Genomic DNA, 52793 nt, shown 5'->3' with positions numbered 1-52793 from the left:
TAGCTTCATGATTTGCTTGAGCCGTGTACTTGGAAACTTGTACGCACGGTTCTGAGGGGGGAAAGAGGCAGAAATGCCTCTGCCCTACCCGATTATTCCATACTGTAAACTTGATTTTTTTTGTAATGATTTACTCCAGAATAATTTGATAAAACTTACTATAAAAGTATCGTCAAATATTTTAAAGGTTTTTTTAGTAATTACTAATTTATTGTCTAGCGTAGCCTTCTTGTTACAGCAAATCTTATCGCTAAAACAGTTGTAGTACCAAATATAAGCTAGTAATTTTGGCGGAATGTATAAAGAGCAGCCTATTTCTCGCGCTTCCTCAATTTGTTTTAAAAGGGTCTTATTTAGATAAAAAGTATACTGTCCTGGTTCAACTTTAATTTCAAGTTCAATAGGAGTGCCTTGAGGTATTTGCACAAAGAAAGAGAGTTGAACATCAGCTTCATTATCTGTGTATATTTTCTCAGCGTTCATTGTCGGGATAATTTTGCGATATTTTGTATAATACCAATCAGAAAATTTAGTGTTCCACGCCACTGTTTCTCTCCAGCAACTACCCCTTCATTATGTATTTTGAGGATTAAATCTCTATCCCCTTCAGGTAATTGAAATAGCTTTTTATGATAACGACTAATAATATCTCCATCTAACTGCATAACAGTTTGAGCATAAATAATATCGATATCTACGCTGGTAATATTATCACTATTAAGTGCAGCTTTAAGCTCAGACATTTTCCGCAGCGTACGAATAAATTTGTCATTATTCAAAAGTTCTTCAATCTCTTTCCACCTTTGCTGCAAATTTTTTATACTATTTTCTTCTCGATCTGCAACAGGAGTTGGAGCTGGCAATATTGGTTGAGCTAACTTTATGTATATCTCATCAGTTGGAAGAATATTCGCTTTATGTTCCACCTGATATTTAAGACGCTCCTGATAGTGTATTATTCTGGAGTCTGGCTCACTAGTCTCATTACTTTGTTCAAGGAGAATGTAAAAATATTCTCTTTCAAGTTGTGAAAAAAGACTTGTATAACGCTTACGTAGCTCTTGAGCTTGAGTTTTCTCTGGTTCTGGTAAATCGTCTGGATTTGGAATTCCTTTGACATCAAAGTAGTCTTTGTCATTTATGGAATAAATCTCTTCATATGCTTGCCAAGCATTAAATTTTGCGCCAGTAATTTGATCCACAACCATTGTATTGACTTCTAAAGCTGTAATATCATCAACTAATTCATGTACAGATGAGACTACTTTTTCTAGCAAATCTTTGGCTTGTTCTTGAATTTTATTAGGCATAGTCATAATTTCCTTGATTTCTCTAAATAAAATTAACCTACAGGTTTGAATAAGCTCATATCCTGTAAGTATTTTTGGGTTAATATCAATTAATAAATATCAATTACTGGGGACGGGATAGCGATTGTTGCGAAGTTTTACGAGATTTCATAATTTCTATAAAAAATCCATACAACTTCTGCAAGCTTTCTATATTTTTTTGCATAATATCCCGACTTTCTTTGATTTGAGTTAGATGAAATTCGCGAAGTTCTGTATATGGCCCACTACCAACAAATTGACTACCAACTTCATTAGTTATGTCACCATCAATTAAATTGATTATGGTGTGCATTCGATTACCTGTTTGAGCAATTTGCTGCCCTTGTGGTTGTTCTAACTGAGTAGATGAGTCTGGAACCCAAGTAGTAATTTCTAGCTCGACAACTTCCACTATTGCTGTTTGAATAGCATCAATAATTCCATCAATATTGAATCCTTCTCCCTGACTATTTAGCCTCTTAACTTTTCTTTTAAATTCACTACTTGGTTTGCTAAATTGACTATTGTTTTCCATGTTTTCGATGGCTTGATCGTGAATGTTTGTGCTTTCGTTAAGAGTATTATTCACCATGAAGTTTTAGAGGTTACAGACAGATTTAAATATAAACAAAATACAATTTTATGTTATGTCAAATTTTGGAAGGCTTTTACTACAAAAAAGTAACTAAAGTCAAAATAACTTAATATTTTAATAATTTTTTACTAAAAAAAAGTTATGATTTATAAGAGCCAAATTTATCTTAGAAAAAGAATAATACCATTTTAGATTTTTGAGGTATTGCATTGCAGTGAATCCAGCACTGTGATAGCGGTTTCTCCGTTGTCCTAAGTGGCATGATTCTGAAAGAATTATTTAATTAATTAGCTTTTGGGTGTTTTGTCCCAGTCGCTATAAATCCTGACTTTTCACGGGATGCGGAAAAGAGGAATTGGTTCGCGAAGAATATACGCGAACAAACTTTTATCGTTGGCGATATTTAGAAGTTTATTCGATTAAATCTTTAAGTCCAAGGTTTAGGGACTCAGATGGAAGTGGACAAACTTCCATAGCTCGAATCAAGCCGTGTTCAAGGGTGAATCGATGACCCACGTGCTCATCGGCAAGAACTACGTAAGCATTGTCACGCACGACCTGATGCACATCGACCAAAATGCGCCCGGCCTCCTCCGAGTAAAAGGAAACCGGCTCGACGTGCGGATTGATCTCGCTCCATTGCTCCGTCCAGTAAGCGCGAACTTCTTCAGGTCCACGGACAAAACCGCCTTTGAACGCTTTCGGCCAAGCCACGTCCAGAGTCATGAGGGCAAGGGCAGCGTCAATGTCTCGCGCGTTGAAGGCTGCGTACGCCGCACGGAGCAGTTCGATTTCTAGTGCAGGTTGATCTGACATTTATTGGTATGGTGAACCAGATGCAGTAAGGACTAATAATTTATTGTACAGAGTTTAGCTGAAGCTTTTTTTTATCGACACTATCATGCCTGATGTCAGGTTTATTTCGAGGATTTCCCGTTTTTAATCCTTCTATTGTAAGAAAGGTTGTTTTATATATAGTCTCCACCTTTGTATCTTTGAAGCGGTAGGTGTTCGATACCGATACGAACAAATATACTAATGGCGTGGATTTCAGCTATGTATATATGGCAAGGGTTTTAGCAATTTTCTTGAGTTTATTTTCTTATCCCGGTTTTCTGTTTCGTTATCCCGTGAAAAGTCAGGCTATAAATCAGATATCTTTTTGTATAAAACAATACTAAAATTTCTTATATGGCTCAATAGCATTAGAGTATAAATAAGCACTAAAAGTCGATTGAGTTTGTTTGAATCAACTTTTTTATCTTACCTAGCAAAGCATAGACTCACAAATAGGCTGACTTTTCTTATACCACGATGTATACAATGATATGACTATGATAAGAAAGCCAAGGAAAATATGTTGTTATCTCGTCAAGCTTTTGCTACACCTTTTGTAATTTCTATGTGTATTTTAGGAGTTGGCTTGATTCAATTCCCACAATTGCAAAAACTAATAAATAGAAAACAATCTGCTTCTTTAGAAACTTTAAAAAAAGAAATAAAAGCTGAAAATATCCGTCTGAATTTTCTCGAAAAAACGCCTACTTTTGGTTATGATAACTTTATTGCAGATTTGGTATATCTCAATTTTCTCCAATATTTTGGAGATGATGAAATTCGGGATAAAACAGGCTACAGTTTAAGTCCAGAATATTTTGAAGTTATTCTAGAACGCGATCCGCGATTTTTAGCAGCGTATCGCAGTCTTTCGATCAGTACTTCATTATATGCTGGTATGCCGGAACGTGCGATCGCACTATCAGAGAAAGGCTTAAAATCACTATCTCCCTCAGTTCCCGAAAAGTCTTATTATATATGGCGTTTTAAAGGAGTTGATGAGTTATTATTTTTAGGCAACGCTCAAGCTGCCCAACAGTCTTTTGCAACGGCGGCAAACTGGGCAAGTAATTTTTCAGATCCAGAAAGTCAACTTGTAGCTAATACTTCCCAAAGAACTGCTGAATTTCTGAGTCGAAATCCTAACAGTAAATATGCTCAAATTTCTACATGGTCAATGGTTTTAAATAATCATGCTGATGAAAGAACTCAGAAACGCGCAATTAAGGAAATCGAAGCTTTGGGAGGAAAAATAGTTACAACTCCTGAAGGTACTAATAAAATTATATTTCCACCTAAAGATTAAATTATTGCAAGTGTAACCGAGGATTATATTCACTCAATAAGTTATAAATTTCTCACGTAGAATTGAGTAGGGTAATACTGATGTCAATACAATTGGCAGAATCTGACTTTCAAATATTAGGGTGTTTTCCTGTTATTTCTCAGTTGCGCCCGCACCTTGAGCAGGAAAATTTTGTAGAACAAGTTCGATATCAAATGAAGGAAGGATATCAACTTGCATTTTTGGAGGTAGAAAAACAAGCTGTAGCGATCGCTGGATTTCGCATTTCTAATTGTTTAGCATTAGGAAAGTTTTTGTACATTGATGATTTAGTTGTTGATGAGTTGAAACGGTCGCACAGCTATGGTCAACAATTATTTCAATGGCTAATTGAATATGCCAGAAATCATGAGTGTAAACACCTGAGTCTGGATTCTGGTGTTCAGCGATTTGCAGCCCATAGATTTTATCTCATGCAGCGTATGAGTATTACAAGTCATCACTTTTCAATCCAGTTGTAGCAACAAGCAATTTGGTTGTGACAAATAATATTTTTTGGTATAACGGCAAATTAATTCACTCTCAAATCCTAGAATTAAACATTAACGATCCCGGTTTACTTTATGGGGCAACTATTTTTACAACATTGCGGGTTTATCAGAACTCGCTAGATAGTAATTTAACTAATTGGCAAGCACACTGCGATCGCTTACTCTTCTCAATACAATCTTTTGGTTGGCAGCAACCCGATTGGAAGCGTCTGCGTCAAGGCGCTCAAATTCTTCTCCCACACTTCCCCGTTCTCAGAATCACCCTGTTTCCTGATGGGCGAGAGTGGATAACTGGCAGATTATTACCCTCAGATTTGACAGAAAAACAAAAGAATGGTATTTTGTGCGCTATTGCCAGTTCAGAATTTTCTCGCTCTCTCCCCTCTCATAAAACTGGAAACTATTTGAGTGCTTGGTTGGCAAAAACTAGCTCAGATGCTCAAGAAGCAATATTAGTCGATGCTCAAGGAAATTGGCTAGAAACCAGTACAGGCAACCTTTGGGGATGGTGCGATCGCACTTGGTACACGCCACCAATAAAGGCCGGAATTTTACCGGGAATAGTGCGATCGCAACTTGTAAATTGGTTGCAAAACCACCAGCAGCCAGTGCGAGAAGAAACTTGGAGCGTCGAGCTAGTCCAGAGATTTGAAGCGATCGCCTACACTAATAGTGTGGTAGAGATTATTCCCATTCATACCGTTAATCAGCCTTCAGGGTCGCTACAATGTAATCCCTACCATCAAAGTTTTCAGCTAATAAGGGAGCTTTTTTTAGCATGACAACCACGCCAAATTTGTTATATCTTAAGATAAGTTAACATAATTCTTAATAATCACCTTTCCGAGCAGAGAAGCTAGGCGATTGCGCGAAAAATACCGGAGGATAGACCTTAGTGAATAAAAGATGGAGAAATGCAGGGCTGTACGCGCTGCTGTTTATTGTCGTCATTGCGCTGGGAACAGCATTTTTTGACAAACAACCCCAAAGCAGAGAGACATGGCGATACAGTCGCTTTATTCAAGAAGTTCAGCAAGGCAGAGTAGAAAAAGTCAGTTTGAGTGCAGATCGCTCCACAGCACTGGTTACACCCAAATATGACCCAGCTAAACGGATTGTTACCTTAGTCAACGATCCAGACTTGATTAATACTCTGACTTCTAAAGGCGTTGATATTTCTGTATTGCCCCAAACCGACGAAGGATTTTGGTTTAAGGCACTGAGCAGCTTATTTTTCCCTGTATTGCTTTTGGTTGGCTTATTCTTCTTACTACGTCGCGCTCAAAGTGGTCCAGGCAGCCAAGCGATGAACTTTGGCAAATCTAAAGCCAGAGTCCAAATGGAACCACAAACTCAGGTGACATTTGGCGATGTTGCTGGTATTGACCAAGCCAAGTTGGAATTAAACGAAGTTGTAGACTTTCTGAAAAACGCCGATCGCTTTACCGCCGTTGGTGCAAAAATTCCTAAAGGTGTGCTGTTAGTTGGCCCTCCTGGTACAGGTAAAACCCTCCTCGCGCGTGCCGTAGCTGGTGAAGCTGGTGTACCCTTCTTCTCAATCTCTGGTTCAGAATTTGTGGAAATGTTCGTCGGTGTGGGTGCATCCCGCGTCCGCGATTTGTTTGAACAAGCTAAGACCAATGCTCCTTGTATCGTCTTCATCGATGAAATTGACGCCGTAGGTCGTCAACGGGGTGCAGGTTTAGGTGGTGGTAACGATGAGCGGGAACAAACCCTCAACCAGTTGCTCACAGAAATGGACGGCTTTGAAGGCAACACTGGCATCATTATTATTGCCGCTACCAACCGTCCTGATGTCCTAGATGCAGCCCTATTGCGTCCTGGTCGCTTTGACCGTCAAGTTGTGGTAGACCGTCCCGACTATGCCGGACGCAGCGAAATCCTCAAGGTACACGCCCGTGGCAAAACCTTGGCGAAAGATGTGGATTTGGATAAAATCGCCCGTCGGACTCCTGGATTTACTGGCGCAGATTTATCTAACCTGTTGAATGAAGCCGCAATTTTGGCAGCACGCCGGAATTTGACTGAAATTTCGATGGATGAAATCAACGACGCGATCGATCGCGTATTAGCTGGGCCAGAGAAGAAAGACCGGGTAATGAGCGAAAAGCGCAAAACCTTGGTAGCTTATCATGAAGCTGGTCACGCTTTAGTTGGTGCTTTAATGCCTGACTATGACCCAGTACAAAAGATTAGCATCATCCCTCGCGGTCGCGCAGGTGGTTTAACTTGGTTTACCCCCAGCGAAGACCGGATGGACACAGGTTTATACAGCCGCGCTTATCTGGAAAATCAGATGGCTGTAGCTTTAGGTGGTCGGCTTGCTGAAGAGTTAATCTTCGGTGAAGAAGAAGTTACCACTGGTGCTTCTAATGACCTTCAACAAGTAGCACGGGTTGCGCGTCAAATGATTACCCGATTTGGGATGAGCGATCGCTTAGGCCCTGTTGCCCTTGGTCGTCAACAAGGTAATATGTTCCTCGGACGCGATATCATGTCAGAGCGTGATTTTTCTGAAGAAACCGCCGCCGCCATTGATGAAGAAGTCCGCAAACTTGTAGATGTAGCCTACACACGCGCTAAAGAAGTGTTGGTGCGTAACCGCCACATTTTAGATGAGATAGCGCAAATGCTGGTTGATAAAGAAACAGTAGACGCTGAAGAGTTGCAAGAAATTCTGTCGAATAACGATGTGACAACTGCTGCGTTTGCTTAATTTAATGAGGAGTTAGGAGTAAAGACGCGATTAATCGCGTCTTTACAAGAGTTAGGAGTTAAGAACAATTCCTAACTTTTAAAAATTGGGGTACTTCTGGGATTTTCCAGAATTACTCCAATTTTTTAATTTATTGGCAAAAGCCCGGCCATGAAGACCGGGCTTTTAATCCGTAATGGGGTTATATTCCCCGGAGGTTCGTTATAGAGTTTCAGTATAAATCGCTAATCTGATGATAAAGACTACCACGCGAGCATAATCAGTTCCGGAAAATTAGAAAAATTTTTTAGATACACCAAAATCAAATTACTAACGTCGGCAGAACTTGCCCAAATCCTGGCACAGTGGTTGCGCGAACTTGGTATATATGCTGATTCTCTCCCATAAGAACTCGAAATCAAGGTAACTCGGAGATTTTACGAATTACCTTGATTGCGATCAATGCAAAATAATTTATGCATTCTGTCGCACGCCCCTTATGGCATCAAATAAATAACTTTCTAAATCTCGATCGGACTAACGTCAAGAGTGACTGGATACTAATCAGTTGGTTAACTTAAACTCTGGATGTCGGTTTCAAAAATAGCCATGCCACAAAGAATGTAGCTGCTGTGAATAGTTGCGTCAAATCCAAAGCAGATAGATAGCCATCTGCAAATGAAGCAATACTACGATCGGTAATGCCAAATACCCAGGATGACAGCCCAAATAGCCAAATTCCATTCTTGAGATTTCCGACGAATTCTTTAGAGTCCGATCGTTTTTGATCTTTCATAATCTTCTGTTCCGTTGGTGAACAATCTGGTCATTGATGCTCAATACCTGCCATTAGGAATTTTTTCGGATTCCTGACGCTGAATTTACATTTACTATCTATTAATAATATTAATAAATATTTCACCTACTTGACATCCCTACCCAAAAGTACATCTCATAATGATGACATTCCTCTTCTGGTTCTGTTAGCTCCGATAGACGGCAATACGTTGAGTTCTCAGCTTTACAGCCTCAGGTTGGAATACTGAAATCACATGATTTTTAAATAACCATATAAATATTTATTTATGTTTTGTATAAGATACCTCATAGGATAGATGCGTTTCCAAAATCTTTTCATATTTCAATTGTGTAGAGACTTCGTAGGGGCGCACAGCTAGCTATGCACCCCTACAAGGAAATGAAATACTTATTTACTTATTTTGGATGTAGATGAATTCCTTCACCCTACTCAGCACTCAGTACGGGCTAAACGCCCCGCTACCGCTAACAGCACTCTTCATCTCACCAACTGCGCGGCGGAATTAAAAAATTGACGACACAACCCCTTTGTGACTAAAACTGTTGTCAACAAGTTAGCAAAAGCAACCATAAACATAATCAAAATTTCGTAGGAGACAGCATCTAGAGGTTTGACACCAGCTAATAACTGTCCGGTGGTAATTCCTGGTATTGCGACCATACCTATGAGTATCATTTGATTGAGAGTAGGAATCAATCCGGCTTTGATGGCGTCTTTGCGATACTGGCTAACTGCTTGCTCTGGAGTTGCACCTAAGCTTAAATGGGTTTCTATTTCAAGATGGCTGGAATTAATGGTGCTGACAAGGCGATCGCCTGCGATCGCAGCTGCATTGGTAGCATTACCCAAGACTATCCCTGCTAGGGGAATTATATACTGTGGTTCGTACCATCTCTCTGGTTGAACAATTAAGAAGTTGATGTAAAACACTGTCACGGCGGTACTAATTAAAATTGCACCCCACACCAAAGGCAACACATGAGGAATTTTTTGGCTGATGCGATTTCGTGCGACAATCGCCGTAATTGTCAGCATTATTGCTAATAGCGCCAAAACTGCCCAAGCATTGTCTAAAGCCAAGATGAAATCTAAAATGTATCCCAATACAAGAAGTTGTAAGATGGTTCTCCCAGTAGCAAGGGCTAAGTTCAACTCTAATCCTAATTTTTCCCAGGCAGATAAACCAATGGCGATCGCCATCAATCCCACACCAATAGCTAAATCCACAAAATCCAGCTCGATCAGATCCTGCATGGGTTCTCTATTTCCTAATATTTTCTTCTCAAAGCAGTTCACACAAGAGGAACTTTGATCCGATGTGTTGGATCTTGGTTGATATATATCACTTTCATCAATTCAAAATTCCAAATGGTACGACCTTAACATGGCAAACACCTAGTATGCCTACTATCTGTAAATTAAATGTGCAGTGGTTTCCCGCACCACAATTTAAGTAAAAACCCTAATAGATGCGTATCTTGGGCGATAGTCTTTTAGTAGCTCCTCTTTGATTAACAATTCAATCAGCAAAAATTGACTGTCGAAGTGCATCCTTTGTATCTCCCGATAAAATGAGAACTCATGATCCAAAGTGTAAATCCCATCCCTGCCTTTGATATCAAGCAGCAATACACCACCATCGAAGCAGAAGTAAGTGCAGCTGTCTTAGAGGTTTTGGCTTCTGGCCGCTATATCGGCGGCCCCTTAGTTGAAGGCTTTGAACAACAATTTGCCGCCTATAATACTGTTACTGAATGTGTGGCTTGTAATTCTGGTACTGATGCGCTCTACTTAGCGTTACGAGTCTTGGATATTGGTGCAGGCGATGAAGTGATTACAACGCCTTTTACCTTTATTGCGACATCTGAAGTAATTAGCGCCGTCGGTGCAAAGCCTGTTTTCGTCGATATTGACGCGACTACATTTAATCTCGATGTGGAGCAAGTCGCAGCGGCGATTACACCTAAAACTAAAGCGATTATCCCGGTTCACCTCTTTGGACAACCCGTGGATATGACATCATTAATGGCGATCGCTCAGTCTCACAATTTGTCCATAATTGAAGATTGCGCTCAGTCTACAGGCGCGATTTGGGCGGGTGAAAAAGTCGGAAGCATTGGACATATTGGTTGCTTTAGTTTCTACCCTACCAAAAATCTTGGTGGTTGCGGCGATGGTGGAGCAATAACGACTAACGATCCAGCGATCGCTACTAAACTGCGAATACTAAGAGATCATGGTAGTAAGATTCGATATTTACATGAGGAAATAGGTGTAAATAGCCGATTAGATGCTCTCCAAGCAGCTATTTTGCAGATTAAGCTACGTTATTTAGATATTTGGAATTCTCGAAGACGAGATATCGCCAATTATTACTACCAGTTTCTTAGCCAAGTTCCGGGGATTGTCCCGCCCCAAGAATTACCTGGGGGTAGTGCCGTATGGAATCAATACACTATTCGCATATCCGGCGAAGGGCGCAATGGTTCTAGCGCCAAATATCGAGATTGGGTGCGGAGTCAATTGCAAGAACAGGGCGTGAGTTCAATGATTTACTACCCCCACCCTTTACATTTGCAGCCAGTTTATCAAAGTTTGGGCTATGAAATTGGGGACTTACCAATAGCAGAGCAAGCTTGCCATGAGGTTATATCCTTGCCTATGTTCCCAGAACTGACACAACAGCAGCAAGATCAGGTGATTTATGCATTGAAGGATTGTTTGGGTTGAGGGGAATAGGGAATAGGGAGTAGGAAATTTCCATTTTACTACTCACCACTCCCCACTCCCTACTTCTCACTCAGCACTTAGTACGGGCTAAACGCCCCGCTATCGCTAACAGCACTCAGCACTCTTGCAGTCGCTAAGGCTTCTACTAGTCCACGCACTGCGGCAATCATTGCGACTTCGCTATTGAGTTGGTTGATGGCGGAACCAACACCAACGCCAGCAGCACCAGCTGCGATTGCTAATGGTGCGGTAACGTTAGAAATGCCGGAAGCACACAATACTGGCACTGACACTACACGGGAAATTTCAAAAGCTGCTGCCAAGGTGGGAGCAGCTTTTTCAATTAATCCTAGAGTTCCGGGGTGAACTGGGTTACTGCTAGTACCGCCTTCGGTTTGGATAATGTCCGCTCCAGCTTTCACTAGTTCTTCTGCTAGCTGTACCTGTCGATCTAGTTCCAGGATGTGGGGAACGGTGACAGATAGGGTAATTTCCGGCAGGAGAGCGCGGGTTTGCTTAGTCAGCGCTAGCACTTCTGGAGCTTCAAAGCGGCGTCCTTGAGCATAGAAGGAATCGAAATTCCCGATTTCAATTAAATCAGCACCAGCTGCGACAGCTTGCACAAATTTCTCTGGATCTACTGCTGATACACAAATAGGTAAATTTGTCAAATTTTTAGCTAGCTGTACTAAAGCTGGATCGGCGGCAATATCGACAAAAGTAGCACCGCCAAATTCAGCAGCTTTGACAGTAGCAGCGACACTAGCAGCGTCGAAGTTATTTAAACCGCTAATCACTTTGAGAACGCGGCGGTTAGTAAATGCACGTTGGAGTGTGGAATGCATCGTCATAGTTTGGCTTTTGAAGCTACGAAAATTAGGTATATTCTACCGTCCCTCAGTTGATCGGGAACTAAATCACTATGGTAGTTGCCAAATATTGATAATTTTATCCTTATTGCCACTAGTCAAAGTTTTGCCATCTGTACTGAAAGCGATCACATCAACTTCTAATTCCATCCATCTACGTCCGTAGGATTTTTTACCACTATCCTAGTCAAACTCTAGAGGCCACAAATCTGCAATTGGTACTTCCCATCCTGGGAGCAGTTCGGGAACTGTTAAAATATCGCCATCACGAAGTATTATTGGCTCTTGTCCAAAATTGTAAACTTCAACAATCCGCTCATCTGGATTGAGCAAAATTCCTACCTTAGTTCCCAAACTCAGAAATTCTTGAATTTTGGCTCTCAAATCCTCTAAATTATCGCTAGGGGACTTCACCTCTACAGTCAAATCGGGAGCCAATTGAGCAAAAGACTTCGGACTACGACGCAACCGTTCGGCTAAAACAAATGAAGCATCTGGTGCGCGCAAATCGGAATTAGGCAACCTGAAACCGGCGCTAGAAGCTGCTGTTCGTCCTAGTTTGCGCGGTCTAACCCAGTTATGTAACTGGGCAATCATCGCAGCTGCAACCTCATCTGATTCGTATCCTGATGGACTCATAACAATAATATTACCCTTGATTAGTTCCATACGAAAGTCAGGGTGCTGTTGCTGCATTTGTTCCAAGTCTTCAAGTGTTAGGGACATAAAACCTCTAGTTACACGTCTCTATATTAATTATGGAGACAACAGACCTCTCCAGGTGCGATCGCCCCATAAATTCCCCTGACTTTTCACGGGATTATGCAACGCCATTTTCCTAATTACTTTCCGCGTTTACGATCAAACTTTATTTCCTACGACTATGACTTTAGATACCAAACCCATTTTTGATATCCTGGCTGATGAAGAGTCTGGCATAGACTGGAACCGACTGCTGACCAAAATCCTGGCAGCTTTCGACTGCTCTACAGGTAGCATCCATACCCTAGATAAAGACAGCCAGTTATTGCACGTAAAGGCTTACCAGGGCATTCCAGAATTGCTTTTGCCTAAAATGACGATAATTCCCATTGGTAAAGGAATGGCTGGTGTCGCCGCCGAACGCAAGCGACCCGTACAGATTTGCAACCTGCAAACCGACGAATCAGGAGTGGCTAGACCCTCAGCAAAAGAAACGAAGGTAGAAGGTTCCATCGTAGTGCCGCTGATGCTGAATGGCCAATTGCATGGTACTTTAGGCATTGCCAAGCCAGTTCCCTACGAATTTACTGCCGAAGAGGAAGAGACACTGATGGAGATTGGAGAGTCCATTAGCCGGAAAATCGTCAGTTAAAATCAAATATTATTGCTAGTATTGCTTATTTTTCAAAATGCTCCATTGCTGTTTGTACTTTCTCAACTTGTCTCGGTGCTTGCATTTCGTTAAAGAGTGCGATACCTTGGACAAAATTTTCCCTACTCTTAGCAATCTCACCCATTTTTTTATGAGTCAATGCCAACTGATAATAAGCCTCTGCTAAGTCTGATTTTGCACCGATTTTATCAAGAATTTCTATTGCTTCTGAATGATGAAAAATTGCTCTAGTAAATTCTCCCTGTTCTCGAAAAAGTTCAGCTAGAGAACTTATAGCTTTAGCTTTGATTTGTGTAAAATTGTTTTCTTCAGCATGAAATATAGCTCTTTGGCATAACTCAAAGGATTTTTTAAGATTACCTAAATTCTTATAAGTCAAGCAGAGACTTACTAAACTATGCCCGATTCCCCATAAAGTTACTCTAGTTGATGATGACATAGCCGAAAATGCTTGTTCAGCAAGATGAAAAGCATCTTCTTTACTACCAGAGGATGATTTTATCAAAGCCAAACAGCATTGAGAGTATGCCATGTAATCATCAAGATTGCTATTTTGTTCAGCAAGGCCACAAACAGCATTAAAACAATCTTCGGCAGCTTCTATTTCCCATAATTCCAGCTTGCAAAGCCCTGTATTGAACAAAATAGAGATTTTTGTTAGCTTTTCATCTAACTCTTCTAATATTTCTCCTGATTTTTCATAGCACTCTATAGCTTCTCTAACACAACCGATAATTCGATATGTATACCCAAGGATAATATAAAGTTTAATCAGTCTTTTTTGGGATTTTACATCATCTATTATCCTTTTGATTACAGAAAAATTTTTTTGGAGCAGCCCCAGCTGGTAAAAGCAAGAACCCAAAGGCAGTCCTGTACCCCACTTGTTACCTCTTCCTTGTAAAATTACATCACCGGCTTGCTCAAAATCACTAATTTCTACATAGTGATAGTAAGCTTCTAAAGCGGTCAAAGCATCTGTAATATTTTTAACTACTTCAACCTTTTGCGTCCAAAATTCTGCGGCTTTTCGGTTGACTAATTCCCATTCTTCACTGACTAACCTTAACCTACTAATCGCTTCGTCACGAATTACCGGATGCAGCCAATATTGTCCTTTTTTTGCTTCTATTAGAGACAAATCTTGCAGAGCTTTAATTACACTTCTACGTTTTGGTTCTGGTACATCCCAAAGTAAACATAAAACTCCTTCAATAGGTACTGAAGTAATATCTTGATAACGATAGCATCCTAAGCGACACAAGAGGCGATAGGCTTCTAAGTCATTTTCTTGGAGACGGGTAAATTGACTGGCGACTAAATCTTTTAACTCTCTTTCTATTAATAAATATGTACAGTTTTCCTGCCAATAGGCGTGTATGTCACCATAAAAATCTGTCAATATTGCTCCTCGGAGAATTTGCATTGCTTTGGCATTACCTCCATAAGCACTGCACATTTCACTGAGAATAGTAGAATCACAATTGATGTGGCGACGGCTAAAAAACTGTCGCCATGCTTCATCATCTAAACCTTCGAGTGGATAGAGATGAACCTCTACACTAGACTCTCGTAAACGCTCACGACTTGTTACTAAAGTAACTGTATGTATATCTATATCTGCTAATACTCTCAATAGCTCAACATAAGAGCGACGATATTCTAGGAACTTGCCATTTTTATCGAGAGCAGTTTCTAGATTATCGATAAACACCCCAATTTTAGAAGTTTGCTCTCGCAGTTTGCGCCTTAGTCGCTCTAAGCTTATACCAAAGTCACATCCTGGTTCTTCGTTAAAGTATCGCCGTAGCCATTCCTCAACCACACTTTCCACTGGTGTGAGGTTTTGGATTTCTGTGGCCATCCACAGTTCTAGGACAAAATTAAACTTTTGAGTTTTAAAATATTTGCGTGCTAAGGTTGTTTTACCAACGCCGCCTTCACCCTGGATGAGGATAACTTTTGCTCCCCGACTGACAAGGGTGTGGAGTTCGGCTATTTGGCGATCGCGCCCTACAAAGTTAGAATCTAAATCTTGGGGTTTAGTGCCATTGCCCTCCAAATTGGGAATATGGCTGATTTTTGGCGACTGTTGAGTTGTTCTAAATCCCTGAACGATGCCTTGGAAGGTAGATTTGGAGACTTTCACTCCCAGCACTTTTGATAGTAAATGCCAAAGTTCTGCGCCAACTGATTTTAAATGCGCTTCTGTATAACGAAGGCTGTTGGCAATATCCTGGTAAGTCCGCCTTTCATCCTCCCACAAATGACGCAAGATAATCCTTTGAGTTTTATCTAAGTGTTCTCCTGTCTTGAGAAAAACCAAGTTATCTACAAACTCTAAGGCCTCTTCTACACCCATTTGCTAACTTGATGTATCATTTGTAATTCATTATAACGATATTTTTACTACTTCTTCCTACCCACCATACTACAAAATACTTTTTCCTACTCGGTAGGGAATTTACTTTATCCGACTGCAAAGCATTTGGGGTTGTATTACTCTTGTAAGTAATACAGGCGAAGTTAAGTTAAGCGCCAATAAAAGGTGGTTGAGGAGAGATTTAGAGAGCGCTACTACTGCAAGCTTAGTAAATCACAGCTGTTACTGTGCCATATTAATTACTCATAAAAGTGGTGTCTACTAAACAGGCAGTGGGTATTAACTAACTAGATTCTGTAGAGCGTATTTACAACTAAGTATGTAAGTCTTTACTTTACAGGAGGTTCAATGATGTTAGACAAAGATTGTCATCATGATTGCAATCAAAATCAGTGCCCTTTTGCCCAAGATACACGTAATCCCAATAGATATGTCTGCCTCAAATGTGGTGTTGAGCGAGAAATAAATAAGTATTCCTCTGGGTTTGGCTCGTTTTTGCTTCTGTTGTTGGGCTTGTTTATTTCATTTCAACTATTAGTTAATTATGAAAAGCAAAACAATCCGCAAAGGCAGCAACAATCTTTAAATAATTCAACTAACAAGGCAATTATCCAATCATAAAACTAATACTGTTGATTCCCCACAGCCTATTTTTTAAGGAGGAGTAGGGGAATCAAAAAGAATATTCATTGCTCAAAAATCAGCTACTTTCGTGAGTAAAACTATGGACGCAAATCAGGATACGCTTTTATTTCGCTTTGCCTCTAAATCCTTAAAATATTTTTTGTTGGTGCTATTCGGCATTGCGATCGCTTACGTTTTATCAAGTGGTTTGGGTATCTTACAAATCATACCAATACTGCTGTACCTTTTACAACAGTTTTTGCTTCCACTAGGAATTATCCTGTTGTGTTTAATGATAATAGCAGTCATTTTTGAATCCCTGCGTTAAAAATTGGGGGAGTTAGGAGTAAAGAATTGCCTCTCTTGTCTCCCCCTTCTCCCTCACTTTTCCCTGGCATCTAAAAACTTCAACTGGTGGTATAAACAGCTAATCTGCACTAAATCCACACCTACTGCTTGGGCTTTTCGTAATGGGTTGCCGAAAATTGCTTCTATTTCCAAGGGACGATGTTCGTCGTAGTCAATTTTCATGCTGGGGCGGTAAGGCGTCATTTTGACAGTATAATCCAGCATTGTTTGAATGAAGCGATCGCTAATAATCCGCCCATAACTTTTTGCTCCCGCCGCTACTTCATACATCAACTGTTCGACTAACTTGCTAGTGTACTCATACGCCATTAATTCATCAGTTCTAGCGTTGAGAATCACAGAAAGCCCATTGTACGGGATATTCCACACCAACTTTTTCCAACGTGCTAGTAGTAAATCTTCAGCTAATTCAATTGAGATACCAGCGCTTTCAAAGTCATCAGCAATTTGCTGAATCCTCTCAGTTATCCCGCTAGGCTGATAGTTAGGGGTATATTCACTGAAGTTAATTTGCCCATAGTCTAGGTGGTGTATATGCCCTGGCCCCACTTTGTTAGAACATAAAAAGCACAGTCCACCGATAACCGTTACATTACCAACAATTTCAGCGACTTCCTCTTCTACACCAAGTCCATTCTGTAATACCAACACCACCCCATTATCTTTAACTATAGGTGGCAACATCTTTGGTAGTAAATGGTTTTGCGTCGTCTTTAGTGCCACCACTACCACGTCGCATTGTGGCATCTTTTCTACGTCGTTGTAGGCGTGGACTTCAGGAAGGGTAAAGTCACCGTCTTTGGACTCTACCACTAAACCATATTTCTTTACCTGTTCGTAATCACTCTTGAGCAAAAAGTGGACATCCAACCCAGCTTTTTGCAGTCTGGCGCCATAGAATCCACCTAATGCTCCAGTTCCCAGAATGGCATACGTGCGATCGGACATTTCTTTATATAACGGAATTTTCCTAGAAACATCATAAGGCGATGTCTGACGGGAGTACGCGTCTAGGTGTAGTTTATTCAACGCCTGATTTTAAATTTATTTTGTTTCATAAAACTTAAAATAGGTTTATTATCCTTTAAAATCTTTTGCAGAGATTTAGGTAAGATATATGGCTGATATTGTTGATATTGCAGTTACGTCTGAGTCGTTTAAAACACTGGTGGCGGCTGTACAAGCTGCTGGTTTAGTAGAAACATTAAAAAGTCCTGGCCCGTTCACTGTCTTTGCACCAAATGACGATGCTTTTGCCAAGTTACCAGCGGGAACTATCCAAACTCTGTTACAGAATATTCCCCAGCTAGCGCGGATTTTAAAGTATCATGTCGTTCCAGGAAAGCTGCTACAGGCTGATTTGGCACAACTCGGTACGGTTAATTCTGTGGAAGGTTCACCCATTAAAATTCATTCTTCTGATGGTTTTGAAGTTAAAAATGCCACAGTCTTAGCAGCAGATATCGAAGCTGATAATGGTGTGGTACACGTTATCGATACGGTAATTTTACCGGGTTAATTCAGCTAGGGTGGGTGTTTTCCACCCTACTTATCCAAAATCTTTATAATTAACTAACTATTGGTACTATCAAAAGGTAACTCAATAGTTCAAATTATGTTATATTTGCAATGTGATTACTCACTCATACCTTAATATTTCGTTATTTTAAATACAACAAACTAAATTCTTAAAAAGTTAACATCTATCCCAAGAAAATTAATGCTCGATTTGAATACCTTAGCTGAGTTCTCTCGTGGCAACTGCATAAGTATTTGTGCATTTCTCGTACCAGCAAACTTGCTTGTCACAATTTTAACGATGAGCCTGGTGGTGTTACGCCGCCCATCGCATCAAGTGTGGCAATCTGCTGGAATTGCCAGTTTTTTCGCTTCTGTAATGATACTGCATGTATATACTTGGTTCCAGATTGGCGTGGTGATGGCTCCTACTTATATTTTGCTGTGGCTAGCAATCACCTGTTTGGTGACTAATTTGGCAGCAATTCTTTTTCAAAGACGCTACAGTAACAGTCCTAGTCTTTCCAACTGAAGTCTATCAGTTGTCTATGGATGATTGATATTTTCAGAATAATCATCCATAGACGCCTCTCCATTCATGCTCAAGGATGGCATATAACCAAGAGTCTCGCCATTCTCCCTTAATCCAATGGTGTTGTCGCAAATATCCTTCTTGTTGCATTCCAATTTTTTGCATAAGAGTGTTCCAAAAAATAAATGATCCAAAATCCGCCATTGCGTTCGCGTAGCGTCTCGTAGAGAGCAAAGCGAAGCAATCCCAGTCTTTGCGATTGCTTCGCTTGCAATGACAATTGAGCATTTTTTTACTTGGAGTACTCTAACTAAAATCTCGGAGTATGAGACGTTGAGTTTCTAGTGATATCATTTGGGAAATTCTACACGTAATTGATTGACTACCCGATCTAGTCCCACAGAATGGGCGGCTTTGAACAATAAACGATCGCCTGTTTGCACAAATGTCTTCAACCTAGCCACCAACTCGGCATGAGTTGCAAAACACTCCGATGGGATACCTTCAGCACTAAGAGCGATCGCTTCGGCATCTTGTCCATCTACCAAAACCAACAAGCCATCTAAATTCAACTTTCGCACTGTTTCTCCCACTCGCTGGTGCAACTGCTGCGATCGCTCTCCCAATTCTTTCATTGCACCCAATACGGCAATCTTCCGCTTTCCGGGTGTATCTGCCAATAATTGCAACGCTGCAATCATAGCTTCTGGTGCAGCATTATAAGTTTCATCTAAGATTACCACATCGTTGGGTAAGGTAAATCGCTGCGATCGCCCTGTAGGCATATCTACATTCACACCTGCTTTGAGGCTTGCCCAATCGATCCCTAAAACCTTTGCCACCGCTAAAGCCGCCAAGAAATTGGTCGCATTGTGACGCCCAGGTAGAGGTAGAGGTAGTTGGATTCCTGCGACTTCCACAGTCTCGTTATCAATTAATTGCCCTTGAATATCTCCACCAGAAAAGCCGTAAGTCAAAACTTTTCCGTGCCAAACTTTCGCTGCTGTAGCCATTAATAGGGGATTGTCGTGGTTGAGAATTGCCACACTATCAGCAGACATTTCGGCTAATAATTCACATTTTGCCTCAGCGATCGCTTCTTCGGAACCCAGTAACTCAATATGTGCCGTCCCCACATTGGTAATCACTCCAATTGTTGGCCGCGCTATTTGCGTCAGTTCGGCAATTTGTCCTCTACCCCGCATCGCCATTTCAATCACGGCGTAATTATCTTCTGCACCAAGTTCTAGCAGAGTTTTCGGAACACCGATTTCGTTGTTGTAATTTCCATAAGTTTTGTGAACTCGTCCCTTTGTTGCCAAAACTGCCGCGATCAATTCTTTGGTTGTAGTTTTACCCACCGAACCAGTTACACCAATTACAGGAATATTAAAGCGATCGCGCCACCATCGGCCAATTTGTTGATATGCCTTGAGAGTATCTTTTACCTGTAATACCGGAAAACCGGGATTTTCGTATTCAAAATCTACAATTGCAGCTATTGCTCCCTTTGCGATCGCAGTTGGCACAAATTCATGTCCATCAAACTTATCGCCTCGGAAAGCGACAAATACTTCACCTGGTTTCAAGGTACGGCTATCTGTTTGGATACCGCTAGTGACTTGTGTTAAAGCAGTTTCAGATAAGTTTACAGAATGGGCCAAAATAACTTCAGCCAGTTGGTTTAGGGTGGCAGAACAACGCATAAGCAATTTACAATTTAAAGTTCAAAATCATAAAATCGAATTATGACATAATATTGTTGAGATGAGATAATTTATACGATCGATGTAGAGACGTTGTAATGCAATATCTCTAATCGATATTGAACGATCGCAAATAAATAATCAAAGAACAGCAAAAAATAGTGGCAAAGAAGCTAAACTTCCTTGCCACACTTTGTTTATAAGCTACTTATACAGTTTAATCAAGTAAGGACAATGGGCATAACAAGTTATGTTCGATTGCCCTATGCGCGATTTTTAATTAAGATTACTTCCACAATTTGTATTGCTATCTCACTAGAAACCCCTAAAGCTTGATATAAATCATTTAAGAAGTTTTTTTCTTCTTCAGGTATAATACCTTCAGTTAGGACTAAATCGGTGGCTACTGCAAAAGCTGCTTCCCGCAACTCTTGAGACAAAGAATCTTTGGCTGCATTAAACAAAGCATTAAAGCCATCACCCTGGAGAATGCCCAAGATTTTGTCAAACAGCTTGTTCATCATTTCATTGGGATAACTTTTAAAAAGTTTCATCCGAGACAGCACCGAAATGGTAGAATTTGCTTGCTCAACAGAAAGATAACCGTCTGAAGCCGTTGCCGTCAATATAATGACAGCAAAAGCTTCCGCTGGATTGAGTGCTGCTTGGGTTTGGCTTTCTGTACCCAACACAGCGTCGAATAGACCCATTGTAGTAGCTCCTTGGTTAGAGTCCCAATAGCGTTACTGTTAGCTGTATGTTTGGTAGATTTACAGGTAAGAGTGTAACGCTATAAGACTTTCATCCTTTAGTGTTCCCAGGATTTATTCACGGCGAACACTTGTATCTAAAGGTTTTTGGCAGGAACTACATTGCCATCCGTAAACTTAGCGTTCTCCTGTCTTTTCTATTGTCTCAATCACCGCCAAACCTATACCAGAAGCTGCCATTAACAGTACTACTGATATCAAATAGGCGTTGGTCAGCATTCGTAGGGCTTCATCGAAAAAAATATAGGTGGTCATTGCTTCACCTTTTGGAATTTGTGCTGCTTGTGCTTTTTATTTCTCCACACCCCGATAGGTGAATTTCGCTGAGAAACTGCTAGCAATTGCATCTTAACAAAACTTTAGCTCTTTCAGAACCCCGCTGAAAATTTTTCTTTCTGAAGATTCTATGAAGTTGATAAAAAAGGGAATGTAGAATGGGGCAAAACAGTTCCGTTAGCGGATAGCTAAGGTTTAGCCCGTTTCGAGTTGCGTTAGCGGAAGCGAGGCGTTTAGCCCGTGCTGAGTAAAGAAGTGAGATTCCCCACTCAGCACTCCTGAAAGGTATTGGGCACGATCGCACTGTTTCAGATATCGCACAACCATTGTCGGCGATCGCAACCGCATCAACTACAATTCTGAATAAGGAAACACCAACAAAGCTTGCAACCAGTTTGTGAGAAATTTTCATAACTGTATGTCAGCTATAACCGTGTCAGTATTCAGTATTCCCAAATCTTCGCAGAGAATTTAGGCTATTACCCTTGGTAACTGCGATCGTCGGTATATATATCAGTTATGTCGTGAAATAGGATAAACAAGACAAGCTTAAAGTAAGCAGCGTTCAATCGTCGCTACAACTGATTGCGAAAGAGTATCAAAGTCGTAGCCACCTTCTAAGCCAAACAGAATCTTACGAGTTAACCCCAAACAATAATCAGTAAATAAAGCATAGTCTTCTGGTTGCAAATTGATACTTGCCAAAGGATCTTCCGCATTGGCATCGTAACCAGCACTCACAATTAGTAAATCTGGCTGGAAGTTGGCTAAAAACGGTACTACCTTGTTTTCAAATAGTGGCTGATATACTGTAATATCGCTACCTGGGGCTATAGGCAAATTGAGGACATTATTGTGAAAACCGCGTTCTGTAGCTCTGCCAGTACCGGGATAACACGGGTATTGATGTAACGAGCAATAAGCAATTTGGGGATAAGTTTCTACAATAGACTGAGTACCATTACCATGATGTACATCCCAATCAAGGATGGCGACGCGGTTAATTCCAGATTGTTCTAAAGCAAATAAAGCGGCGATCGCGGCATTAGAAAATAGGCAAAAGCCCATCCCTGCATCACTTTCAGCATGGTGTCCTGGGGGACGCGCTAGTACAAAAGCAGGATTAGCCGACCCTAACACAACCTCAACTCCATCTAACCATGCACTGACTGCCAACAATGCCACATCATAACTGCGTGGAGAAACTGGAGTATCTCCATCCAAAGGGCCGCCGCCACTAGAGGCAATTTGCCAAAGTTTTTTGATGTAGTCTGGGCTATGAGCTTTAACCAACGAAGACATCAGTGATGGCTGTTCTGATGCTGCTGTAGGCAAGTGCCAGGTGATTTTATCAGCAAATGTAGCTGCTTTTAGGGCGTTTGCGATCGCACTTAAACGTTCTGGTTTTTCGGGATGGTATTTTCCAGTCTTGTGATCTAAAAATTCGTCGGAATATATGACTGGTAGCATAGGACGAAAAAGGTCGGCAGCAGGACGATGAATGTTATTGTATCCTCACTGGTCTAGATCGTTGGTCGTTTGCTTTCGAGAACTTCTGTTGCTTTCTGTCCAGAAAGTGGGCGGTAGAATAAAAAGCCCTGTACCTCCTCGCAGTTGATAGATTTCAAGAATTCCAATTCCTCTTCTTTTTCTACCCCTTCGGCTGTTAACTTTAATCCCAAGCTGTGTCCCAAGGTAACTATGGCCTGGATAATATGAGCTACTTTGGCATCCTGTGTCAAATATTGAATGAAAGATTTATCTATTTTCAGATTATGGAGTGGCAAAAGCTGTAGGCGCGAGAGCGAAGAATGACCCGTACCAAAGTCATCAATGGAGATGTAAATACCCATTTGTTTTAGCTCCTCTAACACCCTTCTGGTAAAATCTAAGTCTTCAATCGCTGTGGTTTCCATAATTTCTAATTCTAAAAAGCGGGCTTCCAGACCTGTTTGTTGTAAAATCCTAGCTATAGTTTCTACCAATTTGGGTTGGCGGAACTGCTTCAGAGAAAGATTGACAGCGATCTTAATCGGTGGCAATCCAGCATCTTGCCATGTTTTATTTTGGCTACAGGCCGTCTGTAGAGTCCATTCGCCGATGGGGACAATTAATCCACTTTCTTCGACCAGGGGAATGAATACACTGGGGGCGACCAATCCCATTTCTGGGTGCTGCCAACGCAACAGAGCCTCCATACTAGTAATTTCTCCTGTGGCAATGTTCACACGAGGCTGATAGTAAAGCTTAAATTCATTGCGTTCTAGGGCATAGCGCAAGCTCTTTTCTAAAGTCAGGAGTTCAGGATTTTTAGCACTCAGGGAGACACTGTAAAATTGGTAGTTATTCCGCCCTTTGTCTTTGGCGTAGTACAGAGCAGCATCTGCGTGCTGGATTAGTGTTTCGGTGTCAGGGCTGTTGCTATCAAGTAAGGCAATACCGAGGCTAGCAGTTACATAAAGTTCATGCTCTTGGAGATGAAAAGCATCCTCTAAGGCTTGTAAGATTCTCTCTGCCACCAAAGTTACCTCTTCAATATCATTGACTCGTGGGAGTAAAATAGTAAATTCATCGCCTCCCCAACGGGCTACAGTGTCTCCACCTCTGAGTGAGTCTTTTAATCTTTGAGAGACGCTTTGTAACAATTGGTCTCCCAGAGTATGCCCCAGAGTATCATTAATGACCTTGAAGCGATCCAAATCGAGAAAAATCACAGCTAAACTTTCGCCATTGCGAGTGGCGTTGGGCAGAGTTTTACTGAGCAGCTCATTAAATAGTAGACGATTGGGCAACCCTGTGAGCAAGTCATGGAGGGCTTGATAGCGAATCTTTTCTTCCACGTGCTGACGCTGCCGCGCACCAATAATACTGGCGGCCATGGTCAAAAGAGTAGATTCTTCATGCTTTGACCAATGACGCTCAAAGGTGCAGTCTGCCAAGCCAAGATACCCCCAGAAATCATTATCCAAGCGAAGAGGTACCAAGAGAATGGATTTAATGCCATCTCGAATCAAGAATTCTTGTTCGGCGACAGGAAATTTTTGAGTGATACCGTTAATTGACTGGCCGCTAGAGAGAACTGTATACCAACGGGCTAATTCAGAAGCTTGATAAGGCTGATTCTGCCAATGGTGGTGGGTAGATTCAATAAAAGATTGTGTCCATTCAAACTTTAGGCTGACTGCCATTTCCTCTGTAATAGGATGAAGATGGTTCTGAAAGAGATAGGCACGATCTGCCTTGGCAGCTTCACCCAGTACAGCTAGAGCTAGATCGATACCAGTTTCGTAATTCATTTCTCCCAGCAAATAATTGGCAGCTTCTGCAACTGCTTGTAGCAAGCGATCGCGCTGGCGCAGTTCGGCTGTAGCTTGCTTTTGCTCTGTAATATCTCTAATAATAAAAGTTCTAATTAAATCACTTTCAGGAAGATAAAGTACGGATTGTTCAAAAACTTCTGTACCTACTTCCACCTCACGCACAAAAGAATTTTTTTCTAGATTATTAACTCCAATCAAGAGTCCCGTTAAGATCGGGTGTTCTGTCCCCACTTCCCTAAGATTGGGAAACTTGATAGCTGCGGCTGGATTGAGATAAGTAATTCTTCCCTCGAAATCCATCTCAATAATTGAATTGGGGATGAGTTCAGGAAAGGATGCCAGGCGAGCTAGAGCAGACTCACTAGCTGCTTCAAAGCTGGGATCGATGGCTAAGGTTTGAAACGGATTGGCAGGACTGGCTTGCTCTGAGAAGAAACCAGATAAGTCTTCAACATCAAAAGATTCAGAAAATGCTTGTTCGGAAATATTGGAAATAGCATAATATTTAGCTTGAGCTTTATTGCTGCCAAAAGCAATGATATCTCCATGCCTAAGATTATGAGAAAAGCATTTAGTGCCATTTACAAATAAGCCATTAGTACTTCCTTTACCCTTATAGTTACCATCAATAATCTGGAAGCCATATTGGTCAGTTTCTGGAACAGTTACTCGCAATAAAATTGCATGTTGCATTGATACTGACCGAGAAGCCAAGACAATAGTGTTTGCAGGATGCCGCCCCAGAGAATAAGTAGTCTCTCGCAAGGGGACAGTTCGCCGCCCTTCCAGGTCTTGAATGACCAATAGATGGCGTATTTTTTCCCGCTCATTTCCTTGCATGGCTGTTCCTCAAATTCTTATATAATTAGTATCTATGTCTTAATCTGAAAAAGATTGCTCCTACAAGTCCAGAATTTCAGGCTGCACTTATGGGAAAACTCGCTCAATCAAAGTTCTCACCATCTGCGTAGGCGAGCATTTATCGCAGGCATCGCAAAATTGGTATGAGGGTGTAGACGAGCCTTTACCTTCATGATTGACCGCACTCAGCGCTCTTCTTTTTATAGAATGAGTTGGCTAATTGTTCAATCAGTTTTTGTAGTAGAAATTATAGTTGTTTTCTCTACTCATAGATAAGTTATAAACTTTGTGCCTTTGTCTATATCATCTAACCTTGTCTTTCTTAGGATACCCAGATTGATAATTCAAAATTAAAATTTCAAAATTGTACGCTTACAGGGAAGCAAGCTAGGCGTAACGTCATGTTGGGGCAGCCTCTTGTAGAGAAGAGAGTCACATAAGAGGATTTCAAACCAGACTAAAACTGAACAAAGCCGGAGCCAATACGCCTCCGATCTAAGTGTAGATTTTGGCGTTAGTCCTCTTTGGAGCTATCCATTAGTTACATCTTTCTTAAGATTTATAAAACACCTAATCTCTGACCTCATAAAATTAGAGACTTTTTATGTCCTATATATAGATTATTAGTCCAAGAACTTAGGGATATAAGATAGAGAGGTATGTTTAACTTTTCCTTTCCCTGATAATGGGATTGAAAAAGTGAGCATTAGTTAAGCATGGTTAATGAGTACGAATTCATACCTATTATTCACAATCAAATGCTGAAAGTAAGTGTTTTGAGCATTGGATGAGCATTTTAGAGAGAGTGAAAGCTAAAAGTGTTGATATTATGTCGGTTTATCGTAATCTGCAAGAAACTCACTTAAATCGTGCCCGCGCCAGTCTTAGACAAGCGCTTTCTTGGTATGGATATCTTCGTAAGTCAGGACAGTTATCATCTAACCCAGAATTGTTAGGTTTGATGAAACCAGAATTGGAAGCTTTGAATGCCACACTCAACAAGCTAGATTCAAACGTCATTAGAATTGCTGTCTTTGGTTTGGTGAGTCGGGGAAAGTCAGCAGTTTTAAATGCCTTGTTGGGAGACAAGATTTTGCAAACTGGGCCCCTGAATGGTGTCACTCAATGGCCCCGTTCCGTGCGGTGGCAGCCTAGTGATAAGGTACTGGTAGAGTTAATTGATACCCCTGGATTAGATGAAATTGAGGGGGAGTCACGGGCGGATATGGCACGAGAAGTAGTACATCAGGCAGATTTGATTTTGTTTGTTGTGTCTGGTGATATCACTCGTACTGAGTATCAAGCGCTGCTGCAATTAAGGCGATCGCAAAAACCTCTGATTTTAGTGTTTAACAAAATAGACCTTTACCCAGATACAGACCAAGGAGCAATTTACCAAAATTTACAACAACTGGGTGCGGGACATCCTGAAGCAAAGCCTCTACTACCTGATGAAATTGTGATGGTGGCAGCGGAACCAGCAGCAATGGAAGTCCGGGTTGAATGGCCTGATGGGCGTGTAACTTATGAATGGGAAACACCACCACCGCAAGTAGACGAACTCAAAGAGATAATTCTGAATATTCTCAATCGGGAAGGGCGATCGCTTCTGGCTTTAAATGCACTCATCCAAGCACGGGATGCAGAAGCCGCCATCGCTCAAAAAACCATCGATTTACGCGAAAAGGAAGCCGAAGAAATTATTTGGCAATTTACCAAATACAAAGCCTTGGCAGTAATGCTCAATCCCATCGCCTTTTTAGATATCCTTGGCGGAACTGTTGCTGATTTAGCTTTAATTCGCGCTCTCGCTAGATTATATGGTTTGCCGATGACTAGCTATGAAGCCGGAAAAATTTTAAAAACGATTTTATTTAGTTCTGGTGGCTTGCTACTGGGAGAATTAGGTAGTAGTTTTATTTTGGGTTTAGGTAAAACTACGGCTGCAATAACTAGTGGTGATAATCCCAGCAATATTACTGCTTTTGCTGGCAGTGCGATCGCTCAAGCTGGTATCGCCGGCTATGGTGCGTACTCTGTTGGCAAAGCCGCTCAGGTGTATCTCGAAAAAGGCTGCACTTGGGGACAGTTGGGCGCTAGCAGTGTCATTCAAGAAATTTTATCTCAAGTTGACCAGAATACAATTCTGTATCGTCTGCGACAAGAGTTAGGTATAAAATATTGAGAATAAATAAGATTTATTAAGCATTTGTTACCGTTTATAAGTGTTTATCAACTTCTATCAAACTCCTCTGACAATTGACTGACATTCCGAATTTGGGATGCAAGATTGAGGGAACAGGTTATAGGAAATAAAACGATTCCCTATTTCCTAATATCTATCTGCGTAAATTAAAGGTGAAACGATCGTGACAACTACCCTAAAATTTGAAACTGCTAAGGCAGCAAATCTTGAAGAAGCCATTACTGAAGCCATTACTGAAGCCCGGACAACTTGTGAGCTTGATGGGAGCGATTCTGCTGGTTGTGCTGTAGCTTGGGACATTGTAGAAGAATTACAAGCTGAGAAAGCTCATCAACAACAAGCAAAACCAAACAAAACCTCTTTGGAAAATTATTGCGATCGCCATCCAGCTTCCGTAGAATGTTTGATCTACGACGTTTAAGAAGAAAGAATTCAGGAGTCAGGAGTCAGGAGTCAGAATTCAGTATGAATTGGAGTCCGAGTAGAGATGAGTGGGTTTAAGTCCCCACTAATTGATTCTGAATTCTGAATTCTGCATTCTTCTTTAATTTTTCCGTAAATCAGTTGTTGCTGATTGCGTTATTAGCTTAATTGCTTCTAAATCAAGTGGTGGTATTTCACTGTCCATTCCCAACCACAGCAGATATTCGATATTCCCAGCCGGGCCAGTGAGAGGCGACCAAGTTAAGCCTTTGTATTTCCATCCTAATTCGTGGGCAGCTTGCAAAACCTGGAAAATGGCATCAGCTTGGTCGTTTGGATCGCGCACAACACCTTTTTTACCCACACGGGATCTACCGACTTCAAACTGTGGCTTGACTAACAATACAGCTTCTCGGTTAGCTTGAGTTAGTTGCCACAAAGCAGGCAGAATTTTCGTTAAAGAAATAAACGATACATCAACCACCGCCAAATCAGGAATCGGGTCATTTTCACCATATAACTCATCTGGTCGTAGTTGCCGTAAATTGGTGCGTTCCCGCAAAATCACCCGTGGATCGTTTCGCAACCGCCAGTCAACTTGTCCGTAACCGACATCAATGCCGTAAACTTGTTTTGCTCCAGCTTGCAAAAGACAATCAGTAAAACCACCAGTAGAAATTCCCCCATCTAAACAAATGCGCTCTACTACTGGAATAGCAAATACTGACAAAGCTTTAGAGAGTTTTTCACCGCCTCTAGAAACAAAAGGCGATCGCTCTTTAATATTGATTTGAGCTGCAATATCAACTTCTGTTCCAGGTTTATCAACTAATTGCTGATTAACAGTAACTTCCCCCGCCTGAATTAGCCGCTGTGCTAAGGCGCGAGAAGAACATAAATTTAATTCTACTAATAGTGTGTCGAGTCGCTGTTTCGCCAATTAACTAGACTCTCCTGGTAAGATTAAAGTCAAAGCACGATTAATAATTTCTTCTCGGTTAACCAGCTTGTCTAATTCTTCTGTCTCATAGCGACCTTCTTCTACTTCTAGAGAAGCCTTATTACTGGCATTTAAATAGGCTTCTGCTAAGATTTCTAACAATTCTTCTGGCGTGAGATAATAACCTCCAGCTTTACGCCGCTTATTTTCCCGCTGAATTTCCAGAACCGAATTCCGAATAGAGACTTCCCAAGAGCGAATCGTGCGATTTTCAGCTTGTTGTTTAATCAGATGCAACAGCAAAATCACTGCATAGCTACGAATCGTCTTGATGATATCATTTTGGCTCATCTCTGTTAATTCTTCAACTATAATCAATGCTCCTTGAACATCGCCCTTAACAAGCAAGTCTTTCAGAGTTAATAATTCTTCCATAATCAGCGCCTCAAACATCGGCAACTTCTATTGTGGCTTATAGCGGTTCTAGTCCAGATAAGATAGGCTAATGCGTTTCATTTAGGAGCGATCGCTACTTAATATATTATTCTTTGCAAATACACAATATTTAGATAATTAAGATACAGCAAAATCCGTGTATTGCCGTAGTTCAGCAGGATGGAAACCCAAAACAATATCTTCGCGCAAGATACCTGCTTCTAATAATACCTCTGCTACTGGAACAGAAGTACCATCATATTGAATCCACACTTTATCATTAATAATATCTATATGTACCACCGAACCATGTATGCGGCGCACTCCATCCCAGCCAATGTGTAACACTTCGTAGTGGTCTCGCTCCAAGTCAATGACTGCTTCTGTCTCTATTTGACCGTTAGCAGGTTTGTGACTAGCATAGTCAAATATCAACTGACGAATAATTTCACGATACCGAGCTAGCTTATCCATCTGATAATCCTTTCTAGTTGCTCGTCAAAGACAATTAGGTTTATTCCTATACTATTAAGAATTAGCTGACCAAAGCGTTCAGAAAATATACCTTCGTAAACTCGCTTGGGAACTGCTAAATAAAGTTGGCGTTTTGGTTGTAGTTCTTTTAGCACACTGCGATAAACTTCATACTGTCCTACAGCTTCCTGGAGATCATTCACAGGAGAAGGACTCAGAAAACTTTTGATTTCAACAGCTATTTTTTGATCGTCTCTCTCAGCAGCAATGGTAACTCTTTCTGCTCCAATATCTACGTAAAGTTCTCTACCCCCGTATGCAAGGTATAAGGGATCGTTGGTTATTGTCCAACCATCTGCTGTAAGTGCTTTAATAACTGCGGCGTGGTAGATGTCTCTGGCTGGCATTAGTCGAAAGATAGTTCCCAAAACACAGCTTTAATCTAGCAAAATTATTTTTACAGAGGTGCGATGTTACCATCTGGCGGCGAAAACTTAAATAAAGCCCTTTTCAAAGCCTCGTAGAGTTCAAAAAAAAGCGATCGCTCTTTCCCAACACAGACAAAGTGCGATCGCTATTTAAGTTTATGTCGGGGCAGACACCTTGCCCACTTAAAATCTAAATATCTATCTCGCTCAACTCGCGTGTGATGTGATCGAAGGGTTCATCTACAAAAGCAGTATTAACCACACCGGCTGCTGCTACTTGTTCCTTAATCAGATCCTTGAGAATTTGGATACCGCGAACAGTAGGCCCAATAGGCACTCCTAGAGAATTGTAAGTTTCCCGCAGCCCTTGCAGCACTCGTTCATCCAATACATTTGTGTTTCCAGCAACCAGCGCATAGGTGGCGTAACGCAAGTAGTAGTCTAAATCCCGCAGACAAGCCGCATAACGACGAGTCGTATAAGAATTTCCCCCAGGACGAATCAATTCTGGCAGTTCTTCATATAACTTCAAACCAGCTTGCTTAACAAGTGCAGCCGCATTAGAATTGATTGCCGCCGCCGCTTGTACTCTTGCTGTACCACTATCAAAGTAAGACTTTAGGCTATCGATCGCATTCCGGTCAAAATACCGACCAGCTAAGTCATAATTCTTAATTAAACTTGTTACCGCATCGCGCATTCCTTCTTCTCCCAATCATTGCTATTTATGGTTTGATATTTATTTGGCTGCACTTATGCACCAGTAAATTTTTGTGCTATTAAAAATAGATTCGGCACAAAAACAATCTATCTACTACATAAGGATTTTATGCCAAATTTGACCCCTATATGATGAACTTTCCAGTTTTGTACAGATGATCGCCGAAAGGTTAATATAACCTGATAATCCAGATATCTGTAGTACAAGCTACAAAATCAGCTAATGTCTAGTATTTAAGATATTTCTGGTGTGTCACGGCCTGATTGAGATCAGCAGGGTTAGGATGCAATGTAAGATTCTGGTTGACTTTAGGAAATTGGTAGAGAAGGAGTAACAATGACAACACCACAAGAACTCTTGAAGAGAATTCAAGATGAGAAAATTCAACTGATTGATCTCAAATTCATCGATACAGTAGGGACTTGGCAGCACCTCACACTGTACCAAAACCAAATCGATGAGACTGCATTCACTGATGGCGTAGCTTTTGATGGTTCCAGCATTCGGGGTTGGAAAGCGATCAACGAATCGGACATGACGATGGTACTCGACCCCAACACTGCTTGGATTGACCCATTTATGGAAGTCCCAACACTAAGTATAATTTGTAGTATTAAAGACCCCCGCACGGGTGAACCTTACAACCGTTGCCCACGCGTTATTGCCCAAAAAGCAATAGATTACCTGGTTTCCAGTGGTCTTGGTGATACAGCCTTCTTTGGTCCTGAAGCTGAGTTCTTTATCTTTGATAGTGCTAGGTTTGCCCAAACTGCTAACGAAGGCTACTATTTCTTAGACTCCGAAGAAGGTGCTTGGAATTCCGGTAAAGCTGGTACAGATGAAAAACCCAACCTAGGTTACAAACCACGCTTCAAAGAAGGTTACTTCCCAGTTGCACCAACGGATTCTTTCCAAGATATCCGTACAGAGATGCTGTTGACAATGGCAGAATTAGGTGTACCTATTGAAAAGCATCACCACGAAGTTGCTACTGGTGGTCAGTGCGAACTAGGTTTCAAGTTTGGCAAGTTGATCGAAGCGGCTGACTGGTTGATGATTTACAAATATGTCATCAAGAACGTTGCCAAAAAATATGGCAAAACCGTCACCTTCATGCCAAAACCGATTTTTGGCGATAACGGTTCGGGAATGCACTGTCACCAGTCCATCTGGAGAGACGGACAACCTCTGTTTGCAGGTGATAAGTATGCTGGTTTGAGCGATATGGCGTTGCACTACATTGGTGGTCTTCTCAAACACGCACCAGCGCTGTTGGCAATTACCAACCCCAGCACCAACTCATACAAGCGCTTAGTACCTGGTTATGAAGCTCCTGTTAACTTGGCTTACTCCGAAGGGAACCGTTCTGCTTCTATCCGTATTCCTCTATCTGGTAAGAACCCCAAAGCAAAACGTTTGGAATTCCGTTGTCCAGATGCTACATCTAACCCCTACTTGGCATTTGCTGCAATGCTTTGTGCTGGTATTGATGGCATCAAGAACAAAATCCATCCTGGTGAACCATTAGATAAGAATATCTATGAACTCTCTCCAGAGGAGCTTGCAAAGGTTCCCTCAACTCCAAGTTCTTTAGAACTGGCATTGCAAGCACTAGAAAACGATCACGCTTTCTTGACAGAATCAGGCGTATTCACGGAAGACTTTATCGAAAATTGGATTGACTACAAGCTTAACGAAGCCAAGCAGTTGCAACTACGTCCTCATCCCTACGAGTTTTACCTCTACTACGATGCTTAATGAAGAGTCGTATCTAACTAAAAAGTAATAAGTTTTGCCACCCTAAAGTAAAGGGTGGCTTTTTTTTCAGACTTGTCAGTTGAGACATTGACTCAAAAAATCCAGCTTAGAATTCCTGAAACTTAGCTCATGGAAGCGTGGCTGGGGCCATAAATCATCCGACTGCTAGCATCTACTTTCCCTTGAATCGGGTTCCAGTAGTGAGATACTTCTTCAGGAAGACCAAGTTCTTGTGCCGCACGCATCAGCATTGATTGTTGGCGATTCTTGACTTGTTGATGTTCGCGTACCATTAATGCACGAGATTTATCTGCAATAGACATAACCATAGTCCTCTCTATTTCGTGAATATATAATTTTTCTTTCCTCACAAGACTAATATAACAAAAATTCTGTAGCATAAGCTACTTTTTACAAAAATTTATATTTTGTTTTGCCTACAGTTTTCCGGCTTTGGGGGAAAATCTCTCAAAACCACTTTTGACAACTAAAATCATCTAGCTTCAGATTGGTCTGACCTTAAAAACACACTTTACCCAAGACTGAACATTTATTCGTTACTTTTATTTACACTTAGTTCACCTCAAGTGATTAATTCTTGTAACTTTTACTCTTTTTTTCGCTGGAGCGGCACAAATACAGCACTCGCAAAAATTAAGTTACTATCAAATAAAGATTTACAAAAATTTACATAATTTATGACAGTTACCTACCCGCGTAAATTTCAGAATGTTTTGAGTGCCAGAGATATATTAAAACGGGTGGTATGCGATCGCGAAATCCATCTCATTACCCTCAACCGCTACCGTTACAGCGAACAACACAGTTGCAAAGACCTCACAGAGCTAATTGAACAACTGAATGGACAGCCGCGAGAACTAGTGCGAGATTTGTCTCGTCACATCTCAGATGAAGCTCGTCATGCCATGTGGCTAACTGACTTGTTGACAGATATGGGAGCAGATATTGGAAAGCCGCCCGGTTCCTCATATATCAATGAATTTGAACGTCTACTCGATAGCGAACAACAAGATCCAGTCCAAAACCTCGAAGATTTTGTGATTTCTTCCCTTGCTGCCATTAACGTCACCGAAAAACGGGGCTGTGAGTATTTCTCTGCTCACATTCACGCGCTTAAACAAGCACCGCAGACAGAAGAAAACATTAAGATTCGGGAAACGATTGAAAAAATTCTCCCAGAGGAAGCAGGACACGTGCGCTGGGGTAATCGTTGGCTAGGAGAGATTGCGCGTAAGAGTCCAGAACATCAGCAAAAGGTAGAGCAAGCCAAGCGAAAATATACCGCAATCGAACAAGCTGCGTTTGAATCGGGAATGGATATCACCTTAGGTGCAGAACTACGGCGAGTTGCCAACCTGATGGAAGTGGCAAATACCATGCCGCTTTGGCAACGTCCTCAATACCTGATGGAACGCTTACCCCAGACTTTGCTAGCACCTGAATTGCAATTTACTAGGATTCAGGCTGCACAAAAGGCTTGGCAGCGAGATCCACAGACGTTTATCGACAAGTTTGTGCCAATGTTCCTCAACGGCATCCAGGGAAGAGAAAATAACCGCAAGAAAACAACGGTGTAAAAGGGCATTGGGCACAAGAGGCAGAGGGGAAAAACTTACTGAAACTTCTACTTGGTCACTGAGCGCAGCCTCTCATAGAGAAGTGCTGCTCCCCACTCCCTTTTCTTTAAGTAAAATTCATCTAAAAAGACCAAATGCAAAACTTTGCATCTGGCCTTGGGTGTAAAATAGTTAAAAAGACTAAGATGATCTGGCAGATCCTTCTTAACACTTATTTTGTTGGGAGCCATCTACGAGGAGAACGAACCAAGGGGCAAAAGTAGGTAAAGAATAGTAGATTTGTTAGCAAGTGCAATAAACCTATACTACTTATGTGAATCTATACGCTAGATAAGCAAGAAATGAAACGAAGGGGATTTTATGCTTCGGCAAGGGACGCTAAACAGATGTCAGAGCGAAGATCGGTTACTTGCTTATGTAGATAATCAGCTACTGAATGTATGAGAAGAAAATCTCTTGGGGAATAAAGTGATGGGGAATAAAGTGAAGTTGCCTTAAGACTATTTCCTCAACAAACAAAATGTCTGAATTAGATGTACTTTAGATTAACTGATAGCCTAAGTAACATCTATTTCTAGAACCGTTGAGGATTGAGATGGAAAGCTTTCTACCGAATATGAGCAACAGTTGTAGAGCTTTTGAGGAGTTGGTAATGCTATCGATCAAAGCACTTAATTTGATTTGCGTTTTGATCGGCAGGATTGAGACCAACTATTATATATACAAAGTTTGCAGTTGAAATACTAAGCGATCGCTGAAGACTTTCGTGTGTCAACTGTATATATCTCTGCCAGAAAAGCTGTGTAAGAAATGTTAGCACAACATCCTGTTTTCTGGTAATTCTGTTCCTTTGGAAAAAGAGGTATTACCCTACAGTAGTTAAACCATAGCATAGATATTTCGGACTTTTTGTGTCACTTCTCTGCGCCCACTACCGCGATGACGTGGCGCATCATCTGAAGCTTGTTCAGATGCCGCCGAGAGCCACTGTTCCGAAGTAGGCGTGGAAGGCAGCCCTGTTGATAAGTGATTGACCATTGCTTGGCAGTTAAAAGCTAAGGGGCCGAACACCAGACTCGATATTAAAAGTGAAATGGCAGCACGCATAGCAAATGTCTATTTGGGAACTCTCCACTTCACTGATACTTAGCTTTTTGATTAATATCCGGACAATTCATCAAAAAGTATTCTGTTTTACTGAAAATAAACTCTTCTTACCCTCCGTTTAAATGTTCGACTAATAACCAATTGCCAGAGTGATTGTAACGACCCCACAATGTAACTAATTGTTCGTGGGGATAAGCGCGTAATTGCTCGTCGATATGCGATCGCAAAGTCACAAGCTGCCAGCTTTGCCCTTGATATGTGGCTGGTGCTGTGACAGTGAATCTGTATTTCTGCTGTTCCAAGCGGTAAAAAATGCCTGTAAAACAGTTACTTTCCTGAATTAATGCCTTCCCCGATGGGCAAGGGCAATCGCCATTAACTGGATAAGCTTGTGGGTTATCTAAGTAATACAGTTGCCAGTGCCGCCAATCCGAATGATTGGGGGGAAGATTAAACAAAGGAATAATTAGCGCTTTTGAGCGATTATCTTCTAATAAAGCCGTTTGTAGCGTTCTAATCGGTAAATCCCTTGGCTGGCAGTTTAATTCAACACATATCGCCGCCGCCATCCCTGCTGCTTGACCAATTCCCATAACCACAGGTTGTAATCTGGTAGCGCCATTGGCAATGTGGGAAACAGAAATATTTTTTTCACAGACCAAGAGACCATCTGTTGTGGCTGGAATTAAACAACTGTAGGGAATTGTAAAAGGAGTTCCAGTCCAACGTCCTCCCCAGCGGATCGATTTAGGTTGCAGTGGGAATTGAACACCAGGATAATGATGGTCATTGGCGTAGTTACCAACTGCGATCGCTTCTCCTGTCGGAGACGCTCCGCGTAGCTTGCTTCCACGAAGTGGTACGCAAACGCCTGCCGTAGGATGCCCGAAGGGCTGTAGGGCGAACGCATCATTAAATATAGATGCAACTCTACCTCTTGCGATCGGCAAAATATCCTGTTCTCGGACAGTAGTTAGCCCCACTAAGCGGCGGCTTTCCCGGTAATAGGGATGCAGTGCAAAAGCTGTAGAGGTGTGAGGAAATACTTTTTCTGCTAAACCATAGCGACGACCAAGCTGTTTTTGGATAAAATGGGCAAAATTTTGGCTATGCCAGCGAGATTCTTGGATGAATTCACCCCTGGATACATCTGACTCTATCAACCGCCCTACCCCTTCGCCGTAGTCATTGCCACAGATTGGCCAATTCATCATAAACAGGCCACCCGGCAAACGTCCATAATTTAAAAATGTCTCGGCTCCATAGCCATCCCAAGCACCTGTAAACTGCAATGGATTATAGTTAGGTGCAGCTGGAATTTCTGGGGCAACGCCTTCACCAAAGTCCTGCATAATCACTACATAAGTAGGCGCTTGCACAGGATATTTCTGAGTTAAAGAGTTAAAAGTCACTGGGGCAGTGAGTTCACCCCATTCCGATTGCAATTCCCAACCCCAACGGTAAGGTATTTCAGCTAAAGCCAATAAATCTCCCAATTCTGTGCCATCGAGAATAATTTTGGCTGTGACAGCAAAATCAGCAAAGCGAACACCAGTAATCAAATCACTTTGACGGAACACTTCTATTGGCACTTGTCCAGAAATCCAATGCAGATTGGGCAATTCCTGCACCCAATCTGCAAAAATCTCTGCCCCAATTCGGGGATCATAACTAAAAAAGCTTACCCAACTGTTATCTAATCCTCCGGGCTGTCGTTGTCGCAATTCCTGCAAAAACGCGCCCCATAACCCCGTTTGAAAGGCTTCTAATTCGTTGCCATCGGGTGCAGATACTCCAGCCGAAGTTAGCATTCCTCCTAACCAAGGAAATTCACTCACAAGAATGGTTTTGGCTCCCCGTCGCGCCGCTTGAATAGCAGCTGCGGTGCCTCCGGTTCCCCCACCGACAACTAAGACATCAGCTGTGTATGTCTGATTAACCATCACTTAACCTCACTGGAGTTTCGACATATTCTCTCCAGATAGCTTGGCATCAGACAAGATAATTTATTTTATTTTTCGGATATTTCGTTTATGTAGTGTGTATTATAAGATAGTGAATGGTATTGACGGCGTAAATTGCATTGCTAATGACAAACCCTACAGGATAGTAGCAGACAAATATGATGTTAAAACAGAATATGTCTTTAGATTCTGTAATCTCTCCACAGCTAGAGGCTCAATCTATCAAAGAACTGGAGCGTATACTGAGTGTTAAAGATTTTCAGGCGAAACTAGTAGGAGCTAACGGAGAAAAAATTAACATTCCTGAACCGATTTATCAGGTGCTGGTTCAAGTTGTCCATGCAATGGCATCAGGTAAGGCTATATCCATAATTCCTCAACAACAGGAATTGACGACACAACAAGCGGCCGAATATCTTAACGTATCACGTCCATACTTGATCAAGTTATTAGAACAAGGGGAAATTCCTCACATTAAGGTGGGTTCACATCGACGGGTTCGTTTTGATGATTTAATGAATTACAAACAGCAGCGGGATATAAAGCGCGATCAACTCTTAACTGAGCTAACTCAGATGAGCCAAGAAGCAGGATTCTACGAATAGGAGTAATTCAACCGACAAAATGGCTGAACATCTTGTTCTATTAGACTCTTGTGTTATGTTCCCGATGTACCTGCGTGACATTCTACTTCGTTGTGCTAGGGCTGGTTGTTATTTACCTTGTTGGTCGCAGGAAATTCTTGATGGTGTAACTCGCAACCTTGTAATTACAGGGAAGATGTCAGATGAGAGAGCAATGAAGTTGGAGGGGACAATTACAGCAGCCTTTCCAGAAGCAATGGTGGAAGTGCCAAATGGATTAGCTGAAATTATGACAAATCACCCTGGCGATCGCCATGTTTTGGCTGCTGCTGTGACAGCTAAAGCGGATATAATTGTCACCGCAAATATCAAGCATTTTCAAGCCAAGGATCTGGCTCGTTGGGAAATAGAAGCGCAACACCCGAATACTTTTCTTACTCATCTTTACGATCTTGACCCAGGCACCATACTTCAAGTAATACAGCGATGGTCTCAAGATTTAAAAAAGCCACCGCTGACTTTTATCGAGCTACTTGATCTGCTCAACAAAGAAGTACCAACATTTACCAGTAAGGTTTTATTGCATGAGTACGGGCAGAGTGTTTTCCAAACTGTCAAAAAAACCTTGGATAGGCTAGGCAAGGCAGCACCAGATGGTGGTAGATGCTTTGAGGGAGAGCGCTATCGACTTTGGCAGAATCGGGGAATTCTAACAATTACTGCCAAGAAGGACAACCGAGGGGAGATTCTGCGGCTTCAGAATGGAACAATTCAAGGAAAGCTCTCACCAGAGGATATCAAGACATTCCAAATATTTGAACAAAGCTTAGAACAAGAACTAGAATAGACTAAAACAGAGAAATCATAAACTTGATAGCCTAACGTTGACTGCTAATGTTACATCTAGTATCGTTGAGCGGGGAAAAACCAACGTGAAAGCACAGGTATTTAGAGGCGTCAATCAACTGTCTTACGAAGATATCCCAGTTCCAACTGTGGAACCAGATGAAGTGCTGGTACAGGTGCGGGTTGTGGGATTGTGTCAGTCAGATATAAAAAAAATTCGTTATCCACTGTATGAACCGCCGCGCATTTTTGGGCATGAAACTGCTGGCACGATCGCAGCACTAGGCAATAATGTCAAAGGTTGGCAAGTTGGACAACGGGTAGCAGTGATGCACCACATCCCTTGTATGCGTTGCGCCTACTGCCTAAATGATAATTTCTCCATGTGTGATGTTTACAAGAACATCTCCACAACCGCAGGCTTTAACGCCAGTGGCGGCGGTTTTGCTGATTATGTCAAAGTTCCTGGACATATTGTCGAAAATGGTGGGTTAATTCCCATCCCGGATAACATCAGTTTTGAAGAAGCCAGTTTTGTCGAACCAACCAACTGCTGCTTGAAAGCTGTGAAAAAAGCCCAAATTGCTCCTGGACAAACTGTGTTAGTTACTGGTGCTGGGCCAATTGGGTTAATGTTCATTATGTTGGTGAAGTATTTTGGAGCAAAAGCGATCGCTACTGATTTACTACCCTCTAGAATTGATAAAGCCTTGAGTGTTGGTGCAGAAGCGGCTTTTGATGCGCGAGATCCCGATTTACCCGCTAAAATCTCTGCCTTAACTGGTGGACTAGGTGTTGATGTTACCTTGCTGGCTGTTCCTAGTGAAAAAGCTTTCTTTCAAGCACTTGATAGTACCCGCAAAGGCGGTAAAATTCTATTTTTCGCCGAATTTCCTGATGAGTTGGAAATTCCCATTAACCCGAATATTCTCTACCGTCGGGAAATTGACTTGATAGGCAGTTATAGCTCATCTTATCGGCTTCAGAATCTATCAGCCGATATTGTATTTAATCAGCGAATTGATGTAAAAGCGTTGATTAGCGATCGCTATCCATTAAAAGATTTATCAGTAGCTGTAGAAGTTGCGATCGCACCCACACCGGATACTTATAAAATCTTAATTTACCCGTAAAAGGAAGATTAAGGAGATAGGAGAGTGTTAAAACTAGAAGTTTAGAGTTCTGAGGTTCGACGATGAAGCTAAAAGGTTCGACGATGAAGCTAAAAGGTTCGACGATGAAGCTAAAAGGTTCGACGACGAAGCTAAAAGGCTCAACGACGAAGCTAAAAGGCTCAACGACGAAGCTAAAAGGCTCAACGACAAAGCTAAAAGGCTCAACGACGAAGCTAAAAGGTTCGACGATGAAGCTCAGAGGTTCAAAGTTAAACCTTAAAAGCTCAAGTTTGATCCTCATCTCTCTCACTTTCCCCTTGTCCCCAACAAAATGCTTATTACCCTACTTTTCGTCGCTCTACTAGCTTTCTACGTCGCTTGGAATCTCGGAGCAAACGATGTTGCTAATGCGATGGGAACCTCCGTAGGTTCCAAAGCTGTCACCCTCAAACAAGCGATAATTATCGCTGGGGTATTAGAGTTTACGGGTGCTGTGTTGTTTGGACATGAGGTAACGGAAACTCTCGCAACGAAAATTGCTAATCCCGCCTTATTTGCAGCTACACCCCAAATATTCGTAACTGGGATGGTAACGGTACTAATTTCTTGTGGTGTATGGTTGCAAATTGCCACATCACGCGGTTTACCAGTGTCATCTTCTCATGCGGTTGTTGGTGCGATCGCAGGATTTAGTTGGGTAGCTTTAGGAGTAGGTGCAATTGATTGGTCATCAATTGGCTTCATTACCATTGGCTGGATTTTGACACCGTTAATTAGTGGTGCGATCGCTGCTTTATTTTACAGTCAAATCAAGCACTGGATTTTAGATCAACCTAATCAAGTAGTCCAGTTACAAGAATGGATTCCCTGGTTGAGTACTCTGCTGCTAGGTGTCTTCGGCGTGATTGTATTACCATCGCTAACTGAACCACTAACCAATTTTGTAATTGAGCAAGTTGGTTTTACAATCCCTTCTCATGACATCCCCTTATTAACCGGTGCAGTAGCAGCAGTTGGACTCACAATCATGAGTTGGCGACAATTGGGAGATAAAAGAGACAAGGGAGAAATACTCCCTAATCCTGTAGAAAGATTATTTGCCCGATTCCAACTACTTAGTGCTTGCTTTGTAGCTTTTGCTCATGGTTCTAATGATGTGGGAAATGCGATCGCTCCTTTAGCTGCGATCGTTTACATCAATCGCACTGGTAGCGTACCTACCGATGGTATAACTATCCCGCTTTGGATTTTAATTCTTGGTGGTGCTGGTATTGTTGGTGGTTTAGCTATCTGGGGAAAAAAAGTCATTGCCACCATTGGCGAAAATATCATTGCCTTGCAACCTAGTAGTGGATTTTGTGCCGAATTGGCAACTGCTACCACCATCCTCATCGCTTCCCGGCTAGGTTTACCAGTCTCCACTTCCCACGCTCTCGTCGGCGGTGTAGTTGGTATCGGACTAGTGCAAAATCTCAACTCGATTAAGTTTCAAACACTAAAAGGTATTGCTGCCGCATGGCTAATTACAATCCCTGTGAGTGCTGTCCTTAGCGCTGCCATCTTCAGCATTGCCCGGATTTTATTCTTCTAAGAATTATTAATATTTTCCTCTACTGGAATTTACTCAAAGCAAAACCCAGACTGCAACAACGACAAAAAAGCGTGCTTTTGCAGAATTGCTGCTAATTCATTAGAATGTTGTGCAGGGGATAGCGTAACTTGGAATTTCCACAGAAAGATACTTTAATCTCTATTTAGAGATATAAGCTGTCACACAAGTTACATTCCACACAAATTTATAGCTAATTTCGCAAGTCAGACATTTTTGTGGCGATGCAAAACAATAAATATATATTTGGAGTGAGATTTCTTTAAAAGTAAAAATCTCATTGGCAAATAATTTATGAAAATTAAACTGACCAAAAACAAAAAAGTCTCAGTTTAAGGGACTTGCAGGCGTAGCGATAAATCCCAAATCTAATGGCCAAATCTGAAGAGAACATGGTGTAGTAAGCTGTGAGGCAAACTTGATGCTTTGCCAAGCCGTGTCTAGTATGACAGAATTACGTTGAAATGCGGAAGTGCTGTTAAAATTTTTAATTTATCTGACAAAATACAGGAAATTAGGATGACCGCCAATAAAGTGTACCGGAAGCAGCTTTATCGTCAAAATGTTAGAGGTTAGAAGCTAATGGGGCGATTCGAGAAGCAACCAGAAAACCCAAGAGTCAGAGGGGAGCTATCTAGAGCAGCAGAAAATGCTCTTTGGGCTGTAGTTGAAGACTTAGAAAATCTTCAGCAGAATGTCCTCAGAGGCTTGCAAGAAGACGTAAAGCGGCTTCAGTCAGAAAAAAATCGGTTATCTGACGAGATTCAAAGCTTGGTAGAGGAAAAAGAGCATTTACAACAAGTGCGCCAAATTACTGAGCAGCAAGTGTTAATTCGGCAACTGGCAGAAGTTCTGGCAAAGCATATATCTTCACAACTGCAATCCTCTCTGGCAACTTTAGCTAATCAAAACATAGAGGGCAAATCTTACGAACAAGCGGCGTTGAAGTCTGCTGAAGTGAGCAGCAATGTAGTAGGTGAAATTAATGAAAAAGTCGAACATATGTTTGACAGTCTGGATGACACCGTTACTGTTACCTTTAATTCCTTACAACAGGAGCTGAAGAACTATCAAAGTAATCTTTCCCAACAGCTGTCACGGATGTATAGCCAGCAGCAGCAAGGGGAAACGATTTTGGCGGAGTTTGTTAACCGCTTGCATGGAGAACTAGAAAAAACTATAGAAGAAACTTCACGCAAATCAGCAACAGCAGGTATACCTACTGTTTTGCAGTTTACGGAACCAGAAAAAAACAGTTCTGTTGAAACATCCCTGCCAGAGTTTGAGGAAATAGTAAGAAATTCCCTTGAGCCAATTTCCCCGATCTCCAATCAATTTTCACCAAGGGAAACGACATTAGAGCCGCCGATTGTTAAAGAAAACACCGCAAATACAATTTCTTCTCCCAGCAAGGATTTGTCGTCAAGGAAAACGACATCAGAGCCGCCGATTGTTAAAGAAAACACCGCAAATACAATTTCTTCTCCCAGCAAGGATTTGTCGTCAAGGGAAACGACATCAGAGCCGCCGAGTGTTAAAGAAAACATCGCAAATCCGATTTCTTCTCCCAGCAAGGATTTGTCGTCAAGGGAAACGCCATCAGAACCTACTGGGGCTGTAGTTCCCCCACCAAAAGACAATGCCACCGAGCCAATTTCTGTCCTCAATCAGGAATCGCCAGAAAACGAAACGAAATCAGAGCCTGCGATCCCATCTGTACTACAGCCGAGAACAATCCGACCTTCTCTAAAGATTCCTACTGAACCACTTTCTGTCCGCCGTAAGAACGTATCGCAAAGCAAAGCTGAATCCTCATCGACTACTGCGCCAGAACCACAGGCGGAAGCAAAACCCCCACAATCGCGATCGCCTAATTCTTCTGGCTTATCGACACTCCAAATCGGTTTATTCTTGATTGTCTTATCGGCAGTGATATCGTCGCTTTACAACGTAGCCATCAAGGTGATTTTCCATGAAGGTTCCCAGATTTTTGGAGTATTAGAGGTAGAGCAGTTGTTACCGCCGACTTTGGGCAATACTCTGTTAATTTTGACGCTACGGTTTATGGTAGTCGTACCATTGATGGTACTTTTATCTCCAATATTGCATCCAAGACTGTGGCAAGACTTGGAAACCTTGTCTGCTTCAGTCCGAGGAAAATCCACGTCTGCTAATGCAGCTACCAAGCAGATTTTGGTGTTGTCAATTGTGAGTGGATGCTTTTTGTTTTTATCTCAGGTACTAATCTACATTGCGATCGCTCAAGTCCCAACCGGAATGGCGATCGCACTGTTCTTTATCTATCCAATGGTTAGCGGTCTATTTTCGTGGTTTCTGTTTCGCGATCGCCCTACTCTATTCCGCATCGCTGCGATCGCCGCAATTTGCTGCGGTGAATTATTGGTTTTAGGGGGTTCTCCCAGCATCGGTATCGGTAATACTTCAATGGGAAGCAGCACCGCCATTCTTTCGGGTGTGGCTTTTGCTGCCTATATAATTCTGACGCGAGTCTGTGCTAGCAAACTGCATCCTGTGACTTTTACTTTGATTAACTTCACTACCATGCTGTTGTTGAGCTTTATCTGTTTGATGCTACCTTTGCCAAGCAGCTGGAACTTGGTAGTAATTGACCCCTCTAAAATGCTGGAACTAGTTTTAAGCGCATTTATTTTGGGTGTGCTGACCCTTGCAGGTTATTTGCTCAATAATGTTGGTATTAGTAAACTAGGTGCCTCGCGATCGGCGCTTATTGGTGGTAGCATCCCAGTTTTAACCGTGATTTTCGCTGGGTTAATCATTCAAGAAAATTTGGATATTGTGCAAATTCTGGGAGTGTTATTTGTAACCTTTGGCGCGGCTGCTTTCAGCTTTGAAACAATGCGAAATCAGGTTAAACCCTCTAGTCCCTCGAATTAAATGGCGAGTTCAATCAGCTTAAGGGTGATGGGAACTACTTTACCTTCCATCACTCTCAGCATCAATCCTGACGCTAATGCACTCACTTGTAACTTCAAGATCCCCGACTTCTTTGAGAAGTCGGGGATTTAAATTTTTACGAATGATTTCAGAATGCTGTATATGTGCAGATAACACTTAATAGATCGGCAAGCAGTATTTAGAATAAATCGACTTGTAATATATTTTTAGGGATTTAGCCTGATACAGGTAGGGAAAACACGTATATGTAAGCAATATGAGTAGTACTGACTCCAGCAATTGAGCACGAGTACTTGCTCACAGAGAAGATTCGCAAGGAGTTAAGACCATTGCAGCACATTTTGGAACGAAGAGATGGAGAAGTCGCAGAAATGTTTAGAGTACCCCGTTTTTTCAAGCCAAACGCACTTTGTTGATATTAGGAGGTCGGTCTACCTGTTTTTTCGTAAGGAGGCAAGAATAAACAAACTTATGTTAAGCAATGTAAATTACATGAAATGCCTTGTAGTGAGGGCTAAAGCCCTTATCAATCGGTTTTATTTGTCCCTATGGGAAAGTTTATCAGACCGCACTAAGTCACTACAAATCTTTAATTATTCACACCCACTTACTAATTGTGTTTCGTAAGATGGTATCTTTATTTCTGTCGTTTTATACTAGTCAACTTAATCTGCGTAGGCGTAGCCCACCGTAGGTATCGCTCAGACATCTAGAAAAATAAGCTTATATCGTAGCTTGCTGCGAATTATCACCCTTTTCTAGCAACAAACTATCTACGTAATTTAAGTCTCTCAAATATATAAAATAGCGAGGTAAAAACATACTTGAAAGTAGCCAATAAATTAGTTAAATCATGAAAATTTAAAATTCTTTTATGAAAGAAATATAAATTTATGCCAAAAAGACCTCTAAATAATTATCGGATTTAACCCAAGATGTTTTATTATATATATAGCTATTGACTAGTCTTTCGGTTCTTAGTACGAGCGACAAAGCCTTATAGATACGCGATTTAGTCTAAAGCAATCGCGGCTTTTTGTGTCTAATAGTCAATATAAAAGAGTAAATAAAACTTGATTTAAAAGTAGATATAAAAATATCATCAAACCTTGATTTAAGCAAAATATAAACTATTTAAATAGTCATCATTTATAAATTTTAAGATGCATAATTTTATTTCAAAACTAAAAAATAGTGATATGATAAGGAACAATATTTGAAAAGCAACAGGTATTTTGAAATTGAAATTATTTGCTCTACTTGATGTCTACTATTTTCCTTCAAACCGACGGCTGATAATGCCGAGACATCACTGGAGGTTGTGAACGGGATGATAGTTCACAAAGAGCTACATAGCTCAACCTCTAATTGTGGCTACACCTGGTAAGCGATTTGTTTTGAGACTATTCCCAATTATTTCTAGTCATTTTTGTACTACAAATAATTCGCCAAAGCTGCAAAAAAGCATCTTTTTCTAGTAACAAATATCCCAGATTAACCGCGCAAACTAGTTTTTACTCTGAGTCGGCATAGTGCCATAATTAGGTGTAAGCAGCTTGACGTTGTTGCTCTTGAAATATGAAAAAGACCAGAAACCTGAAAGGCCTTGGAGATTAATTGCAGCATATTTGACTGTTGGGAGATAAACCACCGTTAAGCTAGATTTGGTGGCGTCTCTAATTTTCCGGTTAGATGCAGAGACAGTTATAGTCACAACTAGCGACTCTGCTTTTCTACCAGGAAATATGCGAAAATGGTAGTTTGCGCTACCACCGATATCATCGTTATCGCATACTAATATAGTTTGAAGTAAAGACAGCCTTCAGCCAGGTGTATACTACCTATTTTCATTCGATTAAAAATTGTGTAAACGTGCTATTCAATTGTCTGTAATATGAGTAACGACATAGATCTGATCAAACGTCTTGACCCCAGTGCGATGGATCAGATCATGCTTTATCTGGCTTTTAGTGCCATGCGGACGAGTGGGCACAGGCATGGGGCATTTTTAGACGCAGCCGCAACAGCAGCAAAGTGTGCAATTTACATGACCTATCTAGAGCAGGGACAAAACCTGCGAATGACAGGGCATTTGCATCACTTAGAGCCGAAACGAGTAAAAATTATTGTAGAAGAAGTCAGACAGGCACTAACAGAAGGCAAACTGTTAAAAATGCTTGGTTCTCAGGAACCTCGCTATTTAATTCAATTGCCTTATGTCTGGCTAGAAAAATATCCTTGGCAACCGGGGCGATCGCGCGTTCCTGGTACTAGTCTGACAAGTGAAGAAAAAAGACAAATTGAGCAGAAACTGCCCAGTAATTTACCTGATGCTCAGTTAGTTAGCTCCTTTGAGTTTCTAGATTTGATCGAGTTTTTACACAAGCGATCGCAAGAAGACTTGCCACCCGAACACCAAATGCCTTTGAGTGAAGCTTTGGGTGAGCATATTAAGCGCCGTCTGCTTTACTCAGGAACGGTAACACGGATTGATTCTCCTTGGGGAATGCCCTTCTACGCGCTTACCCGTCTTTCTTATACCCCAACAGACGATGAAGAACGTACACACATCACCGTGGAAGATACCGCTCGGTATTTCCGTATGATGAAAAATTGGGCAGAACGACGACGAAACGCCATGCGCTTGCTGGAAGAACTTGATATCCTTCCAGAAAAAATGGATCAGGCTATGGAAGAATTAGATGAAGTTATCCGTGCCTGGGCAGACAAATATCACCAAGATGGTGGTATTGCAGTGGTTTTACAGACGGCTTTTGGTGAAAGAGAAGACTAGTACAACTAACTGTGCAAACTGTGCAAAATTCTAAATTACCAAAGCTGAAAAACTAACGTGAGTTCAACTAACCTCTCTCCAACTCCTCTTTGCGTTGGAGAGGAGAATTATAATGTTTTTCATTTATTTGAATGCTTACCTAGTCAGTGGGCACTTTGGGAACAGTGCTAGGTATCGTATGCCCACAAGTGGCAGAAGTGGTACTGAAGTTTGTCTGAGCTAATAGAACGTTTGACGGAAGTTACATTAGTGTACAATCCGCCTGAAGGTTCGCGTGATATCTTTGTAGTCTGGATAAGACCAGGTGTTGACATCATCGAGAAGGGCAAAAAGACGGCTTTTTGGGGCGAGGTGCTGAAACTTCTTCAACCTTTCGATGGTGATATAGAGACCAAAGTAAGAAATATAGTAACTATTATTGCTTGAATTCCAGCTTGTTCCGACTTGGGACTAGTGCGAGAAAGTGATCGCTTTATCTACGATCAAACTATGGGTAATCTTTTCTTTGACACAGATGGGATTGGTAAAGCTGCACTTTAAATCGCCTAGTTCTCGAATCAGGCAATGCTGACTAATGTAAATATTACTGTCATTGCCTAACGAAAGCTATATAGTCAGCAAAGGTAAATTACCCAGTCAGATTGAAGCATTGTAATATATAAGGTCGGGTTTTGCTGTTGCTCAACCCAACCTACTAATTAAAATCGAATGATTTATTTTTTGGTAGTCCCTGAATCAGGTTGGCAAATAGCCACTCTATCAACCTGTATTTTCAATCAATTACACAAAGCACTGTAATCTAATTAGTGCCCGGTTGGGTTGGAACAACTGGTTGAGTTGGAACAACTGGTTGGTTTGGAAATGGGGTAGTCTCTAAACTTGGACTTGAACCCCCAGGAATTATCGTTGGCGGTGTAGACGAAGATGAAGCACCGATAACACTATCATCAGCGCTGATACAAGTATCTAGCGCTTGAGTAGTGGGAAAGTCAATTTGACTACGCAAGCCAACCACACACTGGCCAAAGCGCACGGGTAACAAACTGCGTCCGCAATAATCTAAAACTGTTGGATTAGCTTCTTCCTTAGTACTTAAGCTGACACCAACTACACAGGTTGCTAACTCTTCAGGACGCCGGGCCTTCCCACAAGAAGAAAGCGCATCTGTTGCAGCAATTTGGGTTTCCTTATCAATTTTCACCACGCAAGCAGCCAAATCCCTTGGACGCAATGCTGCTGCACAACCTTCTGATGCCGCTTCTGCCTTTACACCCACACTCAGGAGGCGACCCGCACAGACACTATAATCATTCCTGTAGGAGGCAGCAACAGCCACATTAGGCAAGATTGTTAAACATCCAGCTATAGCCAAAACTGGTAATGTTAAAATCCTGGAGGTGGAACTGCCTTGTTTGTTCTTAACTCTGCTAACCACTTTTTTGCTCATTGACATTGCCATTCTCCAAACACCCAAAGTTATGCTAACTCAAATATCTTAAAAATCCTCTGTAATTCAAGAATTTCAGAGGTAGTAAAGTATAGACATAATTAATTATGTCGAAAATTGTGTTAATATAGCTGTTTGAAAGATAAGTAGGCAACGTAAAAAGTATTTCAGAGTAAGAATACTACGTAAACCAATCTGATGATTGAGTAGCTTACGAAACTAAATAAACACAAAAAACTTATGGGCAGGAGTACGGCGTGACAGGTCGGAATTCAGGCTTGGAGGCTAGTTTGTCGGGTTTACCGATTAAAAGCAACTGGCGCCAAAATCGATGCGTCTACCTTGGTGAGATACGTCTTACCTCGGTAAGCAGCTTCAAAAAACCAAGAATCCCCTGATTAAAAATTAGGGGAGTGTCAAAATTGAATGTTTCGGTAAAGTTTAAACAGGATTAGATTAAGGAAACTCATGTCCCGATATAGAGGGCCCCGCCTCAGAATTGTCCGCCGCTTGGGCGACTTACCAGGATTAACTCGTAAAAGTGCCAGACGCGCTTACCCACCTGGTATGCATGGTCAGAACCGCAAGAAGCGCTCTGAGTATGCTATCCGTCTAGAGGAAAAGCAAAAGCTCCGCTTCAACTACGGTCTGACTGAAAAGCAATTGCTGCGCTATGTGCGGAAAGCCAGACGTGTTACTGGTTCTACCGGACAAGTGCTGCTGCAATTGCTAGAAATGCGCTTGGATAATACCGTTTTCCGCTTAGGTATAGCTCCAACTATCCCAGCAGCTCGTCAACTGGTAAATCACGGTCACGTAACTGTTAACGGTCGTGTAGTGAATATTGCCAGCTACCAATGCCGTCCTGGGGAAACAATTGCAGTCAGAGATAGGGCACAATCCCGGAAGTTGGTAGAAGCTAACTTGCAATATCCCGGTTTGGCTAACCTCCCCAGTCATTTGGAGTTTGACAAAAATAAGTTGGTTGGTAAAGTCAACAGCGTTATTGAGCGCGAATGGGTGGCACTACAAGTTAATGAACTACTTGTGGTGGAATACTACTCAAGACAAGCGTAATAGTCATTTGTCCTTAGTCATTTGTCCTTAGTTATTTGCAAAGGGCAAATGACCAATTACTATCCGCCAATTTGTGACATGGTACGGGTGTATATACCTGAAATGCCAGAATCGCGTTCTTTAAAGTTAATTTCTGGCTTATTTGCGAGTAAATGTCTGACCTGCTCTTGTAATTGAGCAGTGCTGACACCAGAACGCAGAGCAGTTTTTAAATCTATTTGACCAGTTTCATTTAATAAACAGGGACGCAGCCACCCATCAGCACTCAGGCGCATCCGATTACAACGATCGCAAAAACATTCTGACATTTGACTAATAAATCCTAGTGTCCCCTTCGCACCAGGAATTTGAAAGACATCGGCAGGCCCTGCACCACGAACTTGTGATTCTGTCAAGCCCCAGCGATCGCGAATCTGTCCTCGTAAATCGGCTGAAGATACCCAACCGCGATCGCCAAACAAATGCACATTCCCAATGGGCATAAATTCAATAAATCGAACGTGCCACTGTTTATCAATTGTCAGGGCGGCTAAATCGAGAACTTCGTGGTCATTAACGCCAGGAATCACCACCACATTCAGCTTCAGGGGGTCGAATCCAACTTGATGGGCAGCTTGAATCCCCTGCCAAACTTGTTGCCAACGAGAACGCCCCTGATTACCAATAATTTGGTCAAAAATGTCGGGATCGAGAGAGTCCAGACTAATATTAATTCGTCGCAAACCAGCATTATAAAGGTTTTGTGCCATCGGAGCCAGCAAAAAACCGTTAGTTGTCATTGAGAGGTCTTGAGTTTGGGGTAAAGTTGCGATCGCACCTACCAAATCTACCACACGCGGACGCAATAAGGGTTCTCCCCCAGTCAAACGAAATCGGGTAAAGCCTACTGGAATAAATACCTCTTGAATTAAGGTGAGTAATTCCTCATCACTCAATAACTGTTGCTTGAGAATATAATCCAGTTCTACTCCCTCTGGCATACAGTACTGACAACGAAAATTGCAGCGATCGATTAAGCTAATGCGGAGGTAGTCTACCTGGTTCATCGTTTTATTTTTATTGTCTCTGATTAATTAAAGACTTCACAAAGGTGGTTTACCCCTTCCTACTATCTTTGTTGTAACTCAAAATACCGTACTCCCCCTTAAGTATGAGTCCACAGATTGTGGCATAATAAGCCGATCGCATCCACTAGTTAGTCATCAATCGTGCAAGATACCGACACCATCAACGACCTTGCTGCTGCTTTACTACAGCCAGCCGATATCAGCTTTGAACTGCCCGATCCAGAAGATGAACAGATTCTAGAGTCAGATTTTCAAGAGCAGCTAGAAATAGCTTGGCAGGTATGCGATCGCTTTGATTTGCAAACCGAAATCTGGCGGGGGCGAATTTTACGGGCGATCCGCGACAGAGAAAAAGTGGGTGGTGACGGCCGCGGTACTGGCTTTTTGCGATGGCTAAAAGAGCGGGAAATCAGCAAAAGTCAAGCATACTCCTGGATTCAACTGGCGAATAGTGCCGATACTCTCATTGAAGACGGTAAACTTGACCCCGGATCTGTGAACAACTTCAGTAAACGGGCATTTGTCGAAACCTCCAAAGCAGTCCCAGAAGTACAACAAATGGTGAGTGAAGCTGCCCAAAAAGGCGATCGCATCACTAGGCGAGAAGTGCGTCAACTCAGCGATGAATGGACAGCCATGTCCTCAGACTTATTACCCGAATCAGTTAAAGAAAAAGCAGCAGATAACACCCTTCCCCCCCGCTACATCGCCCCTCTGGTGAAGGAAATGGAAAAACTGCCAGAATCCCATCAAAAGTTTATCCAAAAGGAAATAGCTGCCAATCCTGATGTGGATACCCTGAAACAGGTAACTACTGAAGCGCGTAACTTGGCGAAATATCTGAAAGGGGCGGCTCAAGTTCAGGCGCTGACGCAGGAAAATGTTGATATTGAAACAGCTTTAGAAGAAGCGCAAAGAGTCGGCTGTTTAAGCATTGCTGCTGATTTGGTAAATCAGGCATCGCAAATTGAACAAACGATCGCTAAATTGTACATGACTTGGAAACGGATCGGTAATTTAGCAGATCGATTATATGTAGATACTGGCGCAAGTACACCCAATTTGCGATCGCTCCTCACTTGCTTGGAACCTCTGGGTGGTGAAATCATGGAGTTGCAACTTAGTGGTGCGACTGAACACACTGTTCGTCTGCAAATTCAGGAGACGAATTAGAGAATAGGTGATCGCGCTTGACTGCAAAGTTACGAAATATCGCCATATCTCAATTTTTAATGAGCAGCGCAAGATTTAGCGTTGAGTGAGGAGGTATGGGGCGATTCTGTGGGTACTTGAGCAACCAGAACTACGTTCCCATTGGCATCCATTACCCAGCCTTGGGCTTCTACAATTTGAGTAGGTTCATTGACAGAATTAACTTTCTGTGATTTTTCTTTTGTGTTTCGCTGCGCCTGAACAATGGCTCTTTTCTGAATACCGCCAGCACGATTATGACTCTCTGGAGGGAGCGCGATCCAATCTGCTAGCACTGCATCATCAGCTATCAATGGCTGTGTGGGATCGGCTACTAGTCCTCCACGTCCAGTGGTAATAAATGAACTTCTTGCTATTTTTCCACCAGTACTACAACTAGCAACAATTTGCTGCGAAGCATCAACCAGATTTACGGGTAGTTCTACTAATCCTTTACTGGGGTCAGCATCTGGTGAGTTGATTTGTACTGTACCGTTTAATGAAGGGTTTTGCTGAGAAAATGCCGTGATGTCACTTGTTGGCAGCTTACTTGGCTGTAGTTGCCCTGGATCTTCAGTATTTAACAGTTTCACTAAGTCTGTAC

At 41.7% G+C, this 52793-nt stretch carries 53 protein-coding genes (1 of these 53 cut by a window edge); 23 read left to right on the top strand and 30 right to left on the bottom strand.

What is annotated here, in order from left to right; all coding sequences use genetic code 11:
• Positions 1–84 precede the first annotated feature (84 nt).
• The 4 genes from V7K44_RS04685 to V7K44_RS04670 all read right to left on the bottom strand — a co-directional run bounded on the left by V7K44_RS04685 (position 85) and on the right by V7K44_RS04670 (position 2742).
• Complete coding sequence (locus V7K44_RS04685; protein ID WP_334929083.1) at positions 85–483, bottom strand: hypothetical protein; 399 nt, start codon at positions 481–483, stop codon at positions 85–87.
• A complete protein-coding gene (locus V7K44_RS04680; RefSeq protein WP_334929081.1) occupies positions 480–1310 on the bottom strand; it encodes a hypothetical protein in 831 nt (276 codons plus the stop codon). Before V7K44_RS04680 ends, V7K44_RS04685 begins: the two co-directional genes overlap by 4 nt.
• 103 nt (positions 1311–1413) lie before the next feature.
• Positions 1414–1923 carry a hypothetical protein gene (locus V7K44_RS04675; RefSeq protein WP_334929079.1) on the bottom strand — a complete coding sequence of 170 codons (510 nt, stop codon included), beginning with the start codon at positions 1921–1923 and terminating at the stop codon, positions 1414–1416.
• Positions 1924–2337: 414 nt separating this feature from the next.
• Positions 2338–2742 carry a nuclear transport factor 2 family protein gene (locus tag V7K44_RS04670; protein WP_334929076.1) on the bottom strand — a complete coding sequence of 135 codons (405 nt, stop codon included), beginning with the start codon at positions 2740–2742 and terminating at the stop codon, positions 2338–2340.
• A 541-nt stretch (positions 2743–3283) separates the two neighbouring features.
• On the opposite strand from V7K44_RS04670, the gene V7K44_RS04665 reads away from it, so the two are divergent.
• The 4 genes from V7K44_RS04665 (at position 3284) to ftsH3 (ending at position 7336) form a co-directional block, all read left to right on the top strand.
• Complete coding sequence (locus tag V7K44_RS04665) at positions 3284–4069, top strand: hypothetical protein (protein ID WP_334929074.1); 786 nt, start codon at positions 3284–3286, stop codon at positions 4067–4069.
• Positions 4070–4149: 80 nt separating this feature from the next.
• On the top strand, positions 4150–4569 hold the full coding sequence (locus tag V7K44_RS04660; protein WP_334929072.1) for a GNAT family N-acetyltransferase: 420 nt from the start codon (positions 4150–4152) through the stop codon (positions 4567–4569).
• Positions 4570–4598: 29 nt separating this feature from the next.
• On the top strand, positions 4599–5381 hold the full coding sequence (locus V7K44_RS04655) for an aminotransferase class IV (protein ID WP_334929101.1): 783 nt from the start codon (positions 4599–4601) through the stop codon (positions 5379–5381).
• A 113-nt stretch (positions 5382–5494) separates the two neighbouring features.
• Complete coding sequence (gene ftsH3 / locus V7K44_RS04650; protein WP_334929070.1) at positions 5495–7336, top strand: ATP-dependent zinc metalloprotease FtsH3; 1842 nt, start codon at positions 5495–5497, stop codon at positions 7334–7336.
• A 556-nt stretch (positions 7337–7892) separates the two neighbouring features.
• On the opposite strand, the gene V7K44_RS04645 is transcribed toward ftsH3, so the two are convergent.
• Positions 7893–8111 (bottom strand): hypothetical protein, encoded by a 219-nt coding sequence (locus tag V7K44_RS04645; protein ID WP_094350008.1) that lies wholly within the window; start codon positions 8109–8111, stop codon positions 7893–7895.
• 501 nt (positions 8112–8612) lie between these two features.
• A complete protein-coding gene (locus V7K44_RS04640) occupies positions 8613–9389 on the bottom strand; it encodes an ABC transporter permease (RefSeq protein WP_334716535.1) in 777 nt (258 codons plus the stop codon).
• Between the two features lie 327 nt (positions 9390–9716).
• Between V7K44_RS04640 and V7K44_RS04635 the strand changes: the two genes are divergently transcribed.
• Positions 9717–10865, top strand: coding sequence for a DegT/DnrJ/EryC1/StrS family aminotransferase (locus tag V7K44_RS04635; protein ID WP_334929067.1), 1149 nt, complete (start codon positions 9717–9719; stop codon positions 10863–10865).
• Between the two features lie 77 nt (positions 10866–10942).
• Here V7K44_RS04635 and V7K44_RS04630 read toward each other — a convergent pair whose 3' ends face one another.
• On the bottom strand, positions 10943–11716 hold the full coding sequence (locus tag V7K44_RS04630; RefSeq protein ID WP_334929065.1) for a DUF561 domain-containing protein: 774 nt from the start codon (positions 11714–11716) through the stop codon (positions 10943–10945).
• Positions 11717–11917: 201 nt separating this feature from the next.
• Complete coding sequence (locus tag V7K44_RS04625; RefSeq protein WP_334929063.1) at positions 11918–12460, bottom strand: Uma2 family endonuclease; 543 nt, start codon at positions 12458–12460, stop codon at positions 11918–11920.
• A gap of 157 nt (positions 12461–12617) precedes the next feature.
• Between V7K44_RS04625 and V7K44_RS04620 the strand changes: the two genes are divergently transcribed.
• Positions 12618–13088 (top strand): GAF domain-containing protein, encoded by a 471-nt coding sequence (locus tag V7K44_RS04620; RefSeq protein ID WP_334929061.1) that lies wholly within the window; start codon positions 12618–12620, stop codon positions 13086–13088.
• Positions 13089–13113: 25 nt separating this feature from the next.
• On the opposite strand, the gene V7K44_RS04615 is transcribed toward V7K44_RS04620, so the two are convergent.
• Entirely contained in the window at positions 13114–15471 is a 2358-nt protein-coding gene (locus tag V7K44_RS04615; RefSeq protein ID WP_334929060.1) for a tetratricopeptide repeat protein, read from the bottom strand.
• A 369-nt stretch (positions 15472–15840) separates the two neighbouring features.
• On the opposite strand from V7K44_RS04615, the gene V7K44_RS04610 reads away from it, so the two are divergent.
• A complete protein-coding gene (locus V7K44_RS04610; protein WP_334929059.1) occupies positions 15841–16113 on the top strand; it encodes a hypothetical protein in 273 nt (90 codons plus the stop codon).
• 103 nt (positions 16114–16216) lie between these two features.
• Positions 16217–16444, top strand: coding sequence for a hypothetical protein (locus V7K44_RS04605; RefSeq protein ID WP_334929058.1), 228 nt, complete (start codon positions 16217–16219; stop codon positions 16442–16444).
• Between the two features lie 53 nt (positions 16445–16497).
• Here V7K44_RS04605 and V7K44_RS04600 read toward each other — a convergent pair whose 3' ends face one another.
• On the bottom strand, positions 16498–17433 hold the full coding sequence (locus tag V7K44_RS04600; protein WP_334929099.1) for a putative 2-dehydropantoate 2-reductase: 936 nt from the start codon (positions 17431–17433) through the stop codon (positions 16498–16500).
• Between the two features lie 169 nt (positions 17434–17602).
• On the opposite strand from V7K44_RS04600, the gene V7K44_RS04595 reads away from it, so the two are divergent.
• The gene (locus V7K44_RS04595) at positions 17603–18004 is read left to right on the top strand and encodes a fasciclin domain-containing protein (protein ID WP_334929057.1); all 402 of its coding nucleotides are present in this window, start codon (positions 17603–17605) and stop codon (positions 18002–18004) included.
• A gap of 201 nt (positions 18005–18205) precedes the next feature.
• Positions 18206–18535, top strand: a complete 330-nt coding sequence (locus V7K44_RS04590; protein WP_334929055.1) for a hypothetical protein — start codon at positions 18206–18208, stop codon at positions 18533–18535.
• Between the two features lie 42 nt (positions 18536–18577).
• Here the strand turns inward: V7K44_RS04590 and V7K44_RS04585 are convergent, their stop codons facing one another.
• The 7 genes from V7K44_RS04585 to V7K44_RS04555 all read right to left on the bottom strand — a co-directional run bounded on the left by V7K44_RS04585 (position 18578) and on the right by V7K44_RS04555 (position 25447).
• Positions 18578–18700, bottom strand: coding sequence for a GNAT family N-acetyltransferase (locus V7K44_RS04585; RefSeq protein ID WP_334929053.1), 123 nt, complete (start codon positions 18698–18700; stop codon positions 18578–18580).
• A gap of 185 nt (positions 18701–18885) precedes the next feature.
• Positions 18886–20241 carry a UDP-N-acetylmuramoyl-tripeptide--D-alanyl-D-alanine ligase gene (locus tag V7K44_RS04580; protein WP_334929051.1) on the bottom strand — a complete coding sequence of 452 codons (1356 nt, stop codon included), beginning with the start codon at positions 20239–20241 and terminating at the stop codon, positions 18886–18888.
• Positions 20242–20504: 263 nt separating this feature from the next.
• Positions 20505–20951, bottom strand: coding sequence for a tellurite resistance TerB family protein (locus V7K44_RS04575; protein WP_334929049.1), 447 nt, complete (start codon positions 20949–20951; stop codon positions 20505–20507).
• A 177-nt stretch (positions 20952–21128) separates the two neighbouring features.
• Entirely contained in the window at positions 21129–21266 is a 138-nt protein-coding gene (locus V7K44_RS04570) for a hypothetical protein (protein WP_190240853.1), read from the bottom strand.
• A 216-nt stretch (positions 21267–21482) separates the two neighbouring features.
• Positions 21483–21635: a hypothetical protein gene (locus tag V7K44_RS04565; protein ID WP_334929047.1), complete on the bottom strand. Its 153-nt coding sequence runs from the start codon at positions 21633–21635 to the stop codon at positions 21483–21485.
• A gap of 201 nt (positions 21636–21836) precedes the next feature.
• A complete protein-coding gene (locus V7K44_RS04560; RefSeq protein ID WP_334929045.1) occupies positions 21837–22757 on the bottom strand; it encodes a histone deacetylase family protein in 921 nt (306 codons plus the stop codon).
• Positions 22758–22810: 53 nt separating this feature from the next.
• Positions 22811–25447: an EAL domain-containing protein gene (locus V7K44_RS04555; protein WP_334929043.1), complete on the bottom strand. Its 2637-nt coding sequence runs from the start codon at positions 25445–25447 to the stop codon at positions 22811–22813.
• Between the two features lie 808 nt (positions 25448–26255).
• Here V7K44_RS04555 and V7K44_RS04550 point away from each other — a divergent pair.
• Together V7K44_RS04550 and V7K44_RS04545 are read left to right on the top strand one after the other, a co-directional pair.
• Positions 26256–27653 (top strand): GTP-binding protein, encoded by a 1398-nt coding sequence (locus V7K44_RS04550; RefSeq protein ID WP_334929041.1) that lies wholly within the window; start codon positions 26256–26258, stop codon positions 27651–27653.
• Positions 27654–27837: 184 nt separating this feature from the next.
• Entirely contained in the window at positions 27838–28095 is a 258-nt protein-coding gene (locus V7K44_RS04545; RefSeq protein WP_094349719.1) for a Calvin cycle protein CP12, read from the top strand.
• A gap of 123 nt (positions 28096–28218) precedes the next feature.
• Here V7K44_RS04545 and V7K44_RS04540 read toward each other — a convergent pair whose 3' ends face one another.
• The 5 genes from V7K44_RS04540 to apcB form a co-directional block, all read right to left on the bottom strand.
• Entirely contained in the window at positions 28219–29037 is an 819-nt protein-coding gene (locus tag V7K44_RS04540) for a TlyA family RNA methyltransferase (RefSeq protein WP_334929039.1), read from the bottom strand.
• A complete protein-coding gene (locus tag V7K44_RS04535) occupies positions 29038–29472 on the bottom strand; it encodes a DUF29 family protein (protein ID WP_334929037.1) in 435 nt (144 codons plus the stop codon). It abuts the gene before it with no gap.
• A gap of 138 nt (positions 29473–29610) precedes the next feature.
• A complete protein-coding gene (locus tag V7K44_RS04530) occupies positions 29611–29946 on the bottom strand; it encodes a XisI protein (RefSeq protein WP_334929035.1) in 336 nt (111 codons plus the stop codon).
• Complete coding sequence (locus tag V7K44_RS04525) at positions 29934–30353, bottom strand: element excision factor XisH family protein (RefSeq protein WP_334929033.1); 420 nt, start codon at positions 30351–30353, stop codon at positions 29934–29936. The genes V7K44_RS04530 and V7K44_RS04525 overlap by 13 nt, the downstream gene beginning before the upstream one ends.
• Before the next feature lie 211 nt (positions 30354–30564).
• On the bottom strand, positions 30565–31074 hold the full coding sequence (gene apcB / locus V7K44_RS04520) for an allophycocyanin subunit beta (protein ID WP_289795133.1): 510 nt from the start codon (positions 31072–31074) through the stop codon (positions 30565–30567).
• Positions 31075–31431: 357 nt separating this feature from the next.
• Here apcB and glnA point away from each other — a divergent pair, with 357 nt between their 5' ends.
• Positions 31432–32853, top strand: a complete 1422-nt coding sequence (gene glnA / locus V7K44_RS04515; protein ID WP_334929031.1) for a type I glutamate--ammonia ligase — start codon at positions 31432–31434, stop codon at positions 32851–32853.
• Between the two features lie 122 nt (positions 32854–32975).
• Here glnA and V7K44_RS04510 read toward each other — a convergent pair whose 3' ends face one another.
• Complete coding sequence (locus V7K44_RS04510; RefSeq protein WP_012411649.1) at positions 32976–33176, bottom strand: hypothetical protein; 201 nt, start codon at positions 33174–33176, stop codon at positions 32976–32978.
• Positions 33177–33551: 375 nt separating this feature from the next.
• On the opposite strand from V7K44_RS04510, the gene V7K44_RS04505 reads away from it, so the two are divergent.
• The gene (locus V7K44_RS04505; RefSeq protein WP_334929029.1) at positions 33552–34451 is read left to right on the top strand and encodes a ferritin-like domain-containing protein; all 900 of its coding nucleotides are present in this window, start codon (positions 33552–33554) and stop codon (positions 34449–34451) included.
• A gap of 879 nt (positions 34452–35330) precedes the next feature.
• Here V7K44_RS04505 and patX read toward each other — a convergent pair.
• Together patX and V7K44_RS04495 are read right to left on the bottom strand one after the other, a co-directional pair.
• The gene (patX, locus tag V7K44_RS04500; protein ID WP_334929027.1) at positions 35331–35558 is read right to left on the bottom strand and encodes a heterocyst-inhibiting protein PatX; all 228 of its coding nucleotides are present in this window, start codon (positions 35556–35558) and stop codon (positions 35331–35333) included.
• A gap of 107 nt (positions 35559–35665) precedes the next feature.
• Positions 35666–37501 carry an FAD-dependent oxidoreductase gene (locus V7K44_RS04495; RefSeq protein ID WP_334929025.1) on the bottom strand — a complete coding sequence of 612 codons (1836 nt, stop codon included), beginning with the start codon at positions 37499–37501 and terminating at the stop codon, positions 35666–35668.
• Between the two features lie 182 nt (positions 37502–37683).
• On the opposite strand from V7K44_RS04495, the gene V7K44_RS04490 reads away from it, so the two are divergent.
• From V7K44_RS04490 to V7K44_RS04480, 3 genes are all read left to right on the top strand, one after another.
• On the top strand, positions 37684–38127 hold the full coding sequence (locus tag V7K44_RS04490; protein ID WP_334929097.1) for a helix-turn-helix domain-containing protein: 444 nt from the start codon (positions 37684–37686) through the stop codon (positions 38125–38127).
• Between the two features lie 19 nt (positions 38128–38146).
• Positions 38147–38953 carry a PIN domain-containing protein gene (locus tag V7K44_RS04485; protein ID WP_334929023.1) on the top strand — a complete coding sequence of 269 codons (807 nt, stop codon included), beginning with the start codon at positions 38147–38149 and terminating at the stop codon, positions 38951–38953.
• Between the two features lie 85 nt (positions 38954–39038).
• The gene (locus tag V7K44_RS04480; RefSeq protein ID WP_334929095.1) at positions 39039–40085 is read left to right on the top strand and encodes a zinc-dependent dehydrogenase; all 1047 of its coding nucleotides are present in this window, start codon (positions 39039–39041) and stop codon (positions 40083–40085) included.
• On the opposite strand, the gene V7K44_RS04475 is transcribed toward V7K44_RS04480, so the two are convergent.
• Positions 39991–40368, bottom strand: a complete 378-nt coding sequence (locus tag V7K44_RS04475) for a hypothetical protein (RefSeq protein ID WP_334929021.1) — start codon at positions 40366–40368, stop codon at positions 39991–39993. The two genes, V7K44_RS04480 and V7K44_RS04475, sit on opposite strands and share 95 nt — an antisense overlap.
• A 30-nt stretch (positions 40369–40398) precedes the next feature.
• Here V7K44_RS04475 and V7K44_RS04470 point away from each other — a divergent pair, with 30 nt between their 5' ends.
• Complete coding sequence (locus V7K44_RS04470) at positions 40399–41658, top strand: inorganic phosphate transporter (RefSeq protein WP_334929019.1); 1260 nt, start codon at positions 40399–40401, stop codon at positions 41656–41658.
• 600 nt (positions 41659–42258) lie between these two features.
• A complete protein-coding gene (locus tag V7K44_RS04465; protein ID WP_334929017.1) occupies positions 42259–44592 on the top strand; it encodes an EamA family transporter in 2334 nt (777 codons plus the stop codon).
• A gap of 1528 nt (positions 44593–46120) precedes the next feature.
• Here V7K44_RS04465 and V7K44_RS04460 read toward each other — a convergent pair.
• Positions 46121–46327 carry a hypothetical protein gene (locus V7K44_RS04460; protein ID WP_334929015.1) on the bottom strand — a complete coding sequence of 69 codons (207 nt, stop codon included), beginning with the start codon at positions 46325–46327 and terminating at the stop codon, positions 46121–46123.
• Positions 46328–46507: 180 nt separating this feature from the next.
• On the opposite strand from V7K44_RS04460, the gene hetR reads away from it, so the two are divergent.
• Both hetR and V7K44_RS04450 read left to right on the top strand, forming a co-directional pair.
• The gene (gene hetR, locus V7K44_RS04455; protein ID WP_289795126.1) at positions 46508–47407 is read left to right on the top strand and encodes a heterocyst differentiation master regulator HetR; all 900 of its coding nucleotides are present in this window, start codon (positions 46508–46510) and stop codon (positions 47405–47407) included.
• Positions 47408–47617: 210 nt separating this feature from the next.
• Positions 47618–47833: a hypothetical protein gene (locus V7K44_RS04450; RefSeq protein ID WP_334929011.1), complete on the top strand. Its 216-nt coding sequence runs from the start codon at positions 47618–47620 to the stop codon at positions 47831–47833.
• Between the two features lie 373 nt (positions 47834–48206).
• Here V7K44_RS04450 and V7K44_RS04445 read toward each other — a convergent pair whose 3' ends face one another.
• Positions 48207–48854 (bottom strand): hypothetical protein, encoded by a 648-nt coding sequence (locus V7K44_RS04445; RefSeq protein ID WP_334929009.1) that lies wholly within the window; start codon positions 48852–48854, stop codon positions 48207–48209.
• A gap of 468 nt (positions 48855–49322) precedes the next feature.
• Here V7K44_RS04445 and rpsD point away from each other — a divergent pair, with 468 nt between their 5' ends.
• On the top strand, positions 49323–49931 hold the full coding sequence (rpsD, locus tag V7K44_RS04440) for a 30S ribosomal protein S4 (protein ID WP_251959355.1): 609 nt from the start codon (positions 49323–49325) through the stop codon (positions 49929–49931).
• Between the two features lie 59 nt (positions 49932–49990).
• On the opposite strand, the gene moaA is transcribed toward rpsD, so the two are convergent.
• Entirely contained in the window at positions 49991–50977 is a 987-nt protein-coding gene (moaA, locus tag V7K44_RS04435; RefSeq protein ID WP_334929007.1) for a GTP 3',8-cyclase MoaA, read from the bottom strand.
• A gap of 162 nt (positions 50978–51139) precedes the next feature.
• Between moaA and V7K44_RS04430 the strand changes: the two genes are divergently transcribed.
• Positions 51140–52171, top strand: coding sequence for a hypothetical protein (locus V7K44_RS04430; RefSeq protein ID WP_334929005.1), 1032 nt, complete (start codon positions 51140–51142; stop codon positions 52169–52171).
• 56 nt (positions 52172–52227) lie between these two features.
• Here the strand turns inward: V7K44_RS04430 and V7K44_RS04425 are convergent, their stop codons facing one another.
• Positions 52228–52793, bottom strand: the end of a protein-coding gene (locus V7K44_RS04425) for a two-partner secretion domain-containing protein (protein WP_334929004.1). 1774 nt of this gene lie beyond the right edge of the window; 566 of the gene's 2340 nt are visible here — the last part of the coding sequence; the start codon falls outside the window, past its right edge; its stop codon occupies positions 52228–52230.

The sequence above is a fragment of the Nostoc sp. genome, from assembly GCF_036917235.1.
Lineage (GTDB): Bacteria > Cyanobacteriota > Cyanobacteriia > Cyanobacteriales > Nostocaceae > Nostoc.
The sequence above is the reverse complement of the archived record's forward strand: the minus strand, read 5'-3'. Positions and strand labels throughout refer to the sequence as shown.

What these genes read in the sequence shown, in the direction of transcription:
- V7K44_RS04575 (WP_334929049.1), bottom strand. Translation starts at nt 20,951, where the DNA reads ATGGGTCTATTCGACGCTGTGTTGGGTACAGAAAGCCAAACCCAAGCA.
- V7K44_RS04525 (WP_334929033.1), bottom strand. Translation starts at nt 30,353, where the DNA reads ATGCCAGCCAGAGACATCTACCACGCCGCAGTTATTAAAGCACTTACA.
- V7K44_RS04635 (WP_334929067.1), top strand. Translation starts at nt 9,717, where the DNA reads ATGATCCAAAGTGTAAATCCCATCCCTGCCTTTGATATCAAGCAGCAA.
- V7K44_RS04675 (WP_334929079.1), bottom strand. Translation starts at nt 1,923, where the DNA reads ATGGTGAATAATACTCTTAACGAAAGCACAAACATTCACGATCAAGCC.
- V7K44_RS04485 (WP_334929023.1), top strand. Translation starts at nt 38,147, where the DNA reads ATGGCTGAACATCTTGTTCTATTAGACTCTTGTGTTATGTTCCCGATG.
- V7K44_RS04565 (WP_334929047.1), bottom strand. Translation starts at nt 21,635, where the DNA reads ATGCGGTTGCGATCGCCGACAATGGTTGTGCGATATCTGAAACAGTGC.
- V7K44_RS04585 (WP_334929053.1), bottom strand. Translation starts at nt 18,700, where the DNA reads ATGCAAAAAATTGGAATGCAACAAGAAGGATATTTGCGACAACACCAT.
- V7K44_RS04510 (WP_012411649.1), bottom strand. Translation starts at nt 33,176, where the DNA reads ATGTCTATTGCAGATAAATCTCGTGCATTAATGGTACGCGAACATCAA.
- V7K44_RS04465 (WP_334929017.1), top strand. Translation starts at nt 42,259, where the DNA reads ATGGGGCGATTCGAGAAGCAACCAGAAAACCCAAGAGTCAGAGGGGAG.
- hetR (WP_289795126.1), top strand. Translation starts at nt 46,508, where the DNA reads ATGAGTAACGACATAGATCTGATCAAACGTCTTGACCCCAGTGCGATG.
- patX (WP_334929027.1), bottom strand. Translation starts at nt 35,558, where the DNA reads ATGCGTGCTGCCATTTCACTTTTAATATCGAGTCTGGTGTTCGGCCCC.
- V7K44_RS04605 (WP_334929058.1), top strand. Translation starts at nt 16,217, where the DNA reads ATGGACGCAAATCAGGATACGCTTTTATTTCGCTTTGCCTCTAAATCC.
- V7K44_RS04680 (WP_334929081.1), bottom strand. Translation starts at nt 1,310, where the DNA reads ATGCCTAATAAAATTCAAGAACAAGCCAAAGATTTGCTAGAAAAAGTA.
- V7K44_RS04555 (WP_334929043.1), bottom strand. Translation starts at nt 25,447, where the DNA reads ATGCAAGGAAATGAGCGGGAAAAAATACGCCATCTATTGGTCATTCAA.
- V7K44_RS04550 (WP_334929041.1), top strand. Translation starts at nt 26,256, where the DNA reads ATGAGCATTTTAGAGAGAGTGAAAGCTAAAAGTGTTGATATTATGTCG.
- glnA (WP_334929031.1), top strand. Translation starts at nt 31,432, where the DNA reads ATGACAACACCACAAGAACTCTTGAAGAGAATTCAAGATGAGAAAATT.
- V7K44_RS04625 (WP_334929063.1), bottom strand. Translation starts at nt 12,460, where the DNA reads ATGTCCCTAACACTTGAAGACTTGGAACAAATGCAGCAACAGCACCCT.
- moaA (WP_334929007.1), bottom strand. Translation starts at nt 50,977, where the DNA reads ATGAACCAGGTAGACTACCTCCGCATTAGCTTAATCGATCGCTGCAAT.
- V7K44_RS04685 (WP_334929083.1), bottom strand. Translation starts at nt 483, where the DNA reads ATGAACGCTGAGAAAATATACACAGATAATGAAGCTGATGTTCAACTC.
- apcB (WP_289795133.1), bottom strand. Translation starts at nt 31,074, where the DNA reads ATGCGCGATGCGGTAACAAGTTTAATTAAGAATTATGACTTAGCTGGT.
- V7K44_RS04620 (WP_334929061.1), top strand. Translation starts at nt 12,618, where the DNA reads ATGACTTTAGATACCAAACCCATTTTTGATATCCTGGCTGATGAAGAG.
- V7K44_RS04640 (WP_334716535.1), bottom strand. Translation starts at nt 9,389, where the DNA reads ATGCAGGATCTGATCGAGCTGGATTTTGTGGATTTAGCTATTGGTGTG.
- V7K44_RS04630 (WP_334929065.1), bottom strand. Translation starts at nt 11,716, where the DNA reads ATGACGATGCATTCCACACTCCAACGTGCATTTACTAACCGCCGCGTT.
- V7K44_RS04665 (WP_334929074.1), top strand. Translation starts at nt 3,284, where the DNA reads ATGTTGTTATCTCGTCAAGCTTTTGCTACACCTTTTGTAATTTCTATG.
- V7K44_RS04590 (WP_334929055.1), top strand. Translation starts at nt 18,206, where the DNA reads ATGCTCGATTTGAATACCTTAGCTGAGTTCTCTCGTGGCAACTGCATA.
- V7K44_RS04505 (WP_334929029.1), top strand. Translation starts at nt 33,552, where the DNA reads ATGACAGTTACCTACCCGCGTAAATTTCAGAATGTTTTGAGTGCCAGA.
- V7K44_RS04495 (WP_334929025.1), bottom strand. Translation starts at nt 37,501, where the DNA reads ATGGTTAATCAGACATACACAGCTGATGTCTTAGTTGTCGGTGGGGGA.
- V7K44_RS04600 (WP_334929099.1), bottom strand. Translation starts at nt 17,433, where the DNA reads ATGTCCGATCGCACGTATGCCATTCTGGGAACTGGAGCATTAGGTGGA.
- V7K44_RS04570 (WP_190240853.1), bottom strand. Translation starts at nt 21,266, where the DNA reads ATGACCACCTATATTTTTTTCGATGAAGCCCTACGAATGCTGACCAAC.
- V7K44_RS04530 (WP_334929035.1), bottom strand. Translation starts at nt 29,946, where the DNA reads ATGGATAAGCTAGCTCGGTATCGTGAAATTATTCGTCAGTTGATATTT.
- V7K44_RS04645 (WP_094350008.1), bottom strand. Translation starts at nt 8,111, where the DNA reads ATGAAAGATCAAAAACGATCGGACTCTAAAGAATTCGTCGGAAATCTC.
- V7K44_RS04660 (WP_334929072.1), top strand. Translation starts at nt 4,150, where the DNA reads ATGTCAATACAATTGGCAGAATCTGACTTTCAAATATTAGGGTGTTTT.
- V7K44_RS04490 (WP_334929097.1), top strand. Translation starts at nt 37,684, where the DNA reads ATGTTAAAACAGAATATGTCTTTAGATTCTGTAATCTCTCCACAGCTA.
- V7K44_RS04445 (WP_334929009.1), bottom strand. Translation starts at nt 48,854, where the DNA reads ATGAGCAAAAAAGTGGTTAGCAGAGTTAAGAACAAACAAGGCAGTTCC.
- V7K44_RS04535 (WP_334929037.1), bottom strand. Translation starts at nt 29,472, where the DNA reads ATGGAAGAATTATTAACTCTGAAAGACTTGCTTGTTAAGGGCGATGTT.
- V7K44_RS04475 (WP_334929021.1), bottom strand. Translation starts at nt 40,368, where the DNA reads ATGAGGATCAAACTTGAGCTTTTAAGGTTTAACTTTGAACCTCTGAGC.
- V7K44_RS04615 (WP_334929060.1), bottom strand. Translation starts at nt 15,471, where the DNA reads ATGGGTGTAGAAGAGGCCTTAGAGTTTGTAGATAACTTGGTTTTTCTC.
- V7K44_RS04595 (WP_334929057.1), top strand. Translation starts at nt 17,603, where the DNA reads ATGGCTGATATTGTTGATATTGCAGTTACGTCTGAGTCGTTTAAAACA.
- V7K44_RS04610 (WP_334929059.1), top strand. Translation starts at nt 15,841, where the DNA reads ATGATGTTAGACAAAGATTGTCATCATGATTGCAATCAAAATCAGTGC.
- V7K44_RS04470 (WP_334929019.1), top strand. Translation starts at nt 40,399, where the DNA reads ATGCTTATTACCCTACTTTTCGTCGCTCTACTAGCTTTCTACGTCGCT.
- V7K44_RS04560 (WP_334929045.1), bottom strand. Translation starts at nt 22,757, where the DNA reads ATGCTACCAGTCATATATTCCGACGAATTTTTAGATCACAAGACTGGA.
- V7K44_RS04670 (WP_334929076.1), bottom strand. Translation starts at nt 2,742, where the DNA reads ATGTCAGATCAACCTGCACTAGAAATCGAACTGCTCCGTGCGGCGTAC.
- rpsD (WP_251959355.1), top strand. Translation starts at nt 49,323, where the DNA reads ATGTCCCGATATAGAGGGCCCCGCCTCAGAATTGTCCGCCGCTTGGGC.
- V7K44_RS04580 (WP_334929051.1), bottom strand. Translation starts at nt 20,241, where the DNA reads ATGCGTTGTTCTGCCACCCTAAACCAACTGGCTGAAGTTATTTTGGCC.